This is a genomic window from Rhizobium sp. Leaf384 (genome assembly GCF_001424065.1).
GTDB lineage: Bacteria > Pseudomonadota > Alphaproteobacteria > Rhizobiales > Rhizobiaceae > Ferranicluibacter.
In genome coordinates, this window is the sequence record NZ_LMQE01000007.1 from 340,004 (window position 1) to 396,830 (window position 56,827).

Sequence of the window (56,827 nt, forward strand, 5' to 3'; positions counted from 1 at the left end):
GTTTCGACCAGGGTCCCGAACCGCACGATCGGCAGGCCCGCGTCATGGTCACGGTAGAGATTGGGCTGGTAGTGGATGCCGATATCCGCCTGCTTGGCCGCGACCAGCCGCGGCACGACCGACGGGTCGGCGGGCGGCACGAGCTCGACATCGAGCCCGGCCTTGGCAAACAGCCCCTTTTCCTGCGCGATCACCAGGGGTGCGTGGTCAGGATTGACGAACCATTCGAGCAGCACGGTCAATTTGTCGGCGGCTTGAGCGGAGGTGGTCAGAAGACCGGTCATGGCGAGCATCGTCGCGACGAGAAGGCGGATCATCAAGATCTCCAGGATGAGACGGTTTCAAAGGATTTGGTGGCCAGCCGCGGGGGGTCGCTCTCGCGCGCCCAGGGTGCGAGGCGAGACGTGAGGATATCGACCAGCAGGCGCAGGATGAGGGTTATGAGGGCCAGCACCGCCATGGCGGCAAAGACGGTCGCGGTCTGCATGCGGGCATTGGCCTGCACCATGACGAAGCCGAGGCCGGCCGACGCCCCGACCCACTCGCCGACCACGGCCCCGAGCGGCGCCAGCGGCGCGGCGACCCGCAGGCCGGAGACGAGGCTTGGAAGCGCGAGCGGTGCGCGCACCGACACCAGAGCCTGCCAGTGCGTGGCCTGCGTCAGCGACACCGCGTCCACGATGTCCCGCTCCGTCCGGTTCAACCCGTCCGCAAAGGCGGAGGCGACGGGGAAGAAGATGATCAGCACCGTCATCGCGACCTTGGACGCCATGCCGAAGCCGAGCCAGACGACGAGGATCGGTGCAAGCACGAAAACCGGCAGCGCCTGGAGAACGAGAATCGTCGGCCAGACGAACGGTCCGAGGCGCGGATGCGCCGCAAGCACGAACGCCGTTCCCGCGCCGAGGGCCGCACCGGCCACGAGCCCGATCAGGATTTCCGAAAGGGTCACGAGGCTCTGCGCCATCAGGAAGGCGGGCTGGTCGCGAAACACCGCGACAACCGCCAGCGGCGACGGCAGCAGATAGGCCGGTGGCGAGAATGCGGTCGTGCTTGCCTGCCACAGCAGCACCAACACACCGAGCCCCAGGGCCGCATGCAGGGCGCGCACGGCTAGCCGTTCACCTGATGCGGCGGGAAAAGCGGACAAACGGGCGGCAGCATGAGCGATCTCCACATCGGCGACGGAGATCCAGGCGAGCGGAGAAGAGAGAAAGGGCCGTGGGTGGACACCTGTTTTCCGTTCCTACGCCGGTATGACCCGGATCAGGTTCATAACGGTTCGGCTTTCGCCATCTCAGCCCCTTGAAGGACACCCGTCGGAATGCCGCTAACCTATGAAAACAATGGGGTTTTTGTCAACACCCTTGTGCTGAGGAGCTGTACGCCCTCGCCCATCAGTCTGAAACTGCTCATTTTAGTGCTCATTTTGCTCTCGACTGAACACGCCGTTTAAAGCCTAAAGACAGGAAGTTGCAGTAATTCGAAATGATTTTGTATAACAACAGAATTTAAAATCATTTTTTAAATTCATTTTCCCGAAAAAATGCTAAATCCATCATGGTAATCGGTAATTTTCTGCTGCTTTCGCTTCACTTCTTCCTCAAGACGACGCATTCCGTCTCGATTCTCTGCTATGATGCTATGATGCCTTTCTATAGGTTTTGATCCCTTGATAGAGACCTCTAATGTAATGTTAAACTTCAGGGTCGATTGCCATTGATCAGTATCACAGAGACAAAGCAGGTGAGATCAGAGCCGCTTCTTACGCTCTTCGACTTCAACGCCAATGGATCGTCCGATAAGCCAGCCGATTAAAGCGAAGACGATGAGCGCCACGCCTCTACCTGATATCGCCCCGCCACTTGATGTAATCCCAAATCCGGGAATGAACAGGGCGATGAAGATGCCGATGACCATGCCCGTAGAGGCGCATCGGCGACGGGTCGATGACCAAGCAAGACGAGCGACGATTTCATTCATGCGGACAACCTCACGTTTGCTGCATGATGACCGGAGCGCTTGTGCAGGTAAAGCAATTGCGGATGCTGCAATTTTTTTCCGGCTAATGGCGGCTACAGCAGGAAAAAGATTTCCTATATGAGTCAACAGTTGCGGGATTGTCGTGGGCGCATTGGTTTTGATTGCCATTAATTGCCACATATTGACATTATGGCATTTCCAGCATACATATTTCCGCGTCTGCACAGATCGACTGAGGTTTCTCGCGTAGAGACTGATAGTGCGGATGTCGTCGGTTAATTCCGGTCACTTGCTTATGGCTGTGGGCTCTTAGGAGTTTGACTTAGTCGAGGATACCATATGGGGGGCGGCACAAACCGTCCCCCGCCTTTTTTAGCGGTATCGGATATTTTTCTTCGTGTGATGTGCCAGTCTTCCAAACGGCATTGATGTCACAACCCCTACTCTCTCATCCTTCACATAGGCACTTTCGATATGTGCGTCGAGATAATGGGATGAGCCGTCTATCGGCTGAACGTCCGAGTTTTTCAGGCTGAAGAAGACGCAATACCGCTGCGATGATCCGTTACGAATGAATAGCTGGAAAACGTGCTGGTTTCCTTTGGTAGTTGTACTTACCCTTGTCGTGGGCTTTGACATCACTGAGTTGATGATCTCGACAAGCCTTGGCGTTTCGATGTACCGCTCAGGGCAGAACACCCGGGTGTGATGCGGATCATACACGAGCACATCATCAGGACCTGCTTCATCAGGATCAACCTGTCGAGAGTAACAATGCGGGCTGTAGCGCACCCATACCTTAAACTGGAAGGGCGGATAATCAGGCTCGGTCCACGAAAAGTCATAAGACCGTTGGTCCAAATGCGATAAATCGTTGATGGTATTCCGGTAGAAAATGGTTTCGTGCGGCATAATTAGATGTCTCTAAAGTGGCGAAACCTCTATGCCACACAATCAGGGGCCTGACATTCTCTGATATTGGGAAGTACAGTGTGCTCGCGGCAAAAACCCGTGGGTGATGACGTTTCCCGAAACCCCGCAAGCCTGCCTTGCAAGCCCGCAGGCGCGCTTCAGCCCGGACGCGGCCAGTGCCGGATGCCGCCGGTCATCGTTTCCAACAGCTTCGACAGTTGCAGCACCTTGAGATCGGCGAAACGGGGGCCTACGATCTGCAGGCCGATCGGCAGGCCGGAGATGGAGAATCCCGCATTGATCGACGCCGCCGGCTGTTCCGACATGTTCCATGGGACGGTGAAGGCAATGTGCTCGAACGGCCGCTCCGGATCATTGGTCGGCGAGGCCCATTCGGCCGGATAGGAAACGATCGGATTGGTGGGCGAGATGACCGCATCTACGGTCGAAAAAAGACGGGCAGCGGCCCTGCGCATTTCCATCGTCTGCCCGAATCCTGCGACAGCGTCGACGCCGGTGACCGCGGCGCCCTTCTCTGCCCAGGCATAGATGTAGGGCAGGATCGCCGCCCGGCGTTCGGATGGGAGATCCCGGATATCGCCCCAGAACTTCGCTCGCCAGAAATGGTCGAGACCATCCAGCATCGCCCGCGTCAGGATTGGCCCGACGTCGAAGATCTCGGCCCCTGCCGCCTCGAAGTGCCGGGCCCCAGTCAGAACAGCGGCCTTGACCTCCGGCTCGGCTTCAAGACCGCAGCCGGCATCCAGCATCACGCCGATCCGCATGCCCCTGATGTCGATGTCGAGGTCCATCCAGTCGATGGTGTCCGGCGGCAGGCTTGTGGCATCCCGCTGGTCCGGCCGCGAGAGCGTGGCCATGGCAAAGGCGGCGTCTTCCACCGTGCGCGTCATCGGTCCGGCGCAACGGCCAACATAATAGGGGTCGATCGGGATACGGCCGTTGCTGGGCTTGAAACCGAAGAGCCCCGTCCAGCCGGCCGGCAGGCGGACCGACCCGCCGATATCCGTGCCGATGTGCAGAGGACCGTAACCCGCGGCACCGGCCGCAGCCGCACCGGCGCTTGATCCGCCGGGGTTCATCTCCGTATTCCAGGGATTGCGGCTCAGGGGATGAAAGCTCGACAGGCCGGAGGAGAGCATGCCGTAGTCCGGACAGGTGGTCTTGGCAAAGAGGACGGCGCCATCCTCTCTCAGTCGCGCGGCGACCGGCGCATCCGCTTCCGCGGGTTTCAGCACGGTGGCGGCGGTGCCGAGCGGCACAGGCGTGCCCTCCGTGGCGATCAGCTCCTTGAGCGTCACGGGAATGCCGTCGAGCGCGCCAAGCGGTTCGCCTTTCCGCCAGCGGGCGGTGGACGCCGCGGCCTGCGCGCGTGCCGCCTCCGGGTCATAGGCGTAGAGCGCGGATATGGAGGGCTCGAACGCGGCGATCCGCGCCTCGACGGCCTGCCAATAGTCCGATGGCGTCAGGGAAAGATCGGCAAAACGGGCGCGCAACTGCACGATGGTGGCGTCGAGAAGGTCGGTCATATCGTCTCCATCATCCGGCTGTCTCCGTTTCCAGCAGAACCTCTGCCCGGTGGCAGGCGGTCTGCCGGTCGGGCATGTCTGCGCCGTCACGAAGGACGCGCAGGTCCGGTCGCTCCGTGGAACACCGCGCGACGGCGAGCGGGCAGCGGTTGCGGAAGCTGCAGCCGACATCGAGATCGATCGCCGTCGAAACCGTCAGAGGCGCGCGGTCGGGCCGACCGAACCGGGTGACGTCCGGCTCGGCCTCGGCCAGCAGCCGCGTATAGGGATGCAGCGGTCGCGCGAACACGGCCTGCGCCGGTCCGCTTTCCACCAGGCGCCCGCGATACATCACGCCCACCCGGTCGGCCACCGCGTCCACGACGGCAAGATTGTGGGTGATGAAGAGGATCGTCACACCGCGCCGGTCGCGCAAGTCCATCAGCAGGTTCAGCACCTGCGCCTGAACGGAGAGATCGAGCGCGGACACCGCTTCGTCGGCAACGACCAGCTTCGGCTCGGTGATCAGCGCGCGGGCAATCGCGATCCGCTGGCGCTGCCCGCCGGAGAACGCATGTGGATATCGCGCGGCATGATCCGCAGACAGGCCGACGGCCTCGAGCATCGCCGCAACCCTGTCCCGGCATTCGGCCCGCCCCGGCTTTCCGTCCAGCACATGCAGTGGCTCGGCCACGATCCGACCGACCGTCTGTCGCGGGTCGAGCGAGCCGAACGGATCCTGGAACACCATCTGGAAGTCCCGCCGCCTGCGTTTCAGCGCCCGCGCCGGAAGGGCGAACAGATCCTCGCCCTCAAACAGGACGCGGCCGGAAGTCGGCCGGTCGAGCGCCATCACCAGACGCGCCAGGGTCGACTTCCCGCAGCCGGACTCGCCCACGATCCCGTGGATCGTGCCGCGCTGCACCGTCATGCTGACCGCGTCGAGCGCGCGGGTCACGTGCCGGCCGGTGAAGGGCCCGCCACCGGCATAGTCGCGCGACAGATCGCGGATATCGAGAAGCGGCGTTTCGATCACGGCGCCCTCTCCCCATGCGCGCGGATGCAGCGGACACCACGGCCGGGCGTCGCCCGCGTCCAGGGCGGCTCGTCCGCATGGCAGGCGTCGATCCGGTCGGGACAACGGTCGGAGAAGCAGCAGCCGGCCGGGCGCGCGGCGAAGGAGGGTACGGTGCCTGGAATCGTCTGCAGCCGCCCGCCCTCGGGCTGGCGTCGAGGAACGGCGCGCAGCAGACCGCGTGTATAGGGGTTCAGAGGCTTCGTCAGAACGTCGCGGGTCGCCCCTTCCTCCATTCGCCGGCCGGCGTAGAGAACGAGGGTGCGTGCGCACATGCGGGCGATGACGCCGAGATCGTGGCTGACAAGGATGAGGGCCATGCCGGCGTCGCGCCGGAGATCGTCCAGAATATCCAGCACCTCCGCCTGCACCGTCACATCGAGCGCCGTCGTCGGCTCGTCCGCGATCATGAGCGCGGGCTTCATCGCCAGCGCGATGGCGATGCCCACCCGCTGGCGCTGGCCGCCAGAGAGGGCGTGCGGATAGGTTTTCGACAGGCGCGCGGCGTCCGGCATCCGCACGCGGTCGAGCAGCACGATCGCCTCTTGTCGCGCCGCCCGCCAGGAAAGCCCCTGCTGGATCACCATCCCCTCGGCGATCTGGTCCCCCACCGTCATGGCCGGATTGAGCGCCGTCAGCGGCTCCTGAAAGATCATGCCGATGCGCCGGCCGCGCACGGAACAGAGAGCGTCATCCCCCATCGCCAGGAGATTGCGGCCCTCCAGCAGAATGCGCCCGGTTGCGTGCACGGCGGCGGGCAGAAGCCCCATGACGGCAAGCGACAGAAGGGACTTTCCCGATCCGCTCTCCCCGACGATGCCGAGCGTCTCCCCGGCCGCCAGCGTCAGGGCCATATCGGCAACGATCGCCTGCCGCCCGCCGTCGGGCCCATCGATGAAGATGGCGAGATCCTCGATCCGGAGCAACGGCTCGTCCATCACCGGCTCCTTTCACGCGGATCGAGAAGATCGCGCAGACCATCGCCGAGCATGTTGAAACCGAGCACGGTCAGGGCGATGGCAAGACCCGGCAGGATGGCGAGCCACGGCGCGCGGCCGAGATAGGTCTGGGCATCGGCGAGCATCCGCCCCCAGGTCGGCGCCGGGGGCGCCATGCCGAGGCCGAGGAAACTCAGGCCTGCCTCCGTAAGGATCGCAAGGCCGAGCTGGATGGTCGCCTGAACGATGATCTGGTTGGCGATATTGGGAAGGACATGATCGATCGTGATCCGGATGCCGCCCTTGCCCGCTCCGCGTGCGGCCTGCACGTAATCGCGCGACCAGACCTGCCGCGCTGCACTGGCCGTCACCCGGGCAAAGACCGGCACCATGAACACGGAGATGGCGATGATCGCCGTGAAGCGGCCGGTGCCGAGAAGCGCGCCGAGCATCATGGCCGAGAGAATGGGGGGAACCGCGAAGATCACGTCGTTGGCGCGCATCGCAATGGCCTCGAACCAGCCGCGCCGGGCCGCGGCCGCGACGCCGAGAAGCGTCCCGGCAAAGGCGCCCATGGCAACGGCCAGCACCGCGATCGACAGCGAATTCCAGGCGCCGACCATCAGCATGGAGGCCACGTCGCGGCCAAGGTGATCGGTCCCGAGAAGCCCTTGTGCCAACGGGGGTTTGAGCTTCTGCACGATCTGCAGTTTGCCCGGTGGCAGGGGCGTCCACACGAGCGAAAGCAAGGCGACCGCCCCGATGAAGCCGATCAGGAGACCGCCGATCCAGAGAGGCCCTCGGGAAAGGCCCTGTCGCAGGGCCGTGGCCACAGGTCGGACCCGCCGGGGGGCGGACGGCGGTGGCACCCCGCTCATGCGCGTGTCCGCAGGCGCGGATCGAGCGCCAGATAGGACAGGTCGACCACGAAATTCATGACGATGACCAGCGCGGCGAAGAACAAGACGACATCCTGCATCACGATGATGTCGCGCTGCGATAAAGCCTGCAAGGCAAGACGCCCGAGACCCGGCAGATTGAAGACGTTTTCGACCAGCACCGCGCCGGCGATCAGAAAGGTGAACTGCAGCCCGAGAATGGTGACCACGGGCACCAGCGCATTGGGCACCGCATGGCGCCACTGGGCCTGTCGGCGTGGGAGGCCCTTGGCGCGCGCGGTGCGCACGAAATCCTCGTTCATCACCTCGATCACGGCCGAGCGGGTGACCCGGGTCAGCACGCCCGCCTGCGGCAGTGCGAGAGCGATCGCCGGCAAGACCAGCGCTCCGAGAGCCGGTGCCAGCCCCGCCTGCCAACCGGGAAAGCCGCCGGAAGGGACCCAGCCGAGCGACACGGAGAAGACCAGCACCAGGAGGAGTCCCACCCAGAAACCGGGGACCGCGATGAACATCTGCGACAGGAGGCCGGCCGCGTAGTCCACGGGGCCATTGCGCCGGGCGGCCGAGACGACCCCGAGCGGAAGCGCGATACCCACCGAAAGCAGGATCGCGAAGACGGCCAGCGGCAGCGTCACCGCGAGGCGCTCGGCGATCAATCCGGCAACGGGAACCCCATAGGTATAGGACGTGCCAAGATCGCCCGTTGCCACGCCGCCGAGCCAGGCGAGATAACGCAGCACGAGCGGCTGATCGAGCCCGAGCTCCCGCCGCAGCGCTTCCAGCGTCTCGGGCGTTGCCGACGTTCCGAGCATGATGGCTGCGGGATCGCCCGGCAGGACATCCATGACGAGGAAGATCACAGCGGAAACGGCAAGGAGCGTCAGGACAAGACTGAGAATACGCTGCAGGATGAGACCGGTCATCGGGGGCTCCGACACGGGCCGAGGCAGGCTGCGCGCCCGCGCCCCGGAGCCGAAGAGACGGTCTGGGCGATGGGCTGCAGCACAGCCCGGCCCGCACCGTGCGCCCGCATGGCCGATTTCGCCCTCGCCTTTAGAACCTCCGTCACGCAGCGAGTGCTCGTCCTCATTCCTCCCAATAGACCTCGCTCAGCACATTGGACGGAATGGGCTCGTTTTCCCAGAGACCCTTCAACTTGGCATTCCATACACCGAGCTTGGGCATGACGAACAGAAACAGGGCGGGCACGTCCTCGGCGAGGATCGTCTGCGCATCCTGATACAGCGCATCCTGCTCGGCCGGGTCGGTGGTCGCCTCGACCTTGTCGATGATCGCCGAAAATGCGGGGTTCTTGTAGTTGAAGTAATAGGGATCGCGAGCATAGATGTCGATGTCCATCGGCTCGGCATGCGCGACGATGGTCATGTCGTAATCGGCGGCCTTCAGCACGTCCTGGACCCATTTGGCCGGAAACTCTGTCGGCTCGATGGTCATGGTCACGCCGATCTCGGCCAGCATCGCCTGCATCACCTCCGCACTGCGCGGCGCGTAGGCCATCTGCGGCGTCTTGATCGTGAAGGCAACCCCTTCGGGATAGCCCGCTTCCGCCAGAAGGGCCTTCGCCTTGTCCACATCGTAGGGAAGCTTGGCCGTCAGATCGACATAGCCGCGATCGTTCGGCGTATAGTGGCTGCCAATGGCGGTGCCGAGGCCAGACCAGGCTCCGTCGATCACCGTCTGCCGGTCGATCGCCATCATCAGCGCCTGGCGGACGCGCTTGTCGTCGAAGGGCTTGCGCGCATTGTTCATGCCGGCGACGACCTTGAGCTCGGTATTGCCGATCACGGTGACGAGATCGGGCTTGTCCTTGAAACTCTCCATCAGTTCGGGCGCGGCAAACTCCGGAATGGCATCGACGCCGCCCGTGTTCAACGCGGCAGCCTGCGCCTGGGCATCGGGAATGAAGCGGAAGGTCACCGTCTGCAGACGAACCTTGACCGCCTTGTTCCAGTAGTCCGGATTGGCGGCCAGTTCCACGCGGTCGCCCTTGGTCCAGCGGACGAAGGTGAAGGGTCCCGTGCCCACGGGCTTTGTCTTGTCCTCGGCGGCGCTCTTCGGGCCGACCATGACGGAGGCGGGCCAGCCGAGCCAGTAGAGCAGGCTTCCCTGCGGCTTCTTGAGCTTCAGCACCAGGGTCGATGCATCGGGCGTCTCGATCGTGTCGATCGCGGCAAAGAAGCGCTTCTGCCCGTTGGTCGAGTCCGGTCCACGGGCGCGATCGAGCGAAAATTTGGCGACGGCGCTGTCGAACGTCTCGCCATCATGGAAGGTCACGCCCTCCTGCAGTTTGAACGTATAGGTCAGCCCGTCGGGCGAGATCACCCAGCTCTTGGCAAGCTGCGGCACCACCTTGCCCTCCCGATCGATGGCCACGAGCCCCTCGAACACGTTCTGCCAGGTGACCTGTCCGATGGCGACGGGTGCAGCGGCCGTCGGGTCGAGCCCCTGGGGCTCGATGGTCATGCCGAGGACGAGGGAGGTCTTTGCGGCAAAGGCACCGCCGGAGGCGAAGAGCAGCGCCGTGGAAAGGGCGAGACTGCCGAGGATCGCACGGATCCGCGTGGCTCGGCTCATGTCGAAACGCATCATGCTCGTCTCCCTGCTCGGCCCTATTTGAGACCAACGTCATGGAAGTGTGGCATTCGGAACGGCGGTGCACAACGGAAAAATGCGGCACTGCACGCTTGCGCTGCCGCTGCCACTCCGACGCTCCGTCTTCGCACAAGGCCGCAGAGGCAATATGGCCGCATGCTGATCCACCAGGGCGCGGCGCGCAACGAACGTATCGATGTCCATCTCGCCTGCTGGCTGGCCGGCGTTGCCGGCGCGCTCAACGCCACGGCCTTCTACGCGATCGGATTCTTCGCCGCCAACATGACCGGCAACGTCTCAGCGCTGTCGGATCATGTCGCGACGAAGGACGGTCGAGCGAGCCTGTTCTATCTCTCGATCGTGCTCGTCTTCATCCTCGGGTCGGCAGCATCCTCGCTGATCGTGAATGCCGGACAGCGACGCGGCAGGAATGGCGTCTATGCCGGATGCATTCTCGTGGAAGCGTTGCTTCTCGCGCCGCTCGGCCTTGCGGATCTCTTCGTCACGGCGGAATGGCGCGTCGAGATGCTGGTCCTCGGCCTTGCCTTCCTCATGGGACTGCAGAACGCCACGGTGACGCGCATCTCCAATGCCCGCATCCGGACCACCCATGTCTCCGGCATGGCGACCGACATCGGCATCGAAATCGCGATTGCCATCGACATCCTGCGGGGCCGCGCGGTTCCCGCGGACGCGGTCGACAACCGGGCAAAGCTGCGTCTGCATATCGCCACGATCGCCGCCTTCTTCGGCGGCGGAGTCCTCGGCGTGCTGATCTATCAGGCGATCGGCGGCGGGCTGCTCCTGGCGGCCGCCCTTCTCCTCATGGCGATCGCGCTGCACGCGCTGCGCCGTGCCCGCAGAAAGCCCGGCTGAACGTCCCACCGAACGGGCCTGTGGCCTGGCTGGCTCGACGTCAGGTCGCGGTCTGTGCCGGCGCCTCCTTGCTCGGCTGCGAGCGGCGGCCCTTGAAGAGGCGGCGCACGGTCACGAACAGCAGCGGAATGAAGAAGATGCCGATGAAGGTCGCGGCGATCATGCCGCCCATGACGCCGATGCCGATGGAGTTCTGCGCACCCGATCCGGCACCGCTCGCAATGGCGAGCGGCATCACGCCAAGGATGAAGGCGAGCGACGTCATCAGGATGGGCCGGAGCCGCTGGCGGGACGCTTCCATCGTCGCCGAGACGAGATCCTTGCCCTGCGCCTGTTGCTCCATGGCGAATTCGACGATCAGGATCGCATTCTTCGCCGCGAGCCCGATGGTCGTCAGCAGCCCGACCTTGAAGTAGACGTCGTTGGATTCCCCCATGATCGTGGCGGCAAACAACGCTCCGAAGATGCCGATCGGCACGGCCAGCATGACGGCGAACGGGATCGACCAGCTTTCGTACAGGGCAGCCAGCGCCAGGAAGACGACAAGACCGGAAATCAGGTACAGCTGCGTTGCCTGGCTGCCCGACAGCCGCTCCTGCGCCGACAGCCCCGTCCATTCATGGGCAAAGCCCGCCCCCTGCTCGGCCATGATCGTGTCGATCGCGTTCATGGCGTCACCGGAGCTGACGCCGGGTGCGGCCGAGCCCTGGATCTCGACGGCGGACGCGCCATTGTAGCGCTCCAGACGCGGCGAGCCGAACGACCAGCTGCCGCCCGCAAAGGCGGAGAACGGCACCATGGCATTGTCGGCGTTGCGGACATACCAGGCGTCGAAATCTTCCGGCTGCATGCGGTAATCCTGATCGCCCTGAAGATAGACAGGCTTCACACGACCGCGATCGATGAAATCGTTGATGTACTTTCCGCCCCAGGCCGTGGACAGCGTCGCATCGATATCGGACAGGCTGAGATTGAGGGCGCTCGCCTTTTCCTGGTCGATGTTCACCTGATACTGCGTCTGATCCTCCTGGCCGTTCGGACGGGTTCCCTGCAACAGCGGGCTTTGCCCGGCTGCGGCCAGCAGCTTGTTGCGCATGGCGATCAGCGCCTGGTGACCTTCGCCGTTGATGTCCTGAAGGTGGAGGTCGAAGCCGCCGGAGTTGCCGAAACCGGGAATGGCAGGCGGAGCCAGCGCGGTGACGGAACCGTCCTGAATCTTCGAGAATGCCTTTCGCGCCCGGCCGACGATGGCCGATGCGCTGCCCCTGGGATCGGTGCGCACATCGAAGCCCTTCAGGCGCACGAATGTCAGGCCGACATTCTGACCCTGCCCGCCGAAGCCGAAGCCGGCAGCGCCGAAGACGCCGTCGACATAGTCCTTTTCCTGGTTGAGGTAATAGTCCGTGACCTGCTTCATCACCTTGAGGGTGCGGTCCTGCGTGGCGCCGGGCGGCAGCTGGACGCTGGTGATGAGAATGCCCTGGTCTTCTTCCGGCAGGAACGAGCTCGGCAACCGGTTGAAGAGATAGACGACGGAGCCGATGATCAGGAGGAACACGACGAGGAAGGCGAAGGGTCGACGGATCATGCCGGAAACGCTGCGCTGATACCCGTTCGTCGTGCGGTCGAAGCCCCTGTTGAAGACACCTGAGAGGCCCTTCTTCTTGGCGCCCTCCTTCGGCTTCTTCAGGAGGGTGGCACAGAGCGCCGGCGTCAGCGTGAGCGCGACGACGACGGACAGGACCATGGCCGAGACGATGGTCACCGAGAACTGGCGATAGATGATGCCGACCGAGCCGGAGAAGAAGGCCATCGGGATGAACACGGCCGAGAGCACCGTGGCGATGCCGACCAGCGCGCCGGTAATCTCGTTCATGGACTTGATGGTCGCCTCGCGCGGCTCGAGCCCCTCCTCCTCCATGATGCGCTCGACATTCTCGACGACGACGATGGCGTCATCGACCAGAAGGCCGATGGCGAGCACCATGGCGAACATGGTCAGCGTGTTGATCGAATAGCCGAAGGCCGCGAGCACCCCGAACGTGCCGAGCAACACGACGGGCACCGCCAGCGTGGGGATGAGCGTGGCGCGAAAACTCTGGAGAAACACCAGCATGACCACGAAGACCAGCACGATCGCCTCGATCAGGGTCTTGATCACGTCCTTGATCGACAGCTTGACGAAGGGCGTGGTGTCGTTGGCATAGGCCACCTCGACATTCTGTGGCAGCGTCTCGCGCAGATTGTCGATGGCGCTCGTCACGGCCTCTGCCGTGTCCAGCGCATTGGCGTTGGCCGCCAGATAGACACCAAGGCCGGACGCGTTCTTGCCGTTGTAGATGCCGGACGTATCGTAGGTTTCCGCGCCGAGTTCAACGCGGGCGACGTCGTTCAGGCGCACCAGCGACCCGTCCGGCTGGCTCTTGATGATGATGTTTTCAAACTGCTCGGGCGTCTGCAGCCGGCTTTTGGCAGTGACGGTCGCATTCAGCTGCTGGCCCTTGCGCTGCGGCAGGCCGCCGAGCTGGCCCGCGGACACCTGCGTGTTCTGCGCCTCGATGGCGTTCGAAACATCACTCGCCATGAGGTTGTATTTGACCAGCTTGTCGGGATCGAGCCAGATCCGCATCGCATAGCCGGAGCCGAAGATGCGGGTGTCGCCGACGCCGGGCACGCGCTTGATCGTGTCGTTGAGCGTGCTGTCGATATAGTCGGACAGGTCGAGCGAGGAGAGGCTGTTGTCGGTGGAAACCAGGGCAACAACCATCAGGAAGCCGGTGGAGGCCTTGGCGACCGTGATGCCGCTCGACTGCACGCTTTGCGGCAGCTGCGACTCGACAAGCTGGAGCTTGTTCTGCACCTGCATCTGCGCGACATCCGGGTCGGCCGCATTGGTAAAGGTGAGCGAGATCGTCGCCGAACCCGTCGATTGCGAGGTCGAGGTCATGTAATCGAGATTGTCGATCCCGGTCATGCCCTGCTCGATGACCTTGGTCACCGAATTCTCGACCGTCTGTGCATCCGCTCCGGCATAGTTGGCGCTGATCCGCACCGATGTCGGGGCAATCTGCGGATACTGCGAGATGGACAGCGTGGTGATCGCGAGGAGGCCTCCCAGCATGATGCAGATGGCGATGACCCAGGCGAAGATCGGCCGGCCGATGAAGAAACGCGACATGGTGCGACCTCAGTTCTTCGATGCGGCGGGCGCCGCGGCTGCATCCGTGCCCGGCGTTGTGGCGACAGGCTCGGCGGCCGAGACATCGACGGGCTTTGCGGTTCCGCCCGTCTCCTTGGAGGCCTGCTCGAGTTCGCCTGTCGCGTCGTTGACGATGACGTCGGACGTCGTCACCTCCTGCCCGGCCCGGACGCGCTGGTAGCCCTCGACGACGACCCGTTCGCCGTCCTTGATGCCGTCGGCCACGAGCCAGCTGTTGCCGATGCTGCGATCGACCTTCAGCACGCGTTCCTCGACCTTGCCATCCGGCATCACGAACTTTGCCGTCGCGTCGCCCTTCGTGTTGCGCGACACGGCCCGTTGCGGCACCAGATAGCTGTTCTGGCGAATGCCCTCCTGGATCATCGCGCGGACATAGACGCCCGGCAGGAGGAGCTGTTCGGGATTGGGAAATTCCGCGCGGACGGTCACCGACCCCGTGGTCTCCTCGACCGCAGCATCAAGAAACTCGATCCGGCCGGTCTGATCATAATCGGATCCGTCTTCCAGCTTCAATTTGACGCTGACATTCGCCCCCGTCGTCTTCAGACGCCCGTCTTCGATCGCGCGTCGCAGCTTCAGGAGGTTGGCGCTCGACTGCGTCACATCGACATTGATGGGGTCGATCTGGCGGATCGTCGTCAGCGATGTGGTCTGGTCGGCGGTTACGAGCGCCCCGACGGTCACGGTCGAGGCTCCGACGCGACCGCCGATCGGGGCACGGATCTTGGTGTAGTCGAGATTGATGCGCGCCGTCTCGAGCGCGGCCTTTGCCGAGGCAACGTCGGCGTTTGCCTGCGCCAGAGCGCCCTGCGCCTCGTCCAGATCCTGCTGGCTGACCGCGTCGCTGCGGCTGAGACCCCGGTAACGCTCGACCTTTGCCTGGGCGCTCGGAACCGCGCCATTGGCCTTGGCGACGGCTGCCACCGCACTGTCGTAAGCCGCCTGGTAGGTCGCGGGATCGATTTCGTAGAGCACGTCGCCCTCCTTGACCGATCCGCCTTCCTGGAAGTTTCGCTTGCGCACGATCCCGCCGACCTGCGGCCGCACTTCGGCGATCAGCGATGCGGCAGTGCGTCCGGGCAGCAGCGCCGTGATGGCGACCGAGGTCGGGTGCAGCGACATCACGCTGACCTCCGGCTTTGCCGCCGGTGCGTTTGCAGGCTTCTGCTCGGTCTTCTCATTGCAGCCGGCAAGCGCCAGGAGCGCACCGAAAACCATTGCGGGGAGGACAAGGCGGATGTGGGACACGTGGAAATCTCCGGAGGCGACGGAACGGACATAGGCCGATGCGCGCATCAGACATCCCCATGAATGCGGCAATCTTCAGTGATCCCTGATATTTTTTATTCCCCGGCGGGCCAGGGGCTCCGGTGCCCTTTCCGGCGTCACAGCGAGGCGGTTATGCCGCCGTCCACGTAGAGGACATGGCCGTTGACGAAAGAGGATGCGGCCGAGGCAAGGAACACGCAGGCGCCGACCAGTTCCTCGACCTGCCCCCACCGTCCCGCGGGCGTGCGCTTGCCGAGCCAGGCCGAGAAATCCGGGTCTTCGACCAGCGCTGCATTGAGAGGCGTCTCGAAATAGCCGGGCGCAATCGCGTTGCACTGGAGCCCATAGCGCGCCCAGTCCGTCGCCATTCCCTTGGTGAGATTGGCCACGGCGCCCTTCGTTGCGGTGTAGGGCGCAATCGATGGACGGGCGAGCGCAGCCTGAACGCTGGCGATGTTGACGATCTTGCCGGCACCACGTGCGATCATATGTCGCGCCACGGCCTGGCCCACATGGAAGACGCTGGCGATGTTGGTCTGCAGCAGCCGTTCGAAGGCCTCGGGCGGAAAATCTTCGAGCGGCGCCCGATGCTGCATGCCGGCATTGTTGACGAGGATGTCGATCGGCCCCGTCTGTGCCTCGAACCTGTCGATGGCAGCCCGCACCGCATGATGGTCGGTTGCGTCGAAGCCAAGGCTCAGGGAACCTGGCACAGCCGCGACCGCAGCCTCAAGCTTTGTCGCATCGCGTCCGTTGAGCACCACCTCCGCACCGGCTGCCTGCAATCCGCGGGCCAGCGCCAGGCCGATCCCCTGCGAGGATCCCGTGACCAGCGCACGACGACCGGTCAGGTCGAACAGATCGAGGCTCATCGGCGGATCTCCGTCTTCTGGATGGATGTGCGGCCCGGCGCCGCGGCAAATGACACTTGCGCCTCGATCGCCGCCTTGTCGATCGCCGACCAGACCTCTTCGATCCGGCCGTCGCGAAAGGTGTAAAAGACATTCTCCGAAAACCGGACCCTCCGCCCGTTGACCGGCAACCCCAGGAACATGCCGCTCGGTGTGCAGTCGAAAGCAAGCCGGCTGGCGACGACGGGCGGATCGGCGACCAGAAGGACGATCCGAAAGGCGAGATCGGGGATCTCCCGGAAGTCCGTCTCGAGCATCGCACGATAGCCGCCGACGCCGATCGGACGACCATTGTGCCGGACATCGTCGCAGACGAAATCCCCCAGCTCGGACCAGGCCTGCCGGTTGAGACAATCGATATACTCGCGATACAGTCGGGAAAGTTCGGTGCCTGTCATGACGAATCTCCGCTTCGCCCCAGAGGAAAGGGAGCGCGGTCGAAAGAGCCTGCCAGGGGCACCGCGAAAGCGCACGCGCAAGAGGAGTTAGAGCATCATGTCGTTTTTCGAAGCCGTCGATCCCGTGTTTTCGACCTATGTCTTCAGCAACGGGCCGGTCAAGCAGCTGGCAACCGGCTTCGACTGGGTCGAAGGCCCCGTCTGGTTCGGCGACCTCAATTGCCTGCTTTTTTCCGACATTCCCAACGACCGCATCCTGCGCTGGTCGCCGGATGGCGGCCTCTCCACGTTCCGCTCGCCATCGAATTTCTCCAACGGCCAGACGCGCGACCGTCTCGGGCGCCTCGTGACCTGCGAACACGGGACACGGCGGGTGACGCGGACGGAATATGACGGGAGGATCACCGTCATTGCCGATCGGTTCGAGGGGAAACGCCTCAACTCCCCGAACGATGTCGTCGTGGCATCCGACGGCGCCATCTGGTTCACCGACCCGATCTACGGCATCTTCAGCGACTATGAGGGACATCGCAGCGCGCAGGAACTGCCCTGCAACGTCTACCGCGTCGACCCCTCGGGCGAGATCCGCGCGATGCTCACCGATTTTCGCTCGCCGAACGGCCTTGCCTTCAGCCCGGACGAGCGTCGGCTTTATGTCGCCGACACCGGCCTGCCGAACAGCGACGACCCTTGCCACATCCGCGTCTTCGACGTGGCCGAGGATGGCCGGCTCTCGGGCGGTGCGGTCTTCCATGTCATCTCGCCGGGCGTTGCCGACGGCATCCGGCTGGATACGGACGGCAATGTCTGGTCGTCCGCCGGCGACGGCGTGCACTGCATCGCGCCGGACGGGCATTTAATGGGTCGCATCCTGCTTCCGGAGCGCGTCTCCAACCTGTGCTTCGGCGGACGTGCGCGCCATCAGCTGTTCATGACGGCGACGACGGGCCTCTATGTCGTCGCGCTCAACCGCAACGGCGCGCTCTGACGACCGGGCGTTGACGCCAGGATGATCGCCTCGGTCTCGCCGAGCGGCAGCGGACGACCGAGCAGATAGCCCTGCACTTCGCCAAATCCCTCGCGGCGGAGTGCCTGCAGCTGCTCCTCGGTTTCCACGCCCTCGGCAAGTGTCGTGGCGTTGAAGCCGGAGCCGATCCCGGCGACCGCGCGGATGATGGCAAGGCTGCCGGCATCCGTCTCGATGCACGAAACGAAGCTGCGATCGAGCTTGATCTTGTCGAAGGCAAAACTGCGCAGATAGGACAGCGACGAATAGCCGGTGCCGAAATCGTCGATGGCGATCCTGAGGCCGAGCGCCTTCATCGCGCGCAGGAGCGGCAGGCTCTGGCCGACATCGGTGAGAAAAACGGACTCGGTGATCTCGATCTCCAGCCGTTCGGGCGCAAGTCCGCTGCTCTCGATCGCCTGTCGCACCATATCCAGGAGGCCCGCATCGCGAAATTGCGAGACCGAGAGATTGACCGCGATCCTCAGATGGGCCGGCCACCGGGATGCCGTCCAGCAAGCCTCGTTCATCGCCCATTCGCCGATCGGAACGATCAGCCCGGTCTCCTCGGCAATGGGGATGAAGTCGATCGGCGCCACCAGCCCGCGTTCCGGATGGTTCCAGCGGATCAAGGCCTCGAAGCCCGCGAGAACCGGGCCGTCGATCTCGCAGATCGGCTGGTAGTAGAGTTCGAACTGTCCCTCGGCCAGCGCGTGATGCAGCGCAAGCTTCATTTCGTGCCGGCGCTCCGCCTCCCTGCGCATTTCGGGGCGATAGAGACGGAAGGTCGATCGTCCCCCTTCCTTTGCCGCGTAAAGCGCCAGGTCGGCGTCCCGCATCAGCCCGTCATCGTCCGTGGAGTGCTCCGGGGCGCGCGCGATGCCGATGCTGCAGGTCACGTGCTCGGCGATGCCGTCGATATCGAAAGGCACGCGCAGGGCGGACAACAGCCGGTCGGCCACCTCCTCCGCGGTGCGCCCGTCCTGGAGCTGCAGCACGATCGCGAACTCGTCTCCCCCGAGCCGCGCCACGAGATCGCTCTGCCGGATGTTGGAAAGGAGGCGGTCTCCCACCTGGCAGAGGAGAGCATCACCGGCCGCATGCCCTTTGCTGTCGTTGATGGTCTTGAAGTGGTCGATGTCGAGATACAGCAGGGCGACCGGCGCTTCCATCGTTGCCGCGAGCGCGGCTCGCCGGATGTGATCGCTGAAATAGGCACGGTTCGCCAGGCCGGTGAGCGAATCGTGCATCGCCATGTAGGCCAGCCGGGCTTCGGCCTCCCGCTCTTCCGTCACATCCTGCGAGATGCCGAGCACATAGCGCGGTCGCTTGCCCTTGCGCGTCGGCAGCACGCGCTTGGCGGTGCGCAGGATGCGCTTCCCGCCCGAGGGATCCTCGATGGTCTCCTCGAAATTCACCGTCCCCGATGTCGCCAGCGCGCAATCGTCCTGTTGGCGGAATTGCCTCGTCTGGCGCTCCGAGAACACCATCCCGTCGGATCCCGTCACGACCGTCTCGGACGGCGTGCCGAAGATGCTGCCGCAGGCGGCGTTGTAGAGCACGTAGCGGCCATTCTCCTCGATGTCCTTGACGAAAACGGCAACCGGCAGGTTCTCGATGATACTGTCGAGCAAGGTCTGGGTCTCGCTGACCTTCTGGCGGGCGGCGATCACCTCGGTGCGGTCCTGGACGACGGCAAGGATCGCCTGCCGCCCCTGGTAATGCACCTCGCGTCCGTAGGTGATGACATCGAGCGCCGTCCCGTCGGCCTTCAGATGCGTCCACCGCTCGGCCCGATCGACATCGTTGCGCTTCGCCACGGCATCCATCATGCGCTGTCGCTCGGAGGCGGGGCGGATGTCGAGAACCGTCAGCCGCTTGTACGCCTTCTGGCTATAACCGTAGAGTGCGACAGCGGCATCATTGACGACGAGGAAACGATAGGTCAGTGGATCATAAAGCCACATCGGCGACGGATGGGTCTGAAACAGCATTCGGAAGTCATCCGTCGGCAGAAGCAGGCGTGTGGATTCTCCGAAAACGCTGACCATCAACCTACCCTGACCTGTGCTATGAACCGGAAGAATAACAAGCAAAGCTAAATAAATATCCAATAATATATACATCCATTGATTGCTGAATCAGGAAGAATTCGCGCACTGGTAAAGACAATGCCCCCTTGGGGAACGCGGATCACCTCTTTCGGGGGGCATTTTTCACGACGTGTTTACGGGCGTGCGTCGGAACCAGCGGGACACGGGCGCATTCAGACGAAGAGTTCCACCCGCAGGCGTCCTCGAACCTGCTCATCCCCCCATCACCTGCCGGAGACACGTTCCATGATATCTGTTGGACGGATTGCCGAACTTTGGCGCTACCCGGTAAGTTCGGTCGGGGGCGAGAAACTGGACCACCTCGATGTCGCGGCAACCGGTGACGCCAAAGCCGCGGCAGCGGATGCATCCCCGAGCGGCGTTCCCGGCAGTCGATCCTTTCTGCTTTTCGACGCGGACACGCGCGAACCCGCGGCACCGGAATCGAGCGAGCGCTGGCGCAAGGCGCTGCATCTCGTTTCGCGGCTGCGACCGGACGGCATGGCCGAAATCGGCTTTGCCGACGGCACGTGGCGGCCGGCCGATGCGCCGGATCTGGAAGATCGCCTGTCGGCGCATTTCGGCTTTTCGGTCGGCTTGGCCGAGACGCGGGGAACCGGGGGAAACTGGCCCGTGGTCGAGCCGCGCTACAAGGCAAGCCCTCTCCACATCCTGACGACGGCCTCGATGGAGGCCATCCGGGCAAGCGATCCCGCATCGACCCTCGATGCACGACGGTTCCGGCCGGATATTCTGATCCAGACGGAGACGCCATCAGGCTTTGTCGAAAACGACTGGATCGGCCGGAGGGTCGTCATCGGCACGCTGGAGATCCATGTAACCGAAGGCACGAAGCGGTGCGGCATGACGCTCGCCGCACAGCCCGGACTGCCGGAACAGCCCAACATCCTGCGCAGTATCCTGCGCGGCAACCGGCGCAACCTCGGCGTTTACGCCGACATCGCCGTCCCCGGCCGGGTCACCCTCGGCGCCGAGGTCTGGGTCGACGCCTGAGGGCCTTGCGTTACGCGGCGTTCATGTCGATCCCGACAAGGATGCCCGACCCTGCGCCCCCGATTGTCCCGTCAATCTCGCCAAGGATCGTCGTGGAGACGATCCCGCCGAGTTCGTGCGCGCTGGTGATCCCCTGAATGAAGGGAAGCTTGTGCAGCAGGAAGGCGATGGACACGCAGTAGAGGTTCCGGTTGACAGGCGCCGTCAGGATCGGACGGAACGTATCATCGAGATCGACCCCACCGGTGCGCACCACCGCCGGTTCGTTCGGCATCTCGATCAGAACCGTCGAGACGGGTGTCGTGGCCTTTCGGACGAACCCGTGCTGGACGAGACTGGGGAACGGGATGTCGCGCGCCGAAAGCTGGTGCTGCCCCGTTGCATCGATGAAGGCCGTGAAGGTCTCGGACCGGCCCTCGAAGCTGACGGTCGCGCCGCGATCGACGTTTTCCGTATCGACATCGGACTCCCTGCCGAGCCGAAGCACCTCCAGCTTGCCCGCGCGCCGAAGCGCCAGCAGGCGGCGGATCGACTGGTGCGGCACGGTCGCGTAATCGTCGATGAACACGGTCTTGAAGTGCTTGTGGAAGCGATCGAGATCGTCTTTGTTGAAGAACGGCACGGCCCGCGCGATGACCTCGTGCATGCGCAGGATCGCATAGCGCCAGCCGATCGTGCGCCGGTCGCGCTCGTTCTGTTCGGCCTCCGCGAGGTTCGCAGCCGCCCAGACGAAGGGATCCGCCCCCTCCCGGTCCGCGAAATAGGCCGGCGCCAGCGTCTCCACCGTCAGCATCCCCAGACCGACCCGCTCGGCATAGGCAGGATCGGCTGCAAGCAATTCGGCCCGAAAGAGGTCGAAGATCGGATCCAGAAGATCACCCCGACCCCCTGCTACCAGGGCATCGACCGCTTCCGGTGTACAAATGGACAAGGGCAGATAGGGATAGGGACAATAGAAGTCGGCTTCCGGCAGCACGCCCTTGCGCGACATCAGCGCCGCCGAAAAGGCCTCCGTTCCGGGCGACGGGAAGTATTCGAGCGATCCTGCGGCATCGAGGTAGAAGGCGCCGTGTGCGGTGGCGACGGTGATCAGCGCATCGATGGCGCTCAGCGACGTTCCAAGAATGCCGACGCGCCCAGGCGGAATGGTTTTCAGCACCGGCGCCGGCCAGGGCGACATGAAGTAGCCCGGGCGCGTCTCGGTCGTTTCCGGCCAGTCGTGCCCCGTTGCCATCACCACGTGGTCGAAGGCATAGCGCTGCTGTCCCTCCGGTCCGGTGGCGGTGACGGCGATGTCGCCGGGATGAAGATCGATATCGTCGACCCGATGCAACGCCTTGATCTCGATGACATGCCCGGCCTTGCGGCCCTCGATCACGCACTGGCGGAACTGGTCCTGAAAGAACTCGCCGAGCACGATCCGCGGATAGAAGGAACGCTCGGCAATGGCGTCCCGCGCCACATTCATCCGCTCCAGCTCCGCGTCCGTCTGGCGGCGAAGCCAGGCGACGAGCGTCTCGTAGATCGGCGGCAGTTCGATGCTGGCGATATTGGCCAGCATGGCCTGGTCGTTGATATCGGGATGATAGGGCGTCCCCTTCCCCGGATCGGCATCGCTTTCGAACACGGTGATGTCGAGCGGCCGCGGGCAGGAGACGAGGCCGTGAAGCGTGTAGATACCGGTCGGACCCGACCCGATAATCGCAATTTTAACTGTCATGAAAACACCGGAACGCCACGAGTGTGAAGAAGGACATGTGACGGGCAACAAAGCCCCCATCGCGGGCAAAGTCCGGCACGACAACAAACCGGGCGGAGCATGGAATGTTCCGCAACCGAATGTCCGCAGGCGTACGATTGCCCATGGGAGGACAGATAGGGCGGGTGGACAGAATGGAAGGGATACCTATGTCCGGCGTGAACGCAAGGAGACTGTAGATGCAAAACAAGGCTTTGATCGTGGGCGCCAGCGGCGTGGTCGGCAGCGCCACCGCAAAGGTGCTGTCGAAGGCCGGCTGGGATGTCACGGGTCTCGCACGAAAGCCGGGACGCCAGGAGAACGTAACGCCACTGGCCGCCGATCTTCTCGATCCGGCCACGCTTGGCCCCGCTCTGGCGGACGTCGCCCCCACCCATGTCTTCATCGCAAGCTGGCTGCGCCAGCCGACGGAGGCCGAAAACATTCGTGTGAATGCCGCCATGGTGCGCAACCTGCTCGAGGCGCTCCGCCCTGCCGGAAGCGTGCGTCACGTGGCGCTGGTCACGGGGCTGAAGCATTACCTCGGACCCTTCGAGGCCTATGGCAAAGGCACCCTGCCGCAGACGCCGTTCCGCGAGGAACAGGGCCGGCTCGATGTGGAGAATTTCTACTACGCGCAGGAAGACGAGGTCTTTTCCGCCGCAGAGCGCGATGGCTTTACCTGGAGCGTCCACCGTCCGCATACCATCATCGGCAAGGCCGTCGGCAATGCCATGAACATGGGGACCACGCTCGCCGTCTATGCCGCGATCTGCCGCGAGACGGGGCGCCCGTTCCAGTTTCCGGGCGTGGCCGCCCAGTGGAACGGCCTCACCGACATGACCAGTGCGGATGTGCTCGCCCAGCACATGCTCTGGGCCTCCACGACGCCGGAAGCCGCCAATGAGGCCTTCAACGTCGTCAACGGCGATGTCTTCCGCTGGAGCTGGATGTGGCAGCGCATCGCGGCGGCCTTCGGCATCGAGGCCGCGCCGTTCGACGGCACGGTCCGTCCGCTGGAAGAGCAGATGGCAGACGACGCTGCGATCTGGCGCAGGATTGCCGAGCGGGAGACGCTGGTGGAACACGACATCCATCGGCTGATTTCGCCCTGGCATACCGATGCTGACCTCGGTCGGCCGATCGAGGTGGTCACCGACATGTCGAAGAGCCGCCGGATGGGATTTACCGTCTATCAGCCGACGGACGACGCCTTCACGACCCTGTTCGACGAGCTGCGGAACGAGCGACTGATCCCCTGAGCGGCGAAGGCCTGCAGTGCTCCGGCCTTCACGGAGCCTGCAGGCGCCGTCGCGATCTCGTCGGCTAGCGCCGGACCTCGAGGACCTCGCCCGCGATCGTCCTCGAGATCCGGTACCGCTACGGAAAATGAGAGATCTCTGATAAGACGGGATTCAGAGGTTTTGGGAGGTCGGGCATGAAACAGCACACACCGCGTCTCTTTCTGGACGATCTGGCACCGGGCCTGTCATTCCGAAGCGGGACCGTCGATGTCACCGCGGACGAAATCCGCAGCTTTGCAGGCCAGTTCGATCCGCAACCCTTTCACCTCGATGACGCGGCAGCGCATGCGACGCTGTTTGGCGGACTGGCCGCCAGCGGCTGGCACACGGCGGCGCTGACCATGCGCCTGATCGTGGAGAGCCTCCCCTTCGACGGCGGCCTCATCGGCACGCACTGCGAGCTTGCCTGGCCGCTGCCGACCCGCCCGGGCGACAGGCTGCATGTGGAGGGAGAGATCGTCGAGATCAGCCCGTCCCGCTCCAAGCCGGATCGCGGCATCGTCGTCATGCGCAGCCGGACGATCAACCAGGACGACGGGATCGTGCAGACCCTGACGGCAAGCCTCCTGGTCTTCCGCCGGCCCGCGACGGACACCGTTTAGTCCGGCATGTTCCCCGGACGCACGACGTAGCGGTCCCGACCGCTTGCCTTGGCTTCGTACAAGGCCCTGTCCACCGTCTCCAGCAAGGCCTCGCGGCTTGCACCGTTGTGCGACACGGCGGCCGCACCGATGCTCAGATGTGCCACCACAGGTGTGTCGCCGATCAGGAACGGCGTGCGGAATGCCTCGACCAGACGCGCCGCAATTGTCGGCAACGCATCCTCGCTGCCGCAATCGGGGAAGAAGACGACGAATTCGTCGCCGCCCATGCGCAACGGAATATCGCCGGCCCGAATGACCGAGCGAATGCGCCCGGCGGCCTGCCGCAGAACCTCGTCGCCCGTCTGGTGGCCGTGCCGGTCGTTGATCGCCTTGAAACCGTCCATGTCGAGATAGGCGGCGCCGAACGGACGGCCAGCCGCCAGAGTCTCGTCCATTTGGCCATCCACGAGCTCCGACAAGGCCTTCCGGTTGAAGAAGCCCGTCATCGGATCCGTGATTGCCGCCAGACGCAATGATTGCTCGGCCTTCGCCATCAGCAGATTGGACCGCTGCAACCGGAAAAGCGCACCGGCAAGCCGCGCAAACTCCGTCAACCGCCGACGTTGACGCGCATCGAGATCGCGGGGATCCGTGTGCATGATGCAGAACGCGCCGACGGTCAGGCCCGGCTCCAGCGCGATGGGTGCCCCGGCATAGGAGCGCATGCGTGGCCCCCCGACCACATAGGGCAAGTGGGCCATTGCCGGCTCCAGGGTCAGGTCGGGAACGACGATGACCTCGCCTTCATGCACGACGTACTGGCAGATGGATTCGTCGCGCGAGCACCTCTCGACGACGGTTCCGGACTGGGCAATGAAGCGGAGCCAGTCCTGATCGACGATGTTGACCGCCGCGAAGGCACACTCGAACACGTCGCGCGCAAGAGAGGCGAGGTCCTTGAGTTCGGGCATCGTCTCGACGGCACGGAAGCCGATGGATCGAACGGCGGCGAGACGATCGATCTCGTTGTCCGGAATGAGGCGCTGCGAGAGCACCTTCCTGCGCCGGTCTTCCTGCATGACAAGTCCTTTCCCGCCTCAAGGCGGCAGTGCGTCTTAGGCCGCGAAGCTCCTCCGCCCGGGCGTCGCCTCCCTGTGCGAAGGCCGGGAAGCATCCGACGCGCCCGGCTGGCGCTGGGCGGTCCGCCGGTTGAGCTTGAAGACGCTGACCATCGCGGCCAGCGCGTCGGCGCCTTCGGCCAGCGCCCGGCTGATATCGGTCGTCCGCTCGCTCATGGCGGCATTTTCCTGCGTCATCCGATCGAGCTCGTTCACCGCCTTGTTGATCTCACGAAGGCCGACCGACTGCTCCTTGGCGGCGGTGGCGATCGCGTCCACGTTCTGGTCGATCCGGCGCACGAAGATGTCGATTTCCTTCAGTGCGTCGCCGGTCTTGCCGACGAGACGGACGCCCTCCAAAACTTCCTTGCCGGAATTGGTGATCAGAACCTTGATCTCCTTGGCAGCCTTCGCGGAGCGCTGCGCCAGTTCGCGGACCTCTTGGGCAACGACGGCAAAACCCTTTCCGGCCTCGCCGGCCCGCGCGGCCTCGACGCCGGCATTCAGCGCCAGAAGGTTCGTCTGGAAGGCGATCTCGTCGATCACGCCGATGATCTGGCTGATCTCGCCCGAGGCCTGTTCGATCCTCTGCATGGCCGTGACCGTCTCCTGCACCACGGCTGCCGATGCGCCGGTCGACACGCGGGCGTTCTGCACCAGCGTGCGCGTTTCCTGCGTATTTTCGGTAGAGGAGTTAACGGTCGCCGTGACTTCGTCAAGGGCGGCTGACGTTTCCTCGAGCGCGGCCGCCTGCTGCTGCGACCGTTCGGCAAGGCTTTCGGCCGCGTGGCGCATTTCCTGGCTGCTCGCGTTCAGCGCGTGGGTCTGGCCGAGCACGTTTGTCAGCGTCTTCTGAAACTCGCTGATCGACGTGTTGAAATCGCGCCGCAGACTGTCGAACTCGCCGACGAAAGGCTCGTCCAGCGTCACGCGGATATTGCACTGGGACAACCGCTCCAGCGCTGCGCCGAGTTCCTCGACGGCATGCATGCGATCCGTGACGTCGATCGCGAATTTCACCACCTTGAAGACCCGTCCGGCATCATCGAAGATCGGATTGTAGGACGCCTGAATGAAGACCCGCTTGCCCCCCTTGCCGATGCGCAGGAACTGATCGGTCTTGAAGGTCCCGCGGCGCAGATCGTCCCAGAAAGCCTTGTAGTCGGGCGAGGCCGTATAGGACGGCTCGCAGAACATCGAATGATGCCGCCCCACGATCTCGGAGAGATCATATCCGAGGGCGCCGAGGAAATTGTCGTTCGCGCAGAGGATCTCGCCCTGCGGCGTGAATTCGATGATGGCTTGCGCCCGCGACAAGGCCATGAGCTTGCCGCCGTCCTCGGCACTCTTCATCTTCGAGGCCGTGATCTCGGTCGCGACCTTCACCACCTTGTAGGGCTTGCCGTTTCGCAGGACGGGATTGTACGACGCCTCGATCCAGACCTCGCGGCCACCCTTGGCGATACGCTTGTACTGCTGCCGCTGGAAAAGCCCGCCGGCGAGAGCGGCCCAGAATTCCCGGTATTCAGGGGATGCAGCTTCTTCCGGCGTGACGAACAGGCTGTGATGGCGACCGACGATTTCGGAAAGGCTATAGCCGAGGGCCTGACAGAAATTGTCGTTGGCGGTGAGAACCTTGCCGGTCAGGTCGAACTCGATGATCGCCTGGGACTGACTGATCGCGTGAAGAACCGACTTCGCATCGAAGCCGAGGGACTGAGACAAGCGGCGCATGGCCATCTCCGAAGTGCTGCCCGGCCACGGTAGCCCGGTGAAGTGTTAGAATCCGACATAAACGTAAAGAAAGGTTTGCCTAACATAGCGACCTAGCGAGACTTCGCGATATGCCTACCGGCTCGGCAGGCCGAAAGAGCAAGATTTTCGCATTTGCCGGTTTCATTCGCAGTTTTCTTTCAATCCTTCGCGCCTATTTCCTGCGATGACAGAGTTCGACCGGCCGCCGTGCCGAGACGACCGACATCGCTTCAGAAGGACGCAGACATCATGAACTGGCTCAAGACCATCGCCACCGCCGCCATCCTCCACGCCGCCGCGATCGCCCCGGCGCTGGCCGGCGAGAACCTGTCGGCCATTCAGAAGGCCGGCGTGCTGAAGATCGGCACCGAAGGTACCTACGCGCCGTTCACCTTCCACAATGCCGACGGCAAGCTGGTGGGCTTCGACGTGGAGATCGGCGAGGCCGTGGCCGCCAAGCTGGGCGTCAAGGCGCAGTTCATCGAGGGCAAGTGGGACGGGCTGATCGCCGGCATCGACGCGGGCCGCTATGACGCCGTCATCAACCAGGTCGGCATCACCGAGGCACGCAAGCAGAAATACGATTTCTCCGAGCCCTATATTGCCTCCAAGGCCGTGCTGATCGTCCGGCAGGACAATGACGACATCAAGGGCTTTGCCGACCTCAAGGGCAAGACGTCGGCACAGTCGCTGAGCAGCAATTTCGGCAAGATCGCCCAGAGCGCCGGCGCCGAACTGGTCGGCACGGATGGTTTCGATCAGTCGATCCAGCTCGTCCTGACCCGCCGGGCCGACGCGACGGTCAACGACAGCCTGTCCTTCCTCGACTTCAAGAAGCAGAAGCCCGATGCACCGGTGAAGATTGCCGCGGAGCAGGACAATGCCGATTATTCCGGCATCATCATCCGCAAGGGAGAGCCGGAACTCCTTGCCGCGATCAACAAGGCTCTGGCCGAGATCAAGGCCGATGGCACGTACAAGACGATCTCCGACACCTATTTCGGTCAGGACGTCTCGCGCTGATCGCCCGCTTCCCGGCAAGGCGCCCTGCTTCGCCGACCGGCACTGGCCTTTGACAGACGGATGACATGTCCGGTGGACTGACGTTCACCGGACATGCTTTATTCCGGTACCGAGCAATTGAGGAAATACCGTGCCGCACTGGCTGCAACTCATGATCGACTCGCTTCCCACGCTCCTGTGGGCGGGCGCGAAGTTTACGGTCCCGCTCACGCTTCTGTCCTTTTTCCTCGGCGCGATCCTCGGGCTGGTCACGGCGGTGACGCGCCTGTTCGCGCCGATGCCGCTCGCCCTGATCGCGCGCTTCTACGTCTGGGTCATCCGCGGGACGCCGCTTCTCGTTCAGCTGTTCGTGATCTTCTACGGCCTGCCGAGCATCGGCATTCTTCTCGATGCCTTCCCCGCGGCGCTGATCGGCTTCACGCTGAATGTCGGCGCCTACAGCTCCGAAATCATCCGCGCCGTCCTCTCCTCGGTCCCGAAAGGCCAGTGGGAAGCCGCCTATTCGATCGGCATGACCTGGAGCCAGGCGATGCGGCGCACCATCCTGCCCCAGGCGGCGCGCGTGGCGGTGCCGCCGCTGTCCAACACCTTCATCTCGCTGGTGAAGGATACCTCGCTCGCGGCGGCCATTACCGTTCCCGAGCTGTTCCAGTCGGCCCAGCGCATCGTTGCCACGACCTATGAACCCTTGATCCTCTACATCGAGGCGGCGTTGATCTACCTCGCGCTCAGCTCCGTTCTGTCCTCACTGCAGGTCCGGCTGGAGCGGCGGTTCGCGCGCTATGGCGGCATGATGGAGTCCAATCGATGATCGAGCTTCGCCATATCGAAAAGCGCTTCGGCGATGCCGTCATCCTGAAGGACATCAACCTTACGATCCCCGAAGGCAGCGTGACCGCGCTGATCGGCCCCTCGGGCGGCGGCAAGAGCACCCTGCTGCGCTGTATCAACCTGCTCGAGATCCCGAGCGCCGGCACGATTCGCATCGGCAGCGAGGAAACGCGTTTCGAGATGGGCAGGAAGCCAGGCTGGAACGACATCCAGAAAATTCGTCAGCAGACGGGGATGGTGTTTCAGAACTTTCAGCTCTTCCCGCATCGCACGGCGATCGAGAACGTGATGGAAAGCCTCACCACCGTTCTCAAATGGCCGGCCGAAAAGGCCCGCGCCCGCGCGATGGAACTGCTGACGAAGGTCGGCATGGCGGAAAAGGCCACGGCATGGCCGGCAACGCTTTCGGGCGGGCAGCAACAGCGTGTGGCAATCGCCCGGGCGCTGGCCCCCTCGCCGCGCGTCCTTCTGTGCGACGAGCCGACTTCGGCTCTGGATCCCGAGCTTGCGGCCGAAGTGGTGGACGTGCTCGGAGCGCTGGCCCGCGAAGGCACCACCATGGTCATGGCGACGCATGATCTGCGTCTTGCCTCGCGACTGGCCGACCAGGTCATCTTCCTGCAGGCCGGCGATATCGTCGAAGCGGGACCGGCGCGAACCATCTTCGACACGCCGCAGCACCAGCGCACCCGCCAGTTCGTCTCGTCGATCAGCGCGGCCCAGGTTCTCTGAGAATCGCAGTCCGGTTCGAGGTGCCGGTCATGGCGCGTCGAACCTGGCGGCTGTTGAGATGGAACGCGCGTGTCGTTTCGGATCCGTCGGACGCGATGCGCGCCTGAGCGGCCGCAAGGAACGCCTCCCCATGCGCCTCGGCAAACGCGACGCAGATATCCCCGGCTGCCGGCGATCCGCGCAGCGTGCGGAATACGTTGCGATGCACGACGAAACGGTAGCCGCTATCGACATGAAATTCGACGGCATCGATCTCCGCGCGCCAGATGGCACCGATTGCAGGCATGTCGTTGGTCTCGCACCCCGTTTCGCGACACCATACACAGGAGAGGCATCGAAAGTGAGACCGTCTTGCCAAGGCCCGTGTGCCGCGCCACCCTCCCCGCTGCTCCGGGAAGGGCGCAATGCGCGACGCGACCCCGTCGCGCCGATGCCCGATCAGGGCTGGCCGCTACCGCCGGCGGCGCCGTAAACCTGTCCGGTCGCATAGCTTGCATCGGCTGCCGCAAGCTGGACGTAGATCGAGGCAAGCTCTGCAGGCTGTCCCGGACGGGCAAGCGGCGTGTCGCCGCCGAACGTCACGAGCTTTTCCTGCGTTGCTCCGCCACTGACCTGAAGCGGCGTCCAGATCGGGCCCGGCGCGACGCCGTTGACGCGGATGCCCTTGGGCGCAAGCTGCTTGGCCATCGACTTGGTAAAGCTCATCATGCCGGCTTTGGTCATGGCGTAGTCGACCAGGTTTTCCGAAGGATCATAGGCCTGCTCCGACGTCGTCTGGATGATCGTCGCGCCTGGCGGCAGGTGCGGCAGCGCGGCCTTGGTCAGCCAGAACATGGCATAGAGATTGGTCTTCATCGTCGCGTCGAAATCTTCGGTCGAAAGATCCGCGATCAAGGGACGCTGCTGCTGGCGGCTGGCATTGTTGACGAGAATGTCCAATCCGCCAAGTTCGCGGACCGCATCCTCGACGATCCGCCGGCAGAGGGCCTCGTCGCGGATGTCGCCGGGGAGCGCCACGGCCTTCCGGCCCTCTTTTTCGATCAGCGCGATCACCTCCTGCGCGTCCGGCTCCTCGTCTGGCAGATAGCTGATGGCAACGTCTGCGCCCTCGCGCGCATAGGCAATCGCCGCGGCCCGTCCCATGCCGCTGTCGCCACCGGTGATCAGGGCCTTTCGTCCGGCCAGCCGACCGCTGCCTTTGTAGCTCGTCTCACCATGATCCGGCCGCGGATCCATCTTGGAGGCAAGGCCGGGAAAAGGCTGTTCCTGAGACGGAAACGGCGGCTTGGGATAGGCCGTACGCGGATCGACCAGCTTTGCGGGCGCAGCCTCCGACGTGGCGGCCTTCGTTGTCGTTTGCGCAGCGGCCGCGGAGGTCATCGCCGCTCCGGCCAGAACCGCTCCGGTCGCACCCATGACGGCGCGGCGCGTGACCGTGCGGCTGCCGTCGCGCTCCGTCGATGTTTCCTTAGGGGTCCGGCTGTTCTCGTGTGTCATGACGTTTCCTGTGCTTGTCGTGCCCTTTTTCGTGTGCGGGGCAGGCTGATCGTGGCGCATGCGCTTTGCGCATTCCAAGGGCCAACCAAACCAGGCGATCTCGGTTCCCTTGGAAGTAAACGGCATAGCTGTTTCCCGCCTTTCCGACGGTGCTCACGACACCGTCGCAAGGATGCAAATCAGCAGTTACCGGTTGTGTCATTTTTTACATTCAATCTGAGACGAATACAAAAAGACGAATTCTTTTCAAAAAGCGGCTGGATCGCGCCGAATTGGGGGAACGAACCTTCGGCGGGCTGATTGGTACCGCATTGTCAGGAGGGAAAACCATGGATCGGAAAATTCAGACGAGCGGTCTTCAACAGGACGTCGTCGCACTCATTCCGGCACTGCGCGCCTTTGCCTCGCGCTTCTATCGGTCTGAAACGGACATCGAGGATCTGGTGCAGGAGACGCTTGCCAAAAGCCTTGCCAACATCGACAAGTTCGAGCCGGGAACACGGCTGAAGTCGTGGATGTTCACCATCATGCGCAACACCTTCTGCACGCGTTTCGGCGTTTCCAAGCGGGAGCATGTCGGCTTCGATGATTGTGTTGCGGATCGCTCGTCGGTCGCCGCAACGCAGGAATGGTCGGTTCGGGGTCATGAACTCGAGCGGGCCGTCATGCGCCTGCCCGTGCATTACCGGACGGCGATCCAGTATATCTTCATCGACGGGATCAGCTACGAATCGGCCGCTGCCCGTTGCGACTGCGCGCTTGGGACCATGAAGAGCCGTGTCAGCCGTGCCCGGCAGCATCTGGCCCGCGACCTCGGCGAAGAGCTCCGCTAAACGGCGCGACCCGCGTTTCACCTGTCCGCAGCGATGCAAACTTGCCGCACCGACGGACGGCTTCGCGTGCGCCCGTCGCAACGGGTGTCGCATGCCTCGACCCTGGGGGAATTTCCGTCTAAAAGCTGCGGGCCGATGACCGGACGATGCAACGGCGCATCGTCGGCTTTGCGGCCGATGCCGGAGGACAGGCGCGTGATGCGCCAAACCTGGGCGCCTTACCGAGTGGATCGACCGTGCCCCAGTTCAAGGTTCTCGTCATCGGTGATCCCCAGACGCTGCTGGAAACGACACGCCTCGCCTGGCAGGCCGCAGAGATCATGCTCGAGGGGCCGACCGCGCCGGACGCCATCGAGCTTGGCAGAGCCCGCGACTGGGCCGGCGTGCTTGTGGATATCGCCCTGGTCGACGACCGACTGATCGACCTGCTCGACGCGTTTGAAGAATTGCGGTTGCCCTACATCTTCATCGTGGTCGACACGCTTCTTCCCTCGGAGGACCCCCGTCCCTACATCCTTAGTCCCGACCCCGCCGATATCCAGGCCTTGCTGCAAGCTTTGCTGAACGAAGGCCGCAAGGGTCCGAACGGGATGCTTTCGGGATCCCATTCCTGACGATCCTTCCGAACATCCTCCCCGACCACGATCGTGGCTTGTCGCAGTCAAGAAACGGCCCCACCACCGGCCGCTTGCGGAGGCAGAACCCCTCCCTTCTCACCGTTCGGTCGCCAGCAGGGAGATGAACGCACCCTGCGGATCGATGGCGTTGACGATATAGGCCGGGCCTGGAACCTCCATCGGGCCGTTGACGACGCTGCCGCCGCCGGTCACGAGCCGGGACACGGCGTCATCGAGCCGCTCGACCGTGATGTAGCAGGCCCAATGCGCCTTCGACATCTGCGGCATGCGCTTCATCATGCCGCCGACGGCCTGTCCGTCATGGGCGAAGATCCGGTAGACGCCGAAGTCGCCCATATCCATATCGTGATCGAGCGACCAGCCGAACACCTGCGAATAGAAAGCAAACGCCGCATCGACATCGTCCGTATGGAGTTCGTACCACCCGAACTGTCCGGGCGTCATGGCCGGGATAGACCGCGACGGAGTGTCCATCGGCAGAGGCGTCATGATGCAGAGCACAGCCCCGTGCGGATCGGCGACCACGGCGAAGCGTCCGATCGCCGGAATGTCTTCGGGCGGGCGCCGGACCGTGCCGCCCAAGGCCGCGACGCGTGCCACCGTGGCATCGCAATCGGAGACAAACACATAGGCCGTCCAGTTCGGCGGCACGTGCTCTGACAGCAATTCCGGCGGAATGCGCATCATCCCGGCAACCCCGGCCCGCCCCTCGCCGTCCGGCCGGGCCGCCTCGAAGACCGTGTAATCGTAATCCGCCATCTCGACGGTCGTCCAGCCGACGACCGCGCGGTAGAAAGCGCCTGCCGCCATCGGATCGGTCGTCATCAGTTCCGCCCAGATAAACTTGCCATGCTCGTCCGACATCTGCTCCCCTCCCTTCGCCATGTCTCCTGATGCCATGATGACACTCTTCCCAGTCTTGATCAAATGCGCACGCATGACGGGAAAAGAGGCCTAACGCAAAAAGGCTGAACGCAAAAAAGGATGGAGACGGACGCACCGTCTCCATCCTTCCCATCCGAAGCCTGTCGCTCCGGTCGGTTAAACAAGCGATCGATCGCTTGTGCAGATCGTCGATCAGGCAACCTTGACCGGAACTTCGGTCGAGGTGCGCATGGCGTGGCTGTAAGGGCAGACGATATGCGCGGCAGCCACAAGCCGTTCGGCGGTTTCGCGGTCCAGGCCGGGGATATCGACGAGCAGAGAGACATCGATGCCGAAGCCGGTGCCGTCATCGCGCGGGCCGATGCCGACGGTCGCGGTGACCTTCGTTTCTTCCGGAACCTTGATCTTTTCCTTGCCTGCAACATTCTTCAGGGCACCGAGGAAGCAGGCAGAGTAACCGGCAGCGAAAAGCTGCTCGGGGTTCGTGCCCGTGGCGCCGTCGCCGCCAAGTTCCTTCGGAACGGTCAGAACGACGTCGAGCACGCCGTTTTCGGACACGGCACGGCCTGCACGGCCGCCGGTGGCAGAAGCTTTGGTGGTGTAGAGAATAGCCATTGGTGTCTCCTGTCGTCGCTTTCGACGCGTTTCGTGAAGAAGAACGTCCGTCTTCGAGATCTTTATAACGCACGATTCAATTGCACGCAACTCAATTTTGCAAATTGCATTTTTACGTCGGAAGGCGTAAGATCGTGCCATGACAAAGCGAAGGGCAGATCGGACCGAGACGACAGCACAGGCGGTTTCGCTGAGCATTCCGCTGCCGCTCGAAGACCAGCTGTGCTTTGCGGTCTATTCGCTGTCCCACGCCTTCAACCGGACCTACAAACCGCTGCTCGACCGCTTCGGCCTGACCTATCCGCAATACCTCGTGCTTCTGGCGCTTTGGGAACACAGGGTCATGACCGTCAAGCAGATCGGGGACCAGCTGGGGCTGGATTCCGGCACGCTCTCGCCGCTTCTCAAGCGGCTCGATGCCGCCGGCTTCGTCAGCCGGACGCGCGACCGCAAGGACGAACGGCAGGTCAACATCGCACTGACGGAAAAGGGCGAGGCGCTTCAGGCGGAGGCCGGCCATGTCCAGACCGCGATCGGCAGCGCGATCGGGTGCAGCAACGACGAGGCCCACGCGCTCAAGGCCGTCCTGGACGCGCTGACCGAGCGCCTCTCGCAGCCGAAAGATCCTCTGATCGTCGGCTGACGCCTCCCCGCCCGCCATTCCGGCACCTGCCCCGAAAAACACCTGCCCTAAAAACCACCTGCGCCGAAAAGCACCTGCGCTGCGGGCGTTGACGGCCTGCTCGGCGCGTGTTCTCTGTGGACCAAAGCGAAGCGGGGGATGACCTGGGGGGATGGTTCGCGCACAGGCAGGGGAAGAACGCGGGACGCTTCGAGCGGACGGGATGCACGAAGCCGTCGGCGGGCGTGATCGATCCGATCTCGTAGGCGCCGACCTCCATCAGCGCTCCCGGCCTGCAGGCGCAGCGCCGCCCCGCAGCCTGCGCTGGCACGCCGCCGGCATGGGCGCCGCCGGGTTCAGCATGCTCGTCGGCATCGGCATCAGCGCGCTCTGGCTTCTGAAAGTCGGCTCCCTCGCCGATGCCTTGCCGGTTCTCTTCCGCATGCAGTTCAACACCGCCGCCAGCTTCGTCCTGAGCGGCCTTGCCTTTGCGGCCCTCCTCCACGAGGCAACCCGCACCGCGACGGTCCTGTCCGTTGTCGTGATGCTGATCGGCCTCGCCTTCCTGCTGGAGCCGGTTCTCTTCACGATGCACCCTCTCGATAGGTTGACGATCGACCCCTTCCGCCAGACGGCGCCTTATCCCGGCCATCTCGCCAGCGGAACGGCGCTCTCCTTCGCCCTGCTCGGCGTCTGCATTCTCGTCAGCGCCTTGACCGGCAAACCGACGCTCTTGCGCATCGCGCTGGCCGCCACCGTCTTCATGACGGCGGCGGCGACGCTGCTCGGCTACGGTCTGCAGCTGGCGACGGAAAGCGATTGGCCGCGCTATGGCCATATGTCGCCGCACACCGCGCTCTGCTTCGCGGCTCTCGCCCTGCCCCTGATTTTCCTGCGCGTCGAGGAGCTCCACTACGACGCCTCGACCATCGCCGCCACGCTCGGTGCGGCCAGCTACCTGCTTCTCCTGCTTCTCACCCTGCTCGACCTGCAGGATGCGTTCGAGGGGACCAGCCCGACGATCAGCATCGATTCCGACGGCAGGCCGGCCTCCCAGGCCATTCTTGCCGGACTTCTGGTCGTCTCCGGCATGGTCTATGCCGGCCTCATCGTCTACGCCTTCCGCAAGGCACAGAGCTATCGCGAGACGGCCCTCAAGCTGCGCGAAAGCGAGGAGCGCCTCAGCGCCGTCATCGATACCGCCGCGGACGGGATCGTCACCGTCGATGCAGCCGGCAGGATCCTGTCCACCAACCATGCGATGGAAGCGATTTTCGGCTACCGCGCCGTGGAGATGCTCGGTCATGACGTCCGCACTCTTATCCCCGGTTTCCTGCCCCTGGCGGGAAAACCCGAGGATGCCGGAGCTGAACCTGGAGTTGGGGACATCGCCGGAAGGGCGCGGGAAATCGAAGGCAAGCGCCGCAGCGGCATCCGTTTCCCGCTCGATCTCTCCGTCGCCCGGATCGAGCTTGATCGCGCCGTCCTCTACAGCGGCATCGTCCGCGACATCTCCCAGCGAAAGCGGCACGAACAGGAAATTCTCGAAGCCAATGCCGAGCTTGAGGAGTTCGCCTACCGCACCTCGCACGATCTGCGCGCGCCGATCGCATCCTCCATCGGCCTGACGACCATCATGCGGGACATGATCGGTCTCAAAGCCTCAACGACGCAGATCACGCCCGTTATCGAGCGGCTGGAGCGCGGGCTTCAAAAACTCGACGGGCTGATCGAGAACATCATCCAGCTGAAACGCAGCCGCCTGCTGGACGAGCCGATGACGACGATCCCCCTCCTCGCCGCCATCGAGGAAACGATCGAGCGCCTGCGTTTCATCGACCCTGCACGACAGGTCTCCTTTACGGTCGACGTCGCGGCGGACCTCACCCTTCGAACGAAGCCCGCCCGTCTGCGGATGATCCTCGACAATCTCGTCTCGAACGCCATCAAATACGCCGATCCCGAGGAGGCGGTGCGCAACGTGACGATCGATGCCGCCATGACCGGAGACGGGGTTCTGGAATTGCGCATTTCCGACAACGGCCTCGGGCTCGACCCCGGCGACGAAGGCAGCCTGTTCCAGATGTTCAAGCGCTTCCATCCTGCCCGGTCCGACGGCAGCGGTCTCGGTCTTTACATCGTGAGAAAGAGCACCGAGCATCTTGGCGGTACCGTAACGTATGTTCGGCTCGACAAAGGCAGTCGATTTGTCATACGATTACCCCAGAGGTATGATGCATGACCATAGGCTCCCTCCTGATCATCGACGACGATGAGACGGATCTTTTCATCTGCGGCTATACGATCCAGCGCTTCGACCCGTCCATCAAGGTCGTGCAGGCCTCCAACGGCCGCGAGGGACTGGAGATGCTGCAGCAGGAGCAGCCGGATGCGATCATTCTCGACATCAACATGCCGGTCATGAACGGCTTCGAATTCCTGGAAACCTTTGCCCGCGACTTCGTCCGCCCCTGCGGCGGGCAAGCGCCCCTCGTGGTGATGCTGACGAGCTCGCACCTCGGCACGGACCGGAACAAGGCGCTCCAGTATGACTTCGTGAAACGCTATTTTGAAAAGCCTCTGACGTCCGACAATCTAAAGGCGCTGGCGGACATCATCGAGACGGGCCGGCACTGAGCCCGGATCTCATGCCGGACCTGATGACAGAGACGAATGGCGCGGAAAGGACCGGCGGAGACCGCCGGTCGATCGTCTGCCGTGTGTCGTCGGCGATCAGACGACGAGGATCGGCGATTTCGTCCGGACGCGATCGTAGAGATCGATCACATCCTGATTGATCAGGCGTACGCAGCCGGAGGAAACGGCCTTGCCGATCGATTGCCATTCCGGCGAACCGTGAAGGCGATAGAGCGTATCCTGCCCATCCTTGAAGATGTACATGGCGCGCGCGCCGAGCGGATTGGACAAGCCGGGCTCCATGCCGCCATTCTCTATCGAATAGGCGGCCAGATGCGGCTGGCGCGCGACCATTTCGTTCGGCGGCTTCCAGCGCGGCCATTTCTGCTTCCACTGAATCACGCCGCGGCCGGACCAGGCGAAACCTTCGCGCCCGATACCGACGCCGTAGCGCATCGCGCGGCCGCCCGGCTCGGTCAGGTAGAGAAACCGGTCCTGGGTATCCACGATGATCGTGCCGGGAGCTTCACCGAAGGGATCGGCAACCTCCTGGCGATAGAACCGCGGATCAATCTCCTGATAGGGCACGGCGGGAATGGCGAATCCGCCGTCGACCACGGGGCCGTAGATGCTGGCGGCATAGGCGGACTGCGGCGGCAGACCCGTCATGTATGCGGCGTTTTGAGGCTGCCCGTAGACGGGATAGCTGCCGTTTGCCGGAGCGAAGCGGTTGTCGAATTCCGGGTTCCGGAAATACGGCCGGGTCTCGGCGTTAAAGCTGGCGGTGTTGGACGTGTAGTTGCAGGACGACAGCGCGGCTGTCGCAGCCGCTACGCCGGTCAGGTTCAGGAACTGCCGGCGCGACAGGGGGGACATCGGGGGCTTGAGCGGGCTCATGGGGGCGGACTTCCGGTTGACGCAATGATCATGGTCCGTTTGGCCGAGCGCGCACGGCCGCTGGGAGAACGGTACGGCGTCTTCGGCTTCAACGAGCACAACAGCAAGCTAGCGCGCGACAAACGGAGGAAAAGCAGGGGCTGCAGGGTTTTTGACGACCGTTGCAACTTTGCATCCATCCGCTGCCGGCGGTTGCCGCCCCTTATGGCAGACAGGTGCTGGCGCGAGGCTTGCCACGCGCCGTCGGCGCAGCTGCCGCCGGATCACCGGGTCCGCACGGATGGGATCGCGTCTCAGGCGCTCATGGCTTCCAGCGCGAGGCCTGGGGCAAACTGCGAGACGAAGGCGAGCGGCGGCAGCGGCCGGCTGACCCAATAGCCCTGGATTTCGTTGCAGCCGGACTCGCGCAGGAAATCGAGCTGCTCCTGCGTCTCTACGCCTTCGGCGATCACATCGAGTTTGAGCTTCTGCGCCAGCGAGATGATGGCGGCGGTGATCGCCATGTCGTCCTCGTCGCCTGGAATGTCTTTGACGAAGGACCGATCGATCTTCAGGCGGCTGACGGGAAAGCGCTTGAGCGCGCTCAGGCTGGAATAGCCTGTCCCGAAATCGTCGATGGCGAGGCGCACGCCGAGCGCTTCCAGCTCGTGCATGGTGGCGATCGCCTGGGGCACGTCCTGCATGATCAGGCTTTCGGTCAGCTCGAGCTCCAGGAACTGCGGATCGAGCCCGGTGTCGGCAAGCGTTCGGGCAACGCGGGAGACCCAGGCCTTTTCGGCAAACTGGCGCGCCGAGACGTTGACGCTGACAATGAGACTGGGCAGCCCGGCATCCTGCCAGGCGCGGTTCTGCCGGCAGGCGGCATCGAGCACCCATTCGCCGATGTCGACGATCAGCCCGGTTTCCTCGGCGAGCGGCACGAAGTCGGCGGGTGAGATCAGGCCGTGACGGGGATGATTCCAGCGCACCAGCGCTTCCGCCGCAAAGACGCAGCCCGAGGCGAGGTCGAGCTGCGGCTGGTAGTGCAGCACGAATTCCCCCTGCTCCAGCGCCTGGCGGAGCGCTTCGACCTGCACCAGCTTCGCCCGGGCCGCATCTGCCATTTCCGACGAGAAGAGCTTCAGGTTGTTCCGCCCGAAAGCCTTGGCGCGATACATGGCGGCATCGGCATTGGCGAGCAGTTCGCCCGTGCTTTCGCCCTGTTCCGGATAGCAGACGACGCCCATGCTGCAGGTTACCTGCAAGGTCTGTCCGGCCAGCGTCATCGGACGCGCGATGGCGCTGCGGATGCCTTCGAAACGGGACAGCACCAGCTCCCGGTCGGCCTGAAGGCCGGTGAGCAGGATGATGAACTCGTCGCCCCCGACGCGGATGATCATATCGCCCTTGCGCACGCAGAGGCTCATGCGCTGCGCGACGGTGCGCAGAAGTTCGTCGCCGGCATTGTGTCCAAGGCTGTCGTTGACCAGCTTGAAATTGTCGAGATCCAGGAAGGCGAGCGCGACCCATTCGCCCGTCTCGCGCGCGGCCGTCATGGCCTTTTCCATATGGCCGTCGAGCATGCTGCGATTGGGCAACCCTGTCAGGGCGTCATGATGCGCCATGAAATGGATGCGTTCGGCGGCCTCGCGCCGCTCGATGGCGATCGCTGCAAGACGGGCCGCCATGGCGATCAGATCGCTGACCGGGTCCGCCGGAAGGCCGGGAGTCTTGGCATAGAGCGCGAAGGTGCCGAGAACCTTGCCGTGAAACGACAGGAGCGGCGCGGCCCAGCAGGCGCGAAATCCGAAGGGCTGGACGACATCGAGATAGGCGGCCCAGAGCGGATCGGTGAGGATATCGCCGACGAAGACCGGCTGGCCGAGATAGGCGGCCGTGCCGCAGGAGCCGCTGTTCGGACCGATCGGAAACCCTTCGATCGCTGCCGTATAGGACGGATCGAGCCCGGGGGCCACGCCCTTCATCAGTCGCTGCCCGTCTTCCGTCAGCATGTAGACGGCGCCCTGGACACCCGGCACATGCGCCTCGATCATCAGGATGAGCTCGCGGAAGAGATCGTCGAGCGGTGTGTCCTTCGCAATCATCTCCAGGACGCGTGTCTGCCCGATCATCAGCTGTTCGGCCCGCTTGCGGTCGGTGATGTCGCGCGACACGCCCACAGTGCCGATCGTCCGGCCGAGCTTGTCGCGAAGCGGCACCTTGGACGTCATCAGCCAACGTTCATTGCCCTTGTCGACGGCCGCCCGCTCCTCCAGACCGATGATCGCTTCGCCGCTCGCAATGACCTGCCGCTCGCCGTCCGCGATCCGGGCAGCGATGTCCTCTGCATGCAGGTCGAAATCGGTCAGTCCCACGATCTCGTGCATCTCGGAAAAACCGTTGTCGCGAACGGTCGCCTCGTTGGCGAGGAGAAAGCGGCCCTGCAGGTCCTTGGCGTAGATGTAATCCGGGATGTGGTTGACCATCGTCTCGAGCCAATAATGGCGTTCGGCGATGTCGGTTCGCGGGCCGTAGAGACGCGCCGCTTCGCTGGCGAGCCGGCGCGTCGCCTCGATCAGGCGCTGCGTATCGTCGTCGCCCGAAAGACCGTCGGACATCGGGCTGCGTCCGCGAAGGTTCGTTTTGCTCAAGGCCGTCTCCCGCCAGTCATTGGCGCGCGCTGTTGGATACAAAGTGCTAAAGGAAAGAAGTTATTCTTCCCTAAACACTCTCCCAAATCGCCCCCTGATCATCGGACGAGCCATGACCACCCGCCGCACCCTGATTTTCGCCCTTGCCGGCCTGCCGCTCGCGCTCGCAACCCGGTGGACAAACGCCGCCGCACTGCCGGACGGGTTTCGCGGCGCGCTCGATGCGGGCGACTTCGGCATCCGACCCGGCACGCGTTCCGACCAGTCCAAGGCCTTCCGCGCCCTCCTGTCCGAAGCCGTCGACCGACGCTTGCCCGTCCTGCTTCCTCCCGGCGACTACAGGCTCTCTGACATCACGCTTCCAGACGGCCTCACACTTGCCGGCACGCCGGGCGCCACGCGCCTCGTTGCCGCGGGTGCAGGTCCGATTCTCACTGCGGCGAACCTTGCCCGCCTGACGCTGACCGGCCTGACCTTCGACGCCGAGGCATTGTCCGGTGACCCCGGCCGCGGTCTCGTGGATCTCGACGGCATCGCGCGGCTGACGATCGAGAACTGCGCTGTCTCCGGCCGGACGCGCGGTCACGGCCTTCATCTGAAGCGGTGCGGCGGTCGCATCGACGAGAACGACATTGCAGGCCCGCAAGGCGTCGGCATCTTCGCCGTCGACAGCACCGGCCTGTCGATCACCGGCAATACCGTCGCCGACTGCGGCAATGGCGGGATCCTCGTGCACAGGTCGGACACTGGGCCGGACGGAACGCTGGTTTCGGGCAACCGCATCGCCCGTATCGCGTCGCTGGACGGCGGAACGGGACAAAACGGCAACGGGATCAACATCTTTCGTGCGGGCGACGTCGTCGTCTCCGGCAACCACATCTCCGACTGCGCGCTCTCTGCGATCCGCGGCAATGCGGCCAGCAACATGCTGATCTCTGCCAACCAGTGCCTGCGCTCCGGCGAGACTGCAATCTATGCGGAGTTCGGTTTCGAAGGCGCCGTCGTCACCGGCAACATCGTCGACACCGCGGCCAACGGCATCGCGATCGTCAACTTCGATTCCGGCGGGCGGCTCGCGACCGTCGGGCAGAACATCGTCCGCAACATTCACGGCACCGGTCCCTATGTGTCCGACGGCGCGGGCTTCGGCTACGGGATTTCGGCCGAAGCCGACACGGTGGTGATCGGCAACGTCATCGAGAAGGTGGCCCGCTGGGCCCTGATGATCGGCTGGGGGCCCTATCTGCGCAGCGTTACCGTGAGCGGCAATATCGTCCGCATCGCGCCGCTCGGCTGCGGCGTGACCGTGGCAGACGGTGCGGGCACGGCTCTCATCACCAACAATCTGTTCGAGAACGTCGAGAACGCCATCCTCGGCTACCGCTGGACGGAGAAAGCGAGCGCAGACCTCGTGGACGGCGCGACGGATGCCTTTGCCCATCTGACGATAGCGGGAAACCGGCGCGTCTAGAACGATCCATCAGCAATTTTCATGTCTTGCATCAGCAGGGCCACCTTCCCTCGTCCGGCCAATCGCGTCAGGCTGGGCGTTCTATCGGAAGCTGGATCCGGAACGGAGAGCATCATGCTGACCATCTACGGGGTGTACCGATCGCGGGCATCGCGCAATTACTGGATGGCGGGCGAACTCGGTCTGCCGTTCCGGTCCGTCCCCGTGATACAGGCGCGGCGGCTGATCGACCCGTTGTCGGAGACGGCGCCGCTCAACACGCAGTCGCCTGCCTATCTCGCCATCAACCCCCGCGGCACGATCCCCGCGATCGAGGATGACGGGCTGGTGCTGGGCGAATCGCTGGCCAACAACCTCTACCTTGCCCGCAAGCATGGTGGGCCGCTCGCCGCCGCCAATGCCACGGAGGACGCGGAAATCGTCGACTGGACGCTCTGGGCTGCAAGCGAGGTCGAGCCGCACGCCGTCAAGATCGTGCTTGCCCACGATGCCGAGCCGAAGGGACCCGCACGGGGCCGGGCCATCGTCGAGGCCGCGACGCACGCCTTGGAAACGCGCTTCGGCGTGCTGGAAACCCGCCTCGCGGGACGCTCCTACATCGTCGGCGATCGCTTCACGGTGGCCGACCTCAATCTGGCGGAAGTGTTTCGTTACGCCCAGAGCCAGACGGCCCTGTTCGACAGGCACCCGGGCGTCCGGGGCTGGATCGAACGCTGCCAGTCGCGGGCCGCATTCCGGGACATGATGTCCGCCCGCGAAAACGAGCCCGCCTGACGGTCGCTGCACCGACCGGCGGCATCCGCCATCCGCATTCGGGCACCGCCTTCGCCTATTCGCCTTTGACCGTGCCGGTGAATGCCCTAGCTCTAGCTGCGACGAAGCACAGGAGCTCCCATGCCGCTGCCGACACACATGACATTCATCGACCTGCCCTCGCATGGCGGGCCGGAAACCATGGTTCTTGCCAAAGGTCCTCTTCCGGATCTCGAGGCCGGACATCTTCTTGTGCGCGTGGAGGCCGCCGGCATCAATCGGCCGGATGTCATGCAGCGCAAGGGGCTTTATCCCGCGCCATCCGGCGCAAGCCCCATCCTCGGGCTCGAAGTCGCCGGCGAGATCGTCGCGATTGGCGACGGGGCAGAAGGCTTCTCCCTGGGGGATCGGATCACGGCGCTCGCCAATGGCGGCGGCTATGCCGAATTCTGCAGCGTGCCGGCGACGCAGGCACTACGTTGGCCGACCGGCTACGACGCCGCCCGTGCCGCAGCCCTCCCGGAAACCTTCTTCACCGTCTGGGCAAACGTGTTCCAGATGGCCGATCTCGTCGAAGGCGAATCCATCCTGATTCACGGCGGCTCGAGCGGCATCGGCACGACGGCGATCCAGCTTGCCGGCGCCTTCGGGGCACAGGTGTTCGTGACCGCCGGCAGTGCCCAGAAATGCGAGGCCTGCGTGTCGCTCGGCGCCGTCAGGGCCATCAACTACAAAGAGGAGGATTTCCAGGAGGTCATCCTGTCGGAAACCGGCGGGCGGGGCGTCGATGTCATCCTCGACATGATCGGCGCCGCCTATCTGGACCGCAACCTGCAATGCCTGGCGACCGACGGACGGCTCTCCATCATCGCCTTCCTCGGCGGCGCCAAGGTGGAAAACGCCAATATCGCGCCGATCCTCTCCAAGCGCCTGCGGGTGATGGGGTCGGCGCTGCGTCCGCGCACGGCGACGGAAAAGGAAGCCATCCGCGACGATCTGGAGGACAATGTCTGGCCGCTGCTCGACGACGGCACCGTCGCCCCGGTCATGAGCGCCGTTCTTCCCTTCGCAAATGTCGCGGAAGCCCATCGCCTGATGGAGGAAAGCGACCATATCGGGAAGATCGTGCTGACGCTCTGAACCCGCTTTCCGCACGCCTCACGGTCTGCGCGTCATGCGTTATTCTTCGTGATCCCGCGGACGGAAGTTTTGTCGGACTAGGACTTGCGCTTTGCCGAAAATCACCTATCTTTTCCTCATGTTCAACGTAATGAAAGGAAGGTGGTCCAATGTCTAATGAGATTTCGGTACTCGTAACGGACACGGGAAGCATGGTTGCGGAAACGAGGCAGCCCTCGCTCTGAGCCTTCCTTCTACGGACTGAGCCAGCAGCCAGTCCGGGCCGATTACGGGCCGTATTTCGTGGAAAGGGTCGCTAACGCGGCCCTTTTTCCGTTTCTGGTGATGCGTGCAGAGACCCCTGTCTCCGCCGGAGGTCGCCGGCCCTGATCGCGCCTACGAACGGCGCATCATCGGTGACACATGATCGCCAAGCTCGGTCATATGCCCAGCCGCCCGAAGGCCGGGATCTTGAGCGCCGGCCGCGCGACATCGATGCCGGCGACGAGCCCCATAAAGTGCAGCTCGAACCCGCTGCGCACGCCGGCGGAAACGCCGAGAAGGCCGTAGAGTGTCGCGTGGACATCGCGACCATCGGCATCGATCGAAAAAAGCTTGCCGTCCGGAAGATAGTCGCGTCCGACCGCATCGGGCGGCAGAACAGCCCCGAGGTCCGGCACGGTGCGCAGAACATGCGCGACGAAGGTGTTGGAGTTGGGTCCCGGCCAGATGCGATAGGCGCCCGGCTTGGCGTAGGGGTAAGACTGGATGGCCGCTTCGACCTCTGGAAGAAGCCGCGCCGCCTCGGCCCCGGTGATCGCCACCACGATGTTCGGCCGGTTGGAATACCAGGCGCCGTCGGCCTCGCGCATGTTGCGCCGAATGGGCGTGCCCCAACCGACCTTGTCATACCGGTTGTAGACCCGATCGCCGGCCGCTTTGGTGACGATCCAGGAATGGCTTGCCACCGCCCCCTTCAAGCCGCCGGTGGCCGCCGACAGCACATAGATGGCGGCTTCCCTATCCGCCGTCGCTTTCGGCAGAACCCCGGACGACGACCAGTCGGCATTGCGCCAGCTCTCCGGCCTGTCCTTGACGTACCACAGTCCGGCAGAGGCGAGGGCCGGAAGAAGATAGATGACCAGAATGGCAAGCAGGAGAATGCGGATCAGATTCATGCAATGTCCGGGTTTGACGCCGAAGCGCGATCGGCTATGGCAGGGTCAGCAGGCGGCGTCTTCTGGGACAGAGATCGTCGTGACGGGCAGGCTTCGCAAGACCCGCACCGAAATGTGATAGACAACAGCGACGAAGAGAGGTTTTGGCATGACGAACCCGATATTGGTGGAAGTGACGCGCGGCGCCCTCGTAGAAAGCCGTCACCGCGGCATGGTCATTGCCGTAGACGGCAATGGCCGGACCGTCTTCTCCCTCGGTGACGTCGACGCCGCCATCTTTCCGCGTTCGGCCTGCAAGGCCATGCAGGCCCTGCCCCTCATCGAAACAGGCGCCGCCGACGCCTACGGACTCGATCAGCGGATGCTGGCGCTGGCCTGCTCTTCCCACAATGGAGAGCCGGAACATGCAGCCCTTGCCGCCGATATGCTGGCGCTCGCCGGACGCGACGTCTCGACGCTCGAATGCGGCGCGCATTGGTCCTTCGCCCAGCCGGTCCTGATCGACCAGGTCCGGGCAATGGACAAGCCGAACGCCCTGCACAACAACTGCTCAGGCAAGCATTCCGGCTTCATCTGCGCCGCCTGCCATGCCGGCGTCGATCCGGAAGGCTATATCGCCTACGATCACTTCATCCAGCGCGAGATTCGTGACGCGATGGAAAGCCTGACCGGCGCCGCCCTGGGACACGACAATTGCGGCATCGACGGCTGCGCCATTCCCACCTATGCCGTGCCCCTGAAGGGGCTTGCCCATGGCTTTGCGAAGATGACGACGGGCACGGGCCTCGGGCCGGAGCGGGCGAAGGCGGCACGCCGGCTGATCGACGCCTGCATGGCCGAGCCCTTTTACGTCGCGGGAACGAAACGCGCCTGCACCCGTCTCATGCAGATCGCACCGGGCCGGATCTTCGCCAAGACCGGTGCTGAAGGCGTCTTCTGCGCCACCCTTCCGGAACAGGGCATCGCCATTGCGCTGAAATGCGAGGACGGCACGACCAGGGCCGCCGAATCCATGATCGCCGCGACACTCGCCCGCTTCTTCCGCGACGAGCCTGACATCGAGGCTGCGTTGCTGGCGGAAGCGACGACCTCCATGCACAACTGGAACGGCATGCATGTCGGCGATGTCAGGGTGACCGAGGCTTTCGGCCGCGCCTGACGCGCCCGGAAGCCGGCAAAACCCACCGCGCACAACTCCCTTTCCCGCGTCTTTTTTCTTGATTGACGGCTCAATCAAAATTAGTCTGCCGACATTACGTTGCCAAAATCAAGCTGCGGCGGACGACGGGAGATCGGAATGCCGAAGGTCGGAATGGAGCCGGTGCGCCGAAAGGCCTTGGTCGATGCTGCCATCAGCGCCATCGGAGACCAGGGCACGCTGTCGGTGACCATGTCGGACATCGCCCGCCGCGCCGGCGTCTCCCCCGCTCTTGCCCATCATTATTTCGGCAGCAAAGACCAGCTTCTGACCGAGACCATGCGCTCGCTGCTGCGCGACCTGCGGCGGGATACGGTCTCGGCGCTGGCCGAGGTGGAAGATCCCCGCGCGCGCGTTTCGGCCCTGATCCGCGTCAGCTTTCATGCCGGGCAGTTCGCGCCGGAAACGGTGGCGGCCTGGCTTGCCTTTTACAGCGAGGCGCAGCGCTCGGACGCCGTCCGGCGACTGCTGGTGCTCTATGCCCGCCGGCTGCACTCCAACCTGTCGGCCAGCCTGTCGCAGCTCTGTCCGAAGACAGAGGCTGCCCGCATCGCCGAGGCGACGGCCGCGCTGATCGACGGGCTCTATATCCGCCGCGCACTGGGTGCCGCACCGCTGACAACCGAGCGGTCGATCGCGTTGGCGGAGGACACCGTCGATGCCGCACTCGCCCGCATTGCCCTTCGCCGAGAAAATGGAGCCGCCGCGTGAGCCCCGCCGAGAGCAGCAAGCCGAACATCCTGATCATCATGGTCGACCAGCTCAACGGGAAACTTTTTCCGGACGGGCCTGCGGCGTGGCTGCACGCACCGCATCTCAAGGCCCTGGCGGCCCGCTCGGCCCGGTTCGTCAACAACTATACGTCGTCGCCGCTCTGCGCGCCCGCCCGGGCGTCTTTCATGGCCGGGCAGCTTCCAAGCCGCACCGGCGTCTACGACAACGCGGCGGAATACGTCTCCTCCATCCCGACCTTCGCCCATCATCTGCGACGCGCTGGCTATTACACCGCTCTGTCCGGCAAGATGCATTTCGTCGGCCCGGATCAGCTGCACGGCTTCGAGGAGCGCCTGACGACGGACATCTATCCCGCGGATTTCGGCTGGACGCCGGACTACCGCAAGCCGGGCGAGCGTATCGACTGGTGGTACCACAATCTCGGTTCGGTCACCGGCGCGGGCGTCGCCGAAATCACCAACCAGATGGAATATGACGACGAGGTCGCCTTTCTCGCGGAACAGAAGATCTATCACCTTGCACGCGACGCGGGCGCACCGGGCCGGCGTCCCTGGTGCGTGGCGGCCTCCTTCACCCATCCGCACGATCCGTATGTGGCCCGTCGGCAATTCTGGGATCTCTACGCGGATTGCGACCACCTTCTGCCCGAGGTCGGCATGCTCGACCGGCAGGACCCGCATGCCGAGCGGCTGATGTCGGCCTGCGACTATGACAGCTTTATGGTGACGGAGAGCGATGTCCGACGCTCCCGCCAGGCCTACTTCGCCAACATTTCCTATATCGACGAGAAGGTCGGGCGGCTCATCGACACGCTGGAGCGGACACGCCAGCTGGACAACACGCTGATCCTCTTCTGCTCTGACCATGGCGACATGCTGGGCGAACGCGGCCTGTGGTTCAAGATGAACTTCTTCGAGGGATCGGCCCGCGTGCCGCTGATGATCGCGGGACCCGGCGTGACGCCCGGCCTGCACGCAGGCCCCGTCTCCAATCTCGACGTCACCCCCACGCTCTGCGACCTTGCCGGCATCTCGATGGACGAGATCATGCCCTGGACGGATGGAGAAAGCCTGCTGCCCGTCATCAACGGGGGGGAGCGCGTCTCGCCCGTGCTGATGGAATATGCCGCGGAAGGATCGATTTCCCCGCTTGTCGCCATCCGCGAGGGCAAGTGGAAATATGTCCACTGTGCGGATGATCCCGACCAGCTTTACGATCTCGAGACCGACCCGCTCGAGCTCGACAATCTCGCAGCGTCTCCGCCGACCGCTGCCATCGCGGCCACGCTGGAGGCCTTCCGCCAGATGCGCGAGGCCCGTTGGGACATGCCCCGTTTCGATGCCGCCGTGCGCGAGAGCCAGGCCCGGCGCTGGGTGGTCTACGAGGCGCTGCGCAACGGCGCCTATTACCCCTGGGACCATCAGCCGCTGCAGAAGGCGTCCGAGCGCTACATGCGCAATCACATGAACCTCGACACGCTCGAAGAACAGAAACGCTTTCCGCGCGGCGAATGAAGCCGAGACCCCTGAGACCACACGCGAAGGAAACCCGATGAGAGCCCAGCCGAACGCATCCCACTTCATCGATGGCGCCTATGTCGAGGACAGCGCCGGCACGCCGTTCGACAGCCTCTACCCCGCCACCGGCGAAGTCATCGCGAGGCTTCACGCCGCAACGCCCGCCATCGTCGAGCAGGCGGTGGCCGCGGCAAAGCGTGCGCAGCCGGAATGGGCGGCCATGAGCCCGACGGCGCGCGGCCGCATCCTGAAGAAAGCCGCGGACATCATGCGGGCGCGCAACCGCGAACTGTCGGAGCTGGAAACGCTCGACACCGGCAAGCCGATCCAGGAAACGCTCGTCGCGGACCCCACCTCGGGCGCCGACAGCTTCGAGTTCTTCGGCGGCGTGGCGGCGGCGGCACTCAATGGCGCGCACATTCCGCTCGGGGCCGATTTCGCTTACACGAAGCGCGTGCCCATCGGCGTATGTGTCGGCATCGGCGCCTGGAACTATCCGCAGCAGATCGCCTGCTGGAAGGCGGCGCCGGCCCTGGTCTCCGGCAATGCCATGGTGTTCAAGCCGTCCGAAAACACGCCGCTCGGTGCCTTGAAGATCGCCGAAATCCTCATCGAGGCCGGCCTGCCCAAGGGGCTTTTCAACGTCATACAGGGTGACCGGGACACGGGGCCCCTGCTCGTCGGCCACCCGGATGTGGGAAAGGTGTCGCTCACCGGCTCGGTGCCGACAGGGCGCAAGGTCGCAGCGGCAGCAGCGGGCCAGCTGAAGCATGTCACCATGGAGCTTGGCGGCAAGTCACCGCTGATCGTGTTCGAGGATGCCGATCTCGACAGCGCGATCGGCGGCGCGATGCTCGGCAATTTCTATTCGACGGGCCAGGTCTGCTCCAACGGCACGCGCGTCTTCGTTCAGAACGGCATCAAGGACCGTTTCCTGGCCGGCCTTCGGGACCGCACCGAAAAGATCGTGATCGGCGACCCCCTGAGCGAGGAGACACAGCTTGGACCGATGGTCTCGAAGCTGCAGCGCGACAAGGTGCTTGCCTATATCGAAACCGGCAAGGCGGAAGGCGCAACGCTCGTCACGGGCGGCGCGATCCCCAACGACGTTCCCGCCGAGGGCACCTACATCCAGCCGACCGTCTTTGCCGATGTGACGGACACGATGACGATCGCGCGCGAGGAGATCTTCGGCCCGGTCATGTGCGTGCTGGATTTCGACGACGAGGAAGAGGTGATCGGGCGCGCCAATGCCACGGAATTCGGCCTTTCGGCCGGCGTCTTCACGCGCGACATCGCCCGTGCGCACCGCGTGGTGGATCGGCTGGAAGCCGGCACGCTCTGGATCAACACCTACAATCTCTGCCCGGTCGAAATCCCGTTCGGCGGTTCCAAGCAATCGGGCTTCGGCCGCGAGAACTCGGTGGAAGCCCTGCAGCATTATACCGAGCTGAAGACGGTCTATGTGGCGATGGGCAAGGTCGAGGCGCCCTATTGATGGGCGTCCCGTTCGAGCACGACTTCGACCGTCAAGGCCGTCACCATGCGAGCCACATCATGGTGGGAACCATCGCGCCTGTGGCTGTCGGTGTCGAAGCGGTCCCGGACCGCTTCGAAAGGCGGAGTTTCGTCCCTTCCGCAAAACGGGTCATCGACCACAACTCCGGGAGCGTTGGGCGGCGAGATCTTTCATTGCCGGCAGCGCACTCGCCGGACCGTCTTTCCCCAGGGCGATAGGATATTATCATGGACGCAGACTTCATCATCGTCGGCTCCGGCTCTGCCGGCTCGGCCCTTGCCTACCGTCTCTCCGAGGATGGCCGCAACACGGTGATCGTCCTCGAGGCCGGAGGATCGGATATCGGGCCGTTCATCCAGATGCCGGCGGCGCTTGCCTGGCCGATGAGCATGAAGCGGTACAATTGGGGCTATTATTCCGAGCCGGAGCCGAACCTCAACAATCGGCGCATCAGCGCGCCACGCGGCAAGGTGATCGGCGGCTCGTCCTCGATCAACGGGCTCGTCTATGTGCGCGGCCATGCGGAAGATTTCAATCGCTGGGAAGCGCTCGGCGCACGCGGTTGGGCCTATGCCGACGTGCTGCCCTATTTCAAGCGGATGGAACATTCGCATGGCGGCGAAGAAGGATGGCGGGGCACCGACGGTCCGCTCCACGTGCGGCGCGGGCCGGTCAAGAACCCCCTCTTCCACGCCTTCATCAAGGCCGGCAGCGAGGCCGGTTTCGAGATGACGGAAGACTATAACGGCTCCAAGCAGGAAGGCTTCGGCCTGATGGAGCAGACGATCCACAATGGACGCCGCTGGTCAGCGGCCAATGCCTATCTCCGCCCCGCCATGAAGCGGCCGAATGTCTCCCTCGTCCGTGGCTTTGCGCGCCGCATCGTCATCGAGAACGGCCGCGCGACCGGGGTCGAGATCGAACGCGGCGGCGCGATCGAGATCGTCAAGGCAAAGCGCGACATCATCATCTCCGCATCGTCATTCAATTCGCCGAAGCTGCTGATGCTCTCGGGCATCGGTCCCGCAGCGCATCTGCAGTCGATGGGCATCGAGGTGAAGGCAGACCGACCAGGGGTTGGCGCCAATCTCCAGGACCACATGGAGTTCTACTTTCAGCAGGTCTCGACAAAACCTGTCTCGCTCTATTCCTGGCTGCCCTGGTTCTGGCAGGGTGTCGCAGGCGCACAATGGCTGATGACGCGCACGGGGCTCGGCAGCTCCAACCAGTTCGAGGCCTGCGCCTTTCTGCGCTCGGCACCGGGATTGAAACAGCCGGACATTCAGTACCATTTCCTGCCGGTGGCCATCTCCTACGACGGAAAGGCCGCCGCCAAGAGCCACGGCTTCCAGGTTCACGTCGGCTATAACCTGTCGAAATCGCGCGGCGCGGTCACGCTCAGGTCCGCGGACCCGAAAGCCGATCCCGTGATCCGCTTCAACTACATGAGCCACCCCGAGGATTGGGAGAAGTTCCGCCACTGCGTGCGACTGACCCGCGAGATCTTCCGCCAGCCGGCCTTCGACACCTATCGCGGTCCGGAGATCCAGCCCGGCGAAGGCGTTGCCAGCGACGCGGAGATCGACGCGTTCCTGCGCGAGCATCTGGAAAGCGCCTATCACCCCTGCGGCACCTGCCGCATGGGCGATGCCAACGACCCGAACGCCGTTGTCGATCACGAGACCCGGGTGATCGGGGTCGACGGCCTGCGCGTGGCCGACAGCTCGATCTTCCCGCACGTCACCTATGGCAACCTCAACGGCCCCTCGATCATGACCGGCGAAAAAGCCGCGGACCACATCCTCGGCAAGCAGCCTCTGCCCCGCTCGAACCAGGAGCCGTGGGTCAACCCACGCGCGGCATCGAGCGACCGCCGCTTGTGAGACGCGTCATCCCGGCAGTCCGATCGTGCTGAGCAGGCGCACAAGCTCGAGCCGGCTGTTCAGGCCCGTTTTCCGGAAGATGGACTTGACGTGGGTACGCACGGTTCCCGAGCTGATGCCCAGCGCCTGCAACGCCGCGAGTTCGTCGCGGCCCGCAACGATCGCTTCGGCAACGCGGGCTTCGGCGGGGGTCAGATCGAAGAGGGCACGGATCAGAGACGCCGACGGTCGCGTCTTCGTCCCGAGCGCGGTGACGATCACCAGAACGGTCGTGGCACCGAAAATGTCGCGGGCACGGCCCTTGACCGGCAGGACATGCAGCACGACGGAAGCCTCGTTTTCTGTAGCCGGCACGGCGATCGACATCGGCGCAAGAGGCAGAGCGTCGGCCGCCAGTCGCTCGAGCGCCGCATCCAGGAGTTTAGCCGCGGAAGCCGACTGGATCCGCAGCCGGTTATAGGCCGAGATCGAAACGCCGTCATGCGACAGAAAAGGGTCGTTGGCGGCGAGAACGACGCCTCGCAGGGTGACGATGGCCGCCGCGACGCCAATGAGCCCCAGGCTCTGGACAGCCGCCTCGTCGCGCTGATGCTGCAGCTTGGCGGCCAGCAAGGCAGCCCGTGAAAGATGTGGCCGCAGCCGATCAGCGTCATCAAGCATCCCCCATCGTCAAGCCATGCCCTTCGCCCCCGGGAGAAGCCGCAGTCCAAGCGTGGATCATTTTGCGGACCTTGGGAAGAGGCGCTGCGGGAAGAGGCGCTGCCAACGGCGCGACAAGGGCCCGATCCTTCCCGCACCCACGCGCCCGTCTGAAGCTCTGTCCAAGCATCGCGCCAAGCCCGTCCCATCTCCATCGATGACGCGCTCTGCCGAAGGCCACGCAACAGCCTTTTCCCACATCCCCCGCGATCGGAGTGATATTTGCTCCCATCGCCTATCATTGGAAATCCGTTTTTCTGTCTTTCATGACGAATGGCTGCGATAAAGATGGGAACCATACAGGATAACCCATGACATCCATGTCCCTTGAAACAACTGCCGCGGCGCTGGCCCGGCAGCTGGAATGTCTCACCCTCGGCGAGCGGCTGGCACTGGTCGCATCGCTCGACGGCCGGGCCGTGTTTACCACCAGCCTCGGCATCGAGGATCAGGTCATCACGGCCGCCATCGGCACGGCGAAGCTCGACATCGAGGTGTCGACGCTCGAGACCGGTCGGCTGTTCAACGAGACGGTGGCCCTGATCGACACCACCGAACAGACCTACGGGATCCTCATCAAGCGGTTCCATCCGGAGCAGGCCGATGTCGATGCCTTTGCCGCGACCTACGGCCTGAACGGTTTCTACGAAAGCATCGAGGCGCGCCACGCCTGTTGCGGCGTGCGCAAGGTCAAGCCGCTCGCACGCGCCCTTGCCGGAGCGACGTTCTGGATCACCGGCCTGCGCCGCGGTCAGTCCGGAAACCGCGCCGACACGCCCTTCGCCGAAGCCGATCTCGACCGCGGCCTGATCAAGATCAATCCGCTGGCCGACTGGGACATCGACACGATCCGCGCCTATGTCGTGGCCGAAGCGATCCCTGTCAATCCGCTGCATGCCCGCGGCTACCCGTCCATCGGCTGCGAGCCCTGTACGCGGGCGATCAAGCCCGGCGAACCCGAGCGCGCCGGCCGCTGGTGGTGGGAAAACGACGAGACCCGCGAATGCGGCCTGCACGTGGCGGACGCCGCGTCACAGCCGATACCCGATGCCAAGGCCTTGGCCGGTAGCGCCGCCTGACGCGCGCTGACCGACCCTGCCCGAACAAGACTGGAGACGACCCGATGTCCCTGACGCTTCCGGAAACGGAACTGCACAATCCGCAGAGCGCCCGCCCCCCGCTCGACCCGCATCTCAAGGCCCTCGAGAACGAAGCCATCCACATCTTCCGCGAAGTGGCCGGCGAGTTCGAGAAGCCGGTCATGCTCTATTCGGTCGGCAAGGACAGCTCCGTCCTCCTGCATCTTGCGCGCAAGGCATTCTATCCCGGCCGCGTCCCGTTTCCGCTGCTGCATGTAAACACCGGCTGGAAATTTGCCGAGATGATCGCGTTTCGCAACGAGATCGTCGAGCGCTACGACCTCGATCTGATCGAACATATCAATCCGCGCGGTGCGGCCGAGAACGTGACGCCCTTCACGCACGGCTCCGCGCTCTACACCGACATCATGAAGACGGAAAGCCTGCGCCAGGCACTGGATGCAGGCGGGTTCGATGCGGCCTTCGGCGGCGCACGGCGCGACGAGGAAGCCAGCCGGGCCAAGGAGCGGATCTATTCCTTCCGCACGCCCGATCATCGCTGGGATCCGCGCAACCAGCGTCCTGAACTCTGGAACGTCTATAACGGGATGATCCGCAAGGGAGAAAGCGTTCGCGCCTTCCCGCTGTCCAACTGGACCGAAGTCGATATCTGGCGCTACATCCAGGCCGAGGAAATCCCGATCGTGCCGCTCTATTTCGCTGCGGAACGCCCGATCGTGGAGCGCGACGGCATGATGATCCTCGCGGAGGATCCGCGGCTGGAGCTGCTGCCCGGCGAGGCCAAGCGCATGGAGCAGATCCGCTTCCGCACGCTCGGCTGTTTCCCCCTGACGGGCGCCATCCGCTCCAGTGCCACGACGCTGGACGACATCATCACCGAACTCGAGACCGCGACCGTCTCCGAACGCCAGGGCCGCGCCATTGACCGGGACCAGTCCGGATCCATGGAGAAGAAAAAACGCGAAGGATATTTCTGATGACCGTTTCCGCTTCCACCGGCAGCCACACGACCCTGCAGGATGCTCAGCGCACGACCGGCGACGTCAAGGCCTTCGCCGGAGCCGATGCCCGGGCCCCGCGTGACAGTCGCCCATTGCGCCTCATCACCTGCGGCAGCGTCGACGACGGCAAGTCCACCCTGATCGGTCGGCTGCTCTGGGACACCAAGGCGGTCAAGGAAGACCAGGCCGCGACGCTGGCCCGCGACTCCAGCGGCAAGCAGAACGACCTCGGCCTGCCGGATTTCGCGCTTCTCCTCGACGGTCTTCAGGCCGAGCGCGAACAGGGCATCACGATCGATGTGGCCTACCGCTATTTCGCGACCGAGAACCGCTCCTTCATCGTGGCCGACACGCCCGGACACGAGCAGTATACGCGCAACATGGCGACCGGCGCCTCAACTGCCGACCTCGCCATCCTCCTGGTCGATGCCCGCGTCGGCCTGCTCGAGCAGACACGCCGCCATGCGACGATCGCCACGCTGATGGGCATTCGCCAATTCGTGCTGGCCGTCAACAAGATCGACCTGACCGGCTATGACCGTGTCCGTTTCGATGCGATCAGCCACGACTTCCGGGAACTCGCCCTTTCGCTCGGCGTCCGCCAGGTCACGGCGATCCCGGTTTCGGCGCTGAAAGGCGAGAACGTGGTCTATGACGGTCGCGCCTCCATGCCCTGGTACGAAGGTCCGACGCTGGTCGAGGTTCTGGAGCTCGCCACCGTGCGCTCCGGCCAGACGACCGGCTTCCGCCTGCCGGTCCAGCGCGTCTCGCGCCCGGGCGAAAGCTTCCGGGGCTATCAGGGCACCGTTGCCGGCGGCTCGGTCAAGCCGGGCGACAGCGTCGTCATCCTTCCCTCCGGCATGGTCGCCAACGTGACCAAGATCGTCACCTTCGACCTCGTCCGCAATGCGGCGGTCACCGGCGACGCGATCACCCTCGTGCTCGACCGCCAGGTAGACGTCTCGCGTGGCGACATGATCGTCGCCATCGACAGCCAGCCACAGACCGGGGTTGCCTTCGATGCGCAGATCGTGGCCCTGCAGCCGGACGGGATCCAGCCGAACAAGCGCTACTGGCTGAAGAGCGGCTCTCGCCGCCAGCGCGTCAGCGTCGAGCCGGTAAGCCAGCTCGATCTGAAGAGCGGCAAGTGGGGTCCGTCCGAAGCGCTGTCGATGAACGCCATCGGCAAGGTTCATCTCGCCTTCGACGAGCAGGCCATGTTCGACGCCTACGAGCAGAACCGGACGACGGGTGCGTTCATCCTGATCGACCCCGACACCAACAACACGGTGGCGGGCGGCATGATCACGGGCAAGCGCTCGTCCCTCGGCGGCATCCACACGGATGAGACGCGTGTTCTTCTCTCGCTGCCGGCCGATCTCGCAGACCGGATTCTTGCCAGCGATCTTCTTGCCGGTCGCCGCGACGAACTCGACGTTCGCCGCCTCTCGGCCGGTCGGGCACAGGACCTCCTCGACACGCTCGACGGATAGTCGATGCAGCCTTGACCTTCCCATCGTTGGAAGCCCTATCATGGGGACGTATCTGAAAAGGAGACGTCCCCATGATTGCGTTTGATATT

At 64.1% G+C, this 56,827-nt stretch carries 51 protein-coding genes and 1 riboswitch (2 of these 52 cut by a window edge); of the genes, 25 read left to right on the plus strand and 26 right to left on the minus strand.

Features of this window, described 5'->3' with window-relative positions; translation table 11 throughout:
- The 10 genes from ASG25_RS17320 to ASG25_RS17355 all read right to left on the minus strand — a co-directional run.
- Positions 1-317, minus strand: partial view of an ABC transporter substrate-binding protein gene (locus ASG25_RS17320; RefSeq protein ID WP_062476735.1) — the 5' portion only. It extends 625 nt beyond the left edge of the window; only the first 317 of its 942 coding nucleotides appear in the window; its start codon is at positions 315-317; the stop codon falls past the left edge of the window.
- Positions 317-1,111 (minus strand): ABC transporter permease, encoded by a 795-nt coding sequence (locus ASG25_RS17325; RefSeq protein ID WP_062476738.1) that lies wholly within the window; start codon positions 1,109-1,111, stop codon positions 317-319. Before ASG25_RS17325 ends, ASG25_RS17320 begins: the two co-directional genes overlap by 1 nt.
- 115 nt (positions 1,112-1,226) lie before the next feature.
- A riboswitch (TPP riboswitch) is annotated at positions 1,227-1,330 on the minus strand.
- Positions 1,331-1,752: 422 nt separating this feature from the next.
- Entirely contained in the window at positions 1,753-2,151 is a 399-nt protein-coding gene (locus ASG25_RS22850; RefSeq protein WP_156379798.1) for a hypothetical protein, read from the minus strand.
- 204 nt (positions 2,152-2,355) lie between these two features.
- The gene (locus tag ASG25_RS22855; protein WP_156379799.1) at positions 2,356-2,895 is read right to left on the minus strand and encodes a hypothetical protein; all 540 of its coding nucleotides are present in this window, start codon (positions 2,893-2,895) and stop codon (positions 2,356-2,358) included.
- Between the two features lie 158 nt (positions 2,896-3,053).
- Positions 3,054-4,442 (minus strand): amidase, encoded by a 1,389-nt coding sequence (locus ASG25_RS17330; RefSeq protein WP_062476741.1) that lies wholly within the window; start codon positions 4,440-4,442, stop codon positions 3,054-3,056.
- A 10-nt stretch (positions 4,443-4,452) separates the two neighbouring features.
- Positions 4,453-5,457: an oligopeptide/dipeptide ABC transporter ATP-binding protein gene (locus ASG25_RS17335; protein WP_062476744.1), complete on the minus strand. Its 1,005-nt coding sequence runs from the start codon at positions 5,455-5,457 to the stop codon at positions 4,453-4,455.
- Positions 5,454-6,434, minus strand: a complete 981-nt coding sequence (locus ASG25_RS17340; protein WP_062476747.1) for an ABC transporter ATP-binding protein — start codon at positions 6,432-6,434, stop codon at positions 5,454-5,456. The genes ASG25_RS17335 and ASG25_RS17340 overlap by 4 nt, the downstream gene beginning before the upstream one ends.
- Positions 6,434-7,312, minus strand: a complete 879-nt coding sequence (locus tag ASG25_RS17345; protein ID WP_082480299.1) for an ABC transporter permease — start codon at positions 7,310-7,312, stop codon at positions 6,434-6,436. Before ASG25_RS17345 ends, ASG25_RS17340 begins: the two co-directional genes overlap by 1 nt.
- Positions 7,309-8,256 (minus strand): ABC transporter permease, encoded by a 948-nt coding sequence (locus ASG25_RS17350; protein WP_062476750.1) that lies wholly within the window; start codon positions 8,254-8,256, stop codon positions 7,309-7,311. Before ASG25_RS17350 ends, ASG25_RS17345 begins: the two co-directional genes overlap by 4 nt.
- 163 nt (positions 8,257-8,419) lie before the next feature.
- Positions 8,420-9,943, minus strand: a complete 1,524-nt coding sequence (locus ASG25_RS17355) for an ABC transporter substrate-binding protein (RefSeq protein ID WP_062476753.1) — start codon at positions 9,941-9,943, stop codon at positions 8,420-8,422.
- 159 nt (positions 9,944-10,102) lie between these two features.
- On the opposite strand from ASG25_RS17355, the gene ASG25_RS17360 reads away from it, so the two are divergent.
- A complete protein-coding gene (locus tag ASG25_RS17360) occupies positions 10,103-10,822 on the plus strand; it encodes a YoaK family protein (RefSeq protein ID WP_062476756.1) in 720 nt (239 codons plus the stop codon).
- A 40-nt stretch (positions 10,823-10,862) separates the two neighbouring features.
- Here the strand turns inward: ASG25_RS17360 and ASG25_RS17365 are convergent, their stop codons facing one another.
- From ASG25_RS17365 to ASG25_RS17380, 4 genes are all read right to left on the minus strand, one after another.
- Positions 10,863-14,000 carry an efflux RND transporter permease subunit gene (locus ASG25_RS17365; RefSeq protein WP_062476759.1) on the minus strand — a complete coding sequence of 1,046 codons (3,138 nt, stop codon included), beginning with the start codon at positions 13,998-14,000 and terminating at the stop codon, positions 10,863-10,865.
- 9 nt (positions 14,001-14,009) lie between these two features.
- A complete protein-coding gene (locus ASG25_RS17370; protein WP_156379818.1) occupies positions 14,010-15,260 on the minus strand; it encodes an efflux RND transporter periplasmic adaptor subunit in 1,251 nt (416 codons plus the stop codon).
- 167 nt (positions 15,261-15,427) lie between these two features.
- Positions 15,428-16,183 (minus strand): SDR family oxidoreductase, encoded by a 756-nt coding sequence (locus ASG25_RS17375; RefSeq protein ID WP_062476765.1) that lies wholly within the window; start codon positions 16,181-16,183, stop codon positions 15,428-15,430.
- Positions 16,180-16,620 (minus strand): ester cyclase, encoded by a 441-nt coding sequence (locus ASG25_RS17380; RefSeq protein ID WP_062476768.1) that lies wholly within the window; start codon positions 16,618-16,620, stop codon positions 16,180-16,182. The genes ASG25_RS17375 and ASG25_RS17380 overlap by 4 nt, the downstream gene beginning before the upstream one ends.
- 97 nt (positions 16,621-16,717) lie before the next feature.
- Between ASG25_RS17380 and ASG25_RS17385 the strand changes: the two genes are divergently transcribed.
- Complete coding sequence (locus tag ASG25_RS17385; protein ID WP_062476771.1) at positions 16,718-17,608, plus strand: SMP-30/gluconolactonase/LRE family protein; 891 nt, start codon at positions 16,718-16,720, stop codon at positions 17,606-17,608.
- Here the strand turns inward: ASG25_RS17385 and ASG25_RS17390 are convergent.
- Positions 17,572-19,677: a bifunctional diguanylate cyclase/phosphodiesterase gene (locus ASG25_RS17390; RefSeq protein ID WP_062476774.1), complete on the minus strand. Its 2,106-nt coding sequence runs from the start codon at positions 19,675-19,677 to the stop codon at positions 17,572-17,574. The genes ASG25_RS17385 and ASG25_RS17390 overlap by 37 nt on opposite strands.
- A gap of 288 nt (positions 19,678-19,965) precedes the next feature.
- On the opposite strand from ASG25_RS17390, the gene ASG25_RS17395 reads away from it, so the two are divergent.
- Entirely contained in the window at positions 19,966-20,733 is a 768-nt protein-coding gene (locus ASG25_RS17395; RefSeq protein ID WP_062476777.1) for an MOSC domain-containing protein, read from the plus strand.
- A 10-nt stretch (positions 20,734-20,743) separates the two neighbouring features.
- Here the strand turns inward: ASG25_RS17395 and ASG25_RS17400 are convergent, their stop codons facing one another.
- Positions 20,744-22,453 carry an FAD/NAD(P)-binding protein gene (locus tag ASG25_RS17400; RefSeq protein WP_062476780.1) on the minus strand — a complete coding sequence of 570 codons (1,710 nt, stop codon included), beginning with the start codon at positions 22,451-22,453 and terminating at the stop codon, positions 20,744-20,746.
- Between the two features lie 218 nt (positions 22,454-22,671).
- On the opposite strand from ASG25_RS17400, the gene ASG25_RS17405 reads away from it, so the two are divergent.
- Both ASG25_RS17405 and ASG25_RS17410 read left to right on the plus strand, forming a co-directional pair.
- Complete coding sequence (locus tag ASG25_RS17405) at positions 22,672-23,733, plus strand: SDR family oxidoreductase (RefSeq protein WP_062476783.1); 1,062 nt, start codon at positions 22,672-22,674, stop codon at positions 23,731-23,733.
- Positions 23,734-23,909: 176 nt separating this feature from the next.
- A complete protein-coding gene (locus tag ASG25_RS17410) occupies positions 23,910-24,377 on the plus strand; it encodes a MaoC family dehydratase (RefSeq protein WP_062476785.1) in 468 nt (155 codons plus the stop codon).
- Here the strand turns inward: ASG25_RS17410 and ASG25_RS17415 are convergent.
- Positions 24,374-25,438, minus strand: coding sequence for a sensor domain-containing diguanylate cyclase (locus ASG25_RS17415; RefSeq protein WP_062476789.1), 1,065 nt, complete (start codon positions 25,436-25,438; stop codon positions 24,374-24,376). The genes ASG25_RS17410 and ASG25_RS17415 overlap by 4 nt on opposite strands.
- A 36-nt stretch (positions 25,439-25,474) precedes the next feature.
- Positions 25,475-27,211 (minus strand): methyl-accepting chemotaxis protein, encoded by a 1,737-nt coding sequence (locus ASG25_RS17420; RefSeq protein WP_062476792.1) that lies wholly within the window; start codon positions 27,209-27,211, stop codon positions 25,475-25,477.
- A gap of 270 nt (positions 27,212-27,481) precedes the next feature.
- Between ASG25_RS17420 and ASG25_RS17425 the strand changes: the two genes are divergently transcribed.
- The 3 genes from ASG25_RS17425 to ASG25_RS17435 all read left to right on the plus strand — a co-directional run bounded on the left by ASG25_RS17425 (position 27,482) and on the right by ASG25_RS17435 (position 29,818).
- A complete protein-coding gene (locus tag ASG25_RS17425) occupies positions 27,482-28,255 on the plus strand; it encodes an amino acid ABC transporter substrate-binding protein (protein WP_062476794.1) in 774 nt (257 codons plus the stop codon).
- Positions 28,256-28,385: 130 nt separating this feature from the next.
- The gene (locus tag ASG25_RS17430) at positions 28,386-29,066 is read left to right on the plus strand and encodes an amino acid ABC transporter permease (protein ID WP_062476798.1); all 681 of its coding nucleotides are present in this window, start codon (positions 28,386-28,388) and stop codon (positions 29,064-29,066) included.
- A complete protein-coding gene (locus ASG25_RS17435; RefSeq protein ID WP_062476801.1) occupies positions 29,063-29,818 on the plus strand; it encodes an amino acid ABC transporter ATP-binding protein in 756 nt (251 codons plus the stop codon). The genes ASG25_RS17430 and ASG25_RS17435 overlap by 4 nt, the downstream gene beginning before the upstream one ends.
- On the opposite strand, the gene ASG25_RS17440 is transcribed toward ASG25_RS17435, so the two are convergent.
- Together ASG25_RS17440 and ASG25_RS17445 are read right to left on the minus strand one after the other, a co-directional pair.
- On the minus strand, positions 29,796-30,104 hold the full coding sequence (locus tag ASG25_RS17440; RefSeq protein ID WP_062476804.1) for a hypothetical protein: 309 nt from the start codon (positions 30,102-30,104) through the stop codon (positions 29,796-29,798). The genes ASG25_RS17435 and ASG25_RS17440 overlap by 23 nt on opposite strands.
- A gap of 152 nt (positions 30,105-30,256) precedes the next feature.
- On the minus strand, positions 30,257-31,234 hold the full coding sequence (locus ASG25_RS17445; RefSeq protein ID WP_062477151.1) for an SDR family oxidoreductase: 978 nt from the start codon (positions 31,232-31,234) through the stop codon (positions 30,257-30,259).
- A gap of 410 nt (positions 31,235-31,644) precedes the next feature.
- Here ASG25_RS17445 and ASG25_RS17450 point away from each other — a divergent pair, with 410 nt between their 5' ends.
- A complete protein-coding gene (locus ASG25_RS17450) occupies positions 31,645-32,148 on the plus strand; it encodes a sigma-70 family RNA polymerase sigma factor (RefSeq protein WP_062476807.1) in 504 nt (167 codons plus the stop codon).
- A gap of 146 nt (positions 32,149-32,294) precedes the next feature.
- A complete protein-coding gene (locus ASG25_RS17455) occupies positions 32,295-32,762 on the plus strand; it encodes a hypothetical protein (protein WP_062476810.1) in 468 nt (155 codons plus the stop codon).
- Positions 32,763-32,861: 99 nt separating this feature from the next.
- On the opposite strand, the gene ASG25_RS17460 is transcribed toward ASG25_RS17455, so the two are convergent.
- Both ASG25_RS17460 and ASG25_RS17465 read right to left on the minus strand, forming a co-directional pair.
- On the minus strand, positions 32,862-33,650 hold the full coding sequence (locus ASG25_RS17460; RefSeq protein WP_062477154.1) for a VOC family protein: 789 nt from the start codon (positions 33,648-33,650) through the stop codon (positions 32,862-32,864).
- A 213-nt stretch (positions 33,651-33,863) separates the two neighbouring features.
- The gene (locus tag ASG25_RS17465; RefSeq protein ID WP_062476814.1) at positions 33,864-34,286 is read right to left on the minus strand and encodes an organic hydroperoxide resistance protein; all 423 of its coding nucleotides are present in this window, start codon (positions 34,284-34,286) and stop codon (positions 33,864-33,866) included.
- A gap of 139 nt (positions 34,287-34,425) precedes the next feature.
- On the opposite strand from ASG25_RS17465, the gene ASG25_RS17470 reads away from it, so the two are divergent.
- The 3 genes from ASG25_RS17470 to ASG25_RS17480 all read left to right on the plus strand — a co-directional run bounded on the left by ASG25_RS17470 (position 34,426) and on the right by ASG25_RS17480 (position 37,545).
- Positions 34,426-34,929, plus strand: coding sequence for a MarR family transcriptional regulator (locus tag ASG25_RS17470; RefSeq protein WP_062476816.1), 504 nt, complete (start codon positions 34,426-34,428; stop codon positions 34,927-34,929).
- 202 nt (positions 34,930-35,131) lie between these two features.
- Positions 35,132-37,150, plus strand: a complete 2,019-nt coding sequence (locus ASG25_RS17475) for a PAS domain-containing sensor histidine kinase (protein ID WP_062476819.1) — start codon at positions 35,132-35,134, stop codon at positions 37,148-37,150.
- Positions 37,147-37,545 carry a response regulator gene (locus ASG25_RS17480; protein ID WP_062476822.1) on the plus strand — a complete coding sequence of 133 codons (399 nt, stop codon included), beginning with the start codon at positions 37,147-37,149 and terminating at the stop codon, positions 37,543-37,545. Before ASG25_RS17475 ends, ASG25_RS17480 begins: the two co-directional genes overlap by 4 nt.
- A 96-nt stretch (positions 37,546-37,641) precedes the next feature.
- Here ASG25_RS17480 and ASG25_RS17485 read toward each other — a convergent pair whose 3' ends face one another.
- Positions 37,642-38,421 carry a L,D-transpeptidase family protein gene (locus ASG25_RS17485; RefSeq protein WP_062477158.1) on the minus strand — a complete coding sequence of 260 codons (780 nt, stop codon included), beginning with the start codon at positions 38,419-38,421 and terminating at the stop codon, positions 37,642-37,644.
- Between the two features lie 314 nt (positions 38,422-38,735).
- A complete protein-coding gene (locus tag ASG25_RS17490; RefSeq protein ID WP_062477161.1) occupies positions 38,736-41,039 on the minus strand; it encodes an EAL domain-containing protein in 2,304 nt (767 codons plus the stop codon).
- Between the two features lie 145 nt (positions 41,040-41,184).
- Here ASG25_RS17490 and ASG25_RS17495 point away from each other — a divergent pair, with 145 nt between their 5' ends.
- From ASG25_RS17495 to ASG25_RS17505, 3 genes are all read left to right on the plus strand, one after another.
- Positions 41,185-42,543, plus strand: coding sequence for a TIGR03808 family TAT-translocated repetitive protein (locus ASG25_RS17495; protein WP_062476825.1), 1,359 nt, complete (start codon positions 41,185-41,187; stop codon positions 42,541-42,543).
- Between the two features lie 114 nt (positions 42,544-42,657).
- Positions 42,658-43,317, plus strand: a complete 660-nt coding sequence (locus tag ASG25_RS17500) for a glutathione S-transferase family protein (RefSeq protein WP_062476829.1) — start codon at positions 42,658-42,660, stop codon at positions 43,315-43,317.
- Between the two features lie 120 nt (positions 43,318-43,437).
- Complete coding sequence (locus tag ASG25_RS17505) at positions 43,438-44,436, plus strand: NAD(P)H-quinone oxidoreductase (RefSeq protein WP_062476831.1); 999 nt, start codon at positions 43,438-43,440, stop codon at positions 44,434-44,436.
- Between the two features lie 419 nt (positions 44,437-44,855).
- Here the strand turns inward: ASG25_RS17505 and ASG25_RS17510 are convergent, their stop codons facing one another.
- The gene (locus tag ASG25_RS17510; RefSeq protein ID WP_062476834.1) at positions 44,856-45,593 is read right to left on the minus strand and encodes a DUF3750 domain-containing protein; all 738 of its coding nucleotides are present in this window, start codon (positions 45,591-45,593) and stop codon (positions 44,856-44,858) included.
- 148 nt (positions 45,594-45,741) lie between these two features.
- On the opposite strand from ASG25_RS17510, the gene ASG25_RS17515 reads away from it, so the two are divergent.
- The 5 genes from ASG25_RS17515 to betA all read left to right on the plus strand — a co-directional run bounded on the left by ASG25_RS17515 (position 45,742) and on the right by betA (position 52,445).
- Positions 45,742-46,752: an asparaginase gene (locus ASG25_RS17515; RefSeq protein ID WP_062476836.1), complete on the plus strand. Its 1,011-nt coding sequence runs from the start codon at positions 45,742-45,744 to the stop codon at positions 46,750-46,752.
- 138 nt (positions 46,753-46,890) lie between these two features.
- Complete coding sequence (betI, locus tag ASG25_RS17520; RefSeq protein ID WP_062476839.1) at positions 46,891-47,502, plus strand: transcriptional regulator BetI; 612 nt, start codon at positions 46,891-46,893, stop codon at positions 47,500-47,502.
- A complete protein-coding gene (gene betC / locus ASG25_RS17525; RefSeq protein ID WP_277996169.1) occupies positions 47,499-49,040 on the plus strand; it encodes a choline-sulfatase in 1,542 nt (513 codons plus the stop codon). The genes betI and betC overlap by 4 nt, the downstream gene beginning before the upstream one ends.
- Positions 49,041-49,077: 37 nt before the next feature.
- Positions 49,078-50,541, plus strand: a complete 1,464-nt coding sequence (gene betB, locus ASG25_RS17530; protein WP_062476842.1) for a betaine-aldehyde dehydrogenase — start codon at positions 49,078-49,080, stop codon at positions 50,539-50,541.
- A gap of 248 nt (positions 50,542-50,789) precedes the next feature.
- On the plus strand, positions 50,790-52,445 hold the full coding sequence (gene betA, locus ASG25_RS17535; RefSeq protein WP_062476845.1) for a choline dehydrogenase: 1,656 nt from the start codon (positions 50,790-50,792) through the stop codon (positions 52,443-52,445).
- Between the two features lie 6 nt (positions 52,446-52,451).
- Here the strand turns inward: betA and ASG25_RS17540 are convergent, their stop codons facing one another.
- On the minus strand, positions 52,452-53,105 hold the full coding sequence (locus tag ASG25_RS17540) for a helix-turn-helix transcriptional regulator (protein ID WP_062476848.1): 654 nt from the start codon (positions 53,103-53,105) through the stop codon (positions 52,452-52,454).
- Between the two features lie 350 nt (positions 53,106-53,455).
- On the opposite strand from ASG25_RS17540, the gene ASG25_RS17545 reads away from it, so the two are divergent.
- The 4 genes from ASG25_RS17545 to ASG25_RS17560 all read left to right on the plus strand — a co-directional run.
- Positions 53,456-54,223: a phosphoadenylyl-sulfate reductase gene (locus ASG25_RS17545; protein WP_062476851.1), complete on the plus strand. Its 768-nt coding sequence runs from the start codon at positions 53,456-53,458 to the stop codon at positions 54,221-54,223.
- Positions 54,224-54,267: 44 nt separating this feature from the next.
- Positions 54,268-55,221, plus strand: coding sequence for a sulfate adenylyltransferase subunit CysD (gene cysD, locus ASG25_RS17550; protein ID WP_062476854.1), 954 nt, complete (start codon positions 54,268-54,270; stop codon positions 55,219-55,221).
- On the plus strand, positions 55,221-56,738 hold the full coding sequence (gene cysN, locus ASG25_RS17555) for a sulfate adenylyltransferase subunit CysN (RefSeq protein ID WP_082475846.1): 1,518 nt from the start codon (positions 55,221-55,223) through the stop codon (positions 56,736-56,738). Before cysD ends, cysN begins: the two co-directional genes overlap by 1 nt.
- Before the next feature lie 71 nt (positions 56,739-56,809).
- A protein-coding gene (locus ASG25_RS17560; RefSeq protein ID WP_062476856.1) for a heavy-metal-associated domain-containing protein crosses the window boundary here: on the plus strand, positions 56,810-56,827 show its 5' end (the start). 189 nt of this gene lie beyond the right edge of the window; the window shows 18 of its 207 coding nt (coding positions 1-18); it begins with the start codon at positions 56,810-56,812; the stop codon falls past the right edge of the window.

What these genes read in the sequence shown, in the direction of transcription:
- ASG25_RS17515 (WP_062476836.1), top strand. Translation starts at nt 45,742, where the DNA reads ATGACGAACCCGATATTGGTGGAAGTGACGCGCGGCGCCCTCGTAGAA.
- ASG25_RS17450 (WP_062476807.1), top strand. Translation starts at nt 31,645, where the DNA reads ATGGATCGGAAAATTCAGACGAGCGGTCTTCAACAGGACGTCGTCGCA.
- ASG25_RS17340 (WP_062476747.1), bottom strand. Translation starts at nt 6,434, where the DNA reads ATGGACGAGCCGTTGCTCCGGATCGAGGATCTCGCCATCTTCATCGAT.
- ASG25_RS17395 (WP_062476777.1), top strand. Translation starts at nt 19,966, where the DNA reads ATGATATCTGTTGGACGGATTGCCGAACTTTGGCGCTACCCGGTAAGT.
- ASG25_RS17545 (WP_062476851.1), top strand. Translation starts at nt 53,456, where the DNA reads ATGACATCCATGTCCCTTGAAACAACTGCCGCGGCGCTGGCCCGGCAG.
- ASG25_RS17345 (WP_082480299.1), bottom strand. Translation starts at nt 7,312, where the DNA reads ATGAGCGGGGTGCCACCGCCGTCCGCCCCCCGGCGGGTCCGACCTGTG.
- ASG25_RS17440 (WP_062476804.1), bottom strand. Translation starts at nt 30,104, where the DNA reads ATGCCTGCAATCGGTGCCATCTGGCGCGCGGAGATCGATGCCGTCGAA.
- ASG25_RS22850 (WP_156379798.1), bottom strand. Translation starts at nt 2,151, where the DNA reads ATGGCAATCAAAACCAATGCGCCCACGACAATCCCGCAACTGTTGACT.
- ASG25_RS17465 (WP_062476814.1), bottom strand. Translation starts at nt 34,286, where the DNA reads ATGGCTATTCTCTACACCACCAAAGCTTCTGCCACCGGCGGCCGTGCA.
- ASG25_RS17500 (WP_062476829.1), top strand. Translation starts at nt 42,658, where the DNA reads ATGCTGACCATCTACGGGGTGTACCGATCGCGGGCATCGCGCAATTAC.
- ASG25_RS17490 (WP_062477161.1), bottom strand. Translation starts at nt 41,039, where the DNA reads ATGTCCGACGGTCTTTCGGGCGACGACGATACGCAGCGCCTGATCGAG.
- ASG25_RS17410 (WP_062476785.1), top strand. Translation starts at nt 23,910, where the DNA reads ATGAAACAGCACACACCGCGTCTCTTTCTGGACGATCTGGCACCGGGC.
- ASG25_RS17455 (WP_062476810.1), top strand. Translation starts at nt 32,295, where the DNA reads ATGCAACGGCGCATCGTCGGCTTTGCGGCCGATGCCGGAGGACAGGCG.
- ASG25_RS17365 (WP_062476759.1), bottom strand. Translation starts at nt 14,000, where the DNA reads ATGTCGCGTTTCTTCATCGGCCGGCCGATCTTCGCCTGGGTCATCGCC.
- ASG25_RS17380 (WP_062476768.1), bottom strand. Translation starts at nt 16,620, where the DNA reads ATGACAGGCACCGAACTTTCCCGACTGTATCGCGAGTATATCGATTGT.
- ASG25_RS17480 (WP_062476822.1), top strand. Translation starts at nt 37,147, where the DNA reads ATGACCATAGGCTCCCTCCTGATCATCGACGACGATGAGACGGATCTT.
- ASG25_RS17460 (WP_062477154.1), bottom strand. Translation starts at nt 33,650, where the DNA reads ATGTCGGACGAGCATGGCAAGTTTATCTGGGCGGAACTGATGACGACC.
- ASG25_RS17435 (WP_062476801.1), top strand. Translation starts at nt 29,063, where the DNA reads ATGATCGAGCTTCGCCATATCGAAAAGCGCTTCGGCGATGCCGTCATC.
- ASG25_RS17370 (WP_156379818.1), bottom strand. Translation starts at nt 15,260, where the DNA reads ATGGTTTTCGGTGCGCTCCTGGCGCTTGCCGGCTGCAATGAGAAGACC.
- ASG25_RS22855 (WP_156379799.1), bottom strand. Translation starts at nt 2,895, where the DNA reads ATGCCGCACGAAACCATTTTCTACCGGAATACCATCAACGATTTATCG.
- ASG25_RS17485 (WP_062477158.1), bottom strand. Translation starts at nt 38,421, where the DNA reads ATGTCCCCCCTGTCGCGCCGGCAGTTCCTGAACCTGACCGGCGTAGCG.
- ASG25_RS17420 (WP_062476792.1), bottom strand. Translation starts at nt 27,211, where the DNA reads ATGCGCCGCTTGTCTCAGTCCCTCGGCTTCGATGCGAAGTCGGTTCTT.
- ASG25_RS17505 (WP_062476831.1), top strand. Translation starts at nt 43,438, where the DNA reads ATGCCGCTGCCGACACACATGACATTCATCGACCTGCCCTCGCATGGC.
- ASG25_RS17385 (WP_062476771.1), top strand. Translation starts at nt 16,718, where the DNA reads ATGTCGTTTTTCGAAGCCGTCGATCCCGTGTTTTCGACCTATGTCTTC.
- ASG25_RS17540 (WP_062476848.1), bottom strand. Translation starts at nt 53,105, where the DNA reads ATGCTTGATGACGCTGATCGGCTGCGGCCACATCTTTCACGGGCTGCC.
- ASG25_RS17405 (WP_062476783.1), top strand. Translation starts at nt 22,672, where the DNA reads ATGCAAAACAAGGCTTTGATCGTGGGCGCCAGCGGCGTGGTCGGCAGC.
- ASG25_RS17425 (WP_062476794.1), top strand. Translation starts at nt 27,482, where the DNA reads ATGAACTGGCTCAAGACCATCGCCACCGCCGCCATCCTCCACGCCGCC.
- betA (WP_062476845.1), top strand. Translation starts at nt 50,790, where the DNA reads ATGGACGCAGACTTCATCATCGTCGGCTCCGGCTCTGCCGGCTCGGCC.
- ASG25_RS17360 (WP_062476756.1), top strand. Translation starts at nt 10,103, where the DNA reads ATGCTGATCCACCAGGGCGCGGCGCGCAACGAACGTATCGATGTCCAT.
- ASG25_RS17400 (WP_062476780.1), bottom strand. Translation starts at nt 22,453, where the DNA reads ATGACAGTTAAAATTGCGATTATCGGGTCGGGTCCGACCGGTATCTAC.
- cysD (WP_062476854.1), top strand. Translation starts at nt 54,268, where the DNA reads ATGTCCCTGACGCTTCCGGAAACGGAACTGCACAATCCGCAGAGCGCC.
- ASG25_RS17495 (WP_062476825.1), top strand. Translation starts at nt 41,185, where the DNA reads ATGACCACCCGCCGCACCCTGATTTTCGCCCTTGCCGGCCTGCCGCTC.
- ASG25_RS17350 (WP_062476750.1), bottom strand. Translation starts at nt 8,256, where the DNA reads ATGACCGGTCTCATCCTGCAGCGTATTCTCAGTCTTGTCCTGACGCTC.
- cysN (WP_082475846.1), top strand. Translation starts at nt 55,221, where the DNA reads ATGACCGTTTCCGCTTCCACCGGCAGCCACACGACCCTGCAGGATGCT.
- ASG25_RS17355 (WP_062476753.1), bottom strand. Translation starts at nt 9,943, where the DNA reads ATGATGCGTTTCGACATGAGCCGAGCCACGCGGATCCGTGCGATCCTC.
- ASG25_RS17475 (WP_062476819.1), top strand. Translation starts at nt 35,132, where the DNA reads ATGCACGAAGCCGTCGGCGGGCGTGATCGATCCGATCTCGTAGGCGCC.
- ASG25_RS17510 (WP_062476834.1), bottom strand. Translation starts at nt 45,593, where the DNA reads ATGAATCTGATCCGCATTCTCCTGCTTGCCATTCTGGTCATCTATCTT.
- ASG25_RS17390 (WP_062476774.1), bottom strand. Translation starts at nt 19,677, where the DNA reads ATGGTCAGCGTTTTCGGAGAATCCACACGCCTGCTTCTGCCGACGGAT.
- ASG25_RS17470 (WP_062476816.1), top strand. Translation starts at nt 34,426, where the DNA reads ATGACAAAGCGAAGGGCAGATCGGACCGAGACGACAGCACAGGCGGTT.
- ASG25_RS17445 (WP_062477151.1), bottom strand. Translation starts at nt 31,234, where the DNA reads ATGGGTGCGACCGGAGCGGTTCTGGCCGGAGCGGCGATGACCTCCGCG.
- betB (WP_062476842.1), top strand. Translation starts at nt 49,078, where the DNA reads ATGAGAGCCCAGCCGAACGCATCCCACTTCATCGATGGCGCCTATGTC.
- ASG25_RS17375 (WP_062476765.1), bottom strand. Translation starts at nt 16,183, where the DNA reads ATGAGCCTCGATCTGTTCGACCTGACCGGTCGTCGTGCGCTGGTCACG.
- betI (WP_062476839.1), top strand. Translation starts at nt 46,891, where the DNA reads ATGCCGAAGGTCGGAATGGAGCCGGTGCGCCGAAAGGCCTTGGTCGAT.
- ASG25_RS17330 (WP_062476741.1), bottom strand. Translation starts at nt 4,442, where the DNA reads ATGACCGACCTTCTCGACGCCACCATCGTGCAGTTGCGCGCCCGTTTT.
- ASG25_RS17415 (WP_062476789.1), bottom strand. Translation starts at nt 25,438, where the DNA reads ATGCAGGAAGACCGGCGCAGGAAGGTGCTCTCGCAGCGCCTCATTCCG.